56 protein-coding genes and 4 tRNA genes (2 of these 60 cut by a window edge) are annotated in these 55194 nt (G+C 59.6%); 36 read left to right on the top strand and 24 right to left on the bottom strand.

The genetic code is table 11. The features are described from left to right. Positions 1-314 carry the 5' portion of a CBS domain-containing protein gene (locus J2Y90_RS22800; protein ID WP_253503549.1) on the bottom strand. The gene continues 127 nt to the left of window position 1, outside the view, so only the first 314 of its 441 coding nucleotides appear in the window; the start codon lies at positions 312-314; the stop codon falls past the left edge of the window. Positions 315-512: 198 nt separating this feature from the next. Between J2Y90_RS22800 and J2Y90_RS22795 the strand changes: the two genes are divergently transcribed. Beyond that, a complete protein-coding gene (locus tag J2Y90_RS22795; RefSeq protein WP_253503546.1) occupies positions 513-2873 on the top strand; it encodes a DNA polymerase II in 2361 nt (786 codons plus the stop codon). On the opposite strand, the gene J2Y90_RS22790 is transcribed toward J2Y90_RS22795, so the two are convergent. From J2Y90_RS22790 to J2Y90_RS22780, 3 genes are all read right to left on the bottom strand, one after another. Then, the gene (locus J2Y90_RS22790; protein ID WP_253503543.1) at positions 2838-3308 is read right to left on the bottom strand and encodes a DUF1810 domain-containing protein; all 471 of its coding nucleotides are present in this window, start codon (positions 3306-3308) and stop codon (positions 2838-2840) included. The genes J2Y90_RS22795 and J2Y90_RS22790 overlap by 36 nt on opposite strands. 24 nt (positions 3309-3332) lie before the next feature. After that, a complete protein-coding gene (locus J2Y90_RS22785) occupies positions 3333-4154 on the bottom strand; it encodes an aldo/keto reductase (protein ID WP_253503540.1) in 822 nt (273 codons plus the stop codon). Between the two features lie 200 nt (positions 4155-4354). Then, on the bottom strand, positions 4355-5503 hold the full coding sequence (locus J2Y90_RS22780; protein ID WP_253503537.1) for an aldose epimerase family protein: 1149 nt from the start codon (positions 5501-5503) through the stop codon (positions 4355-4357). 337 nt (positions 5504-5840) lie between these two features. Here J2Y90_RS22780 and J2Y90_RS22775 point away from each other — a divergent pair, with 337 nt between their 5' ends. From J2Y90_RS22775 to J2Y90_RS22765, 3 genes are all read left to right on the top strand, one after another. Then, positions 5841-6590 carry a hypothetical protein gene (locus J2Y90_RS22775; RefSeq protein WP_253503534.1) on the top strand — a complete coding sequence of 250 codons (750 nt, stop codon included), beginning with the start codon at positions 5841-5843 and terminating at the stop codon, positions 6588-6590. 220 nt (positions 6591-6810) lie between these two features. Beyond that, on the top strand, positions 6811-7596 hold the full coding sequence (locus tag J2Y90_RS22770) for a sulfite exporter TauE/SafE family protein (protein ID WP_122880169.1): 786 nt from the start codon (positions 6811-6813) through the stop codon (positions 7594-7596). A 7-nt stretch (positions 7597-7603) separates the two neighbouring features. Continuing rightward, the gene (locus tag J2Y90_RS22765) at positions 7604-7930 is read left to right on the top strand and encodes a hypothetical protein (protein WP_253503531.1); all 327 of its coding nucleotides are present in this window, start codon (positions 7604-7606) and stop codon (positions 7928-7930) included. A 34-nt stretch (positions 7931-7964) separates the two neighbouring features. Here the strand turns inward: J2Y90_RS22765 and J2Y90_RS22760 are convergent, their stop codons facing one another. Further along, complete coding sequence (locus J2Y90_RS22760; protein ID WP_125918113.1) at positions 7965-8429, bottom strand: GNAT family N-acetyltransferase; 465 nt, start codon at positions 8427-8429, stop codon at positions 7965-7967. A 208-nt stretch (positions 8430-8637) separates the two neighbouring features. On the opposite strand from J2Y90_RS22760, the gene J2Y90_RS22755 reads away from it, so the two are divergent. From J2Y90_RS22755 to J2Y90_RS22745, 3 genes are all read left to right on the top strand, one after another. Beyond that, complete coding sequence (locus J2Y90_RS22755) at positions 8638-9207, top strand: DUF4174 domain-containing protein (protein ID WP_253503528.1); 570 nt, start codon at positions 8638-8640, stop codon at positions 9205-9207. 563 nt (positions 9208-9770) lie between these two features. Then, entirely contained in the window at positions 9771-10100 is a 330-nt protein-coding gene (locus J2Y90_RS22750; RefSeq protein ID WP_253505306.1) for a DUF6124 family protein, read from the top strand. Positions 10101-10116: 16 nt separating this feature from the next. After that, positions 10117-10383 carry a hypothetical protein gene (locus J2Y90_RS22745; RefSeq protein ID WP_253503523.1) on the top strand — a complete coding sequence of 89 codons (267 nt, stop codon included), beginning with the start codon at positions 10117-10119 and terminating at the stop codon, positions 10381-10383. Between the two features lie 95 nt (positions 10384-10478). Here J2Y90_RS22745 and ampC read toward each other — a convergent pair whose 3' ends face one another. Continuing rightward, a complete protein-coding gene (ampC, locus tag J2Y90_RS22740; protein ID WP_253503521.1) occupies positions 10479-11645 on the bottom strand; it encodes a class C beta-lactamase in 1167 nt (388 codons plus the stop codon). A 160-nt stretch (positions 11646-11805) separates the two neighbouring features. Here ampC and J2Y90_RS22735 point away from each other — a divergent pair, with 160 nt between their 5' ends. Continuing rightward, positions 11806-12678, top strand: coding sequence for a LysR family transcriptional regulator (locus tag J2Y90_RS22735; protein WP_253503519.1), 873 nt, complete (start codon positions 11806-11808; stop codon positions 12676-12678). 102 nt (positions 12679-12780) lie between these two features. Here J2Y90_RS22735 and gudD read toward each other — a convergent pair whose 3' ends face one another. Both gudD and J2Y90_RS22725 read right to left on the bottom strand, forming a co-directional pair. Then, complete coding sequence (gene gudD, locus J2Y90_RS22730) at positions 12781-14124, bottom strand: glucarate dehydratase (protein ID WP_253503517.1); 1344 nt, start codon at positions 14122-14124, stop codon at positions 12781-12783. Positions 14125-14149: 25 nt separating this feature from the next. Continuing rightward, positions 14150-15496, bottom strand: a complete 1347-nt coding sequence (locus J2Y90_RS22725) for an MFS transporter (RefSeq protein WP_253503515.1) — start codon at positions 15494-15496, stop codon at positions 14150-14152. Between the two features lie 354 nt (positions 15497-15850). On the opposite strand from J2Y90_RS22725, the gene J2Y90_RS22720 reads away from it, so the two are divergent. Both J2Y90_RS22720 and J2Y90_RS26785 read left to right on the top strand, forming a co-directional pair. Continuing rightward, on the top strand, positions 15851-16564 hold the full coding sequence (locus J2Y90_RS22720; RefSeq protein WP_253503513.1) for a FadR/GntR family transcriptional regulator: 714 nt from the start codon (positions 15851-15853) through the stop codon (positions 16562-16564). A 172-nt stretch (positions 16565-16736) separates the two neighbouring features. Continuing rightward, positions 16737-16886: a hypothetical protein gene (locus J2Y90_RS26785; protein WP_429461630.1), complete on the top strand. Its 150-nt coding sequence runs from the start codon at positions 16737-16739 to the stop codon at positions 16884-16886. 131 nt (positions 16887-17017) lie between these two features. Here J2Y90_RS26785 and J2Y90_RS22710 read toward each other — a convergent pair whose 3' ends face one another. Further along, positions 17018-17920 (bottom strand): DMT family transporter, encoded by a 903-nt coding sequence (locus J2Y90_RS22710; protein WP_253503509.1) that lies wholly within the window; start codon positions 17918-17920, stop codon positions 17018-17020. Positions 17921-18021: 101 nt separating this feature from the next. On the opposite strand from J2Y90_RS22710, the gene J2Y90_RS22705 reads away from it, so the two are divergent. Then, positions 18022-18888 (top strand): LysR family transcriptional regulator, encoded by an 867-nt coding sequence (locus J2Y90_RS22705; RefSeq protein WP_253503506.1) that lies wholly within the window; start codon positions 18022-18024, stop codon positions 18886-18888. Between the two features lie 381 nt (positions 18889-19269). Then, complete coding sequence (locus J2Y90_RS22700; protein WP_253503504.1) at positions 19270-20331, top strand: AI-2E family transporter; 1062 nt, start codon at positions 19270-19272, stop codon at positions 20329-20331. Here the strand turns inward: J2Y90_RS22700 and J2Y90_RS22695 are convergent. From J2Y90_RS22695 to J2Y90_RS22685, 3 genes are all read right to left on the bottom strand, one after another. Continuing rightward, complete coding sequence (locus J2Y90_RS22695) at positions 20328-20510, bottom strand: hypothetical protein (protein ID WP_253503502.1); 183 nt, start codon at positions 20508-20510, stop codon at positions 20328-20330. The genes J2Y90_RS22700 and J2Y90_RS22695 overlap by 4 nt on opposite strands. A 103-nt stretch (positions 20511-20613) precedes the next feature. Then, positions 20614-20808 (bottom strand): hypothetical protein, encoded by a 195-nt coding sequence (locus J2Y90_RS22690; protein ID WP_016770691.1) that lies wholly within the window; start codon positions 20806-20808, stop codon positions 20614-20616. Between the two features lie 230 nt (positions 20809-21038). After that, the gene (locus J2Y90_RS22685) at positions 21039-21419 is read right to left on the bottom strand and encodes a hypothetical protein (protein WP_024013471.1); all 381 of its coding nucleotides are present in this window, start codon (positions 21417-21419) and stop codon (positions 21039-21041) included. A 243-nt stretch (positions 21420-21662) separates the two neighbouring features. On the opposite strand from J2Y90_RS22685, the gene J2Y90_RS22680 reads away from it, so the two are divergent. Together J2Y90_RS22680 and J2Y90_RS22675 are read left to right on the top strand one after the other, a co-directional pair. Further along, positions 21663-22481 carry a shikimate 5-dehydrogenase gene (locus J2Y90_RS22680; RefSeq protein ID WP_253503499.1) on the top strand — a complete coding sequence of 273 codons (819 nt, stop codon included), beginning with the start codon at positions 21663-21665 and terminating at the stop codon, positions 22479-22481. 188 nt (positions 22482-22669) lie between these two features. Then, positions 22670-23188 carry a cupin domain-containing protein gene (locus J2Y90_RS22675; RefSeq protein ID WP_253505303.1) on the top strand — a complete coding sequence of 173 codons (519 nt, stop codon included), beginning with the start codon at positions 22670-22672 and terminating at the stop codon, positions 23186-23188. A 129-nt stretch (positions 23189-23317) separates the two neighbouring features. Here J2Y90_RS22675 and J2Y90_RS22670 read toward each other — a convergent pair whose 3' ends face one another. Beyond that, positions 23318-23962 (bottom strand): YceH family protein, encoded by a 645-nt coding sequence (locus J2Y90_RS22670; protein ID WP_253503496.1) that lies wholly within the window; start codon positions 23960-23962, stop codon positions 23318-23320. A 125-nt stretch (positions 23963-24087) separates the two neighbouring features. On the opposite strand from J2Y90_RS22670, the gene J2Y90_RS22665 reads away from it, so the two are divergent. After that, entirely contained in the window at positions 24088-24597 is a 510-nt protein-coding gene (locus J2Y90_RS22665) for a DUF1993 domain-containing protein (protein ID WP_253503494.1), read from the top strand. A 237-nt stretch (positions 24598-24834) separates the two neighbouring features. Here J2Y90_RS22665 and sstT read toward each other — a convergent pair whose 3' ends face one another. Continuing rightward, positions 24835-26067, bottom strand: a complete 1233-nt coding sequence (sstT, locus tag J2Y90_RS22660; protein ID WP_253503492.1) for a serine/threonine transporter SstT — start codon at positions 26065-26067, stop codon at positions 24835-24837. A gap of 307 nt (positions 26068-26374) precedes the next feature. Between sstT and J2Y90_RS22655 the strand changes: the two genes are divergently transcribed. Next, positions 26375-27532 (top strand): MFS transporter, encoded by a 1158-nt coding sequence (locus tag J2Y90_RS22655; RefSeq protein ID WP_253503490.1) that lies wholly within the window; start codon positions 26375-26377, stop codon positions 27530-27532. Here the strand turns inward: J2Y90_RS22655 and nhaR are convergent. Beyond that, complete coding sequence (gene nhaR, locus J2Y90_RS22650) at positions 27527-28426, bottom strand: transcriptional activator NhaR (protein WP_016775345.1); 900 nt, start codon at positions 28424-28426, stop codon at positions 27527-27529. The genes J2Y90_RS22655 and nhaR overlap by 6 nt on opposite strands. Before the next feature lie 133 nt (positions 28427-28559). Here nhaR and J2Y90_RS22645 point away from each other — a divergent pair, with 133 nt between their 5' ends. Next, positions 28560-28802: a hypothetical protein gene (locus J2Y90_RS22645; protein ID WP_042609160.1), complete on the top strand. Its 243-nt coding sequence runs from the start codon at positions 28560-28562 to the stop codon at positions 28800-28802. 29 nt (positions 28803-28831) lie between these two features. After that, positions 28832-29581, top strand: coding sequence for a TerC family protein (locus J2Y90_RS22640; RefSeq protein WP_203418679.1), 750 nt, complete (start codon positions 28832-28834; stop codon positions 29579-29581). A 245-nt stretch (positions 29582-29826) separates the two neighbouring features. On the opposite strand, the gene J2Y90_RS22635 is transcribed toward J2Y90_RS22640, so the two are convergent. After that, positions 29827-29994 (bottom strand): hypothetical protein, encoded by a 168-nt coding sequence (locus tag J2Y90_RS22635; RefSeq protein WP_253503488.1) that lies wholly within the window; start codon positions 29992-29994, stop codon positions 29827-29829. Positions 29995-30228: 234 nt separating this feature from the next. Here J2Y90_RS22635 and J2Y90_RS22630 point away from each other — a divergent pair, with 234 nt between their 5' ends. From J2Y90_RS22630 to J2Y90_RS22620, 3 genes are all read left to right on the top strand, one after another. Then, entirely contained in the window at positions 30229-30900 is a 672-nt protein-coding gene (locus J2Y90_RS22630; protein WP_253503486.1) for a peptidase C39 family protein, read from the top strand. Positions 30901-30990: 90 nt separating this feature from the next. After that, entirely contained in the window at positions 30991-31197 is a 207-nt protein-coding gene (locus J2Y90_RS22625; RefSeq protein ID WP_253503484.1) for a DUF6021 family protein, read from the top strand. Positions 31198-31209: 12 nt separating this feature from the next. Next, positions 31210-31416 carry a hypothetical protein gene (locus J2Y90_RS22620; RefSeq protein ID WP_253503482.1) on the top strand — a complete coding sequence of 69 codons (207 nt, stop codon included), beginning with the start codon at positions 31210-31212 and terminating at the stop codon, positions 31414-31416. Between the two features lie 57 nt (positions 31417-31473). Here J2Y90_RS22620 and pbpG read toward each other — a convergent pair whose 3' ends face one another. Beyond that, positions 31474-32412: a D-alanyl-D-alanine endopeptidase gene (pbpG, locus tag J2Y90_RS22615; protein ID WP_253503480.1), complete on the bottom strand. Its 939-nt coding sequence runs from the start codon at positions 32410-32412 to the stop codon at positions 31474-31476. A gap of 229 nt (positions 32413-32641) precedes the next feature. Beyond that, positions 32642-33496: a bifunctional methylenetetrahydrofolate dehydrogenase/methenyltetrahydrofolate cyclohydrolase FolD gene (gene folD, locus J2Y90_RS22610; RefSeq protein WP_253503477.1), complete on the bottom strand. Its 855-nt coding sequence runs from the start codon at positions 33494-33496 to the stop codon at positions 32642-32644. 275 nt (positions 33497-33771) lie between these two features. Between folD and J2Y90_RS22605 the strand changes: the two genes are divergently transcribed. The 10 genes from J2Y90_RS22605 (at position 33772) to J2Y90_RS22560 (ending at position 43166) form a co-directional block, all read left to right on the top strand. Then, positions 33772-33848 (top strand) — tRNA-Arg (locus tag J2Y90_RS22605). A gap of 32 nt (positions 33849-33880) precedes the next feature. Beyond that, positions 33881-33956, top strand: a tRNA-His gene (locus tag J2Y90_RS22600). Between the two features lie 57 nt (positions 33957-34013). Further along, a tRNA-Leu gene (locus tag J2Y90_RS22595) sits at positions 34014-34098 on the top strand. A gap of 77 nt (positions 34099-34175) precedes the next feature. Next, positions 34176-34251 (top strand) — tRNA-His (locus tag J2Y90_RS22590). Positions 34252-34650: 399 nt separating this feature from the next. Then, positions 34651-35961, top strand: a complete 1311-nt coding sequence (gene tig / locus J2Y90_RS22585) for a trigger factor (protein WP_016775337.1) — start codon at positions 34651-34653, stop codon at positions 35959-35961. 92 nt (positions 35962-36053) lie between these two features. After that, entirely contained in the window at positions 36054-36689 is a 636-nt protein-coding gene (clpP, locus tag J2Y90_RS22580; protein ID WP_016775336.1) for an ATP-dependent Clp endopeptidase proteolytic subunit ClpP, read from the top strand. A 112-nt stretch (positions 36690-36801) separates the two neighbouring features. Continuing rightward, on the top strand, positions 36802-38085 hold the full coding sequence (gene clpX / locus J2Y90_RS22575) for an ATP-dependent Clp protease ATP-binding subunit ClpX (RefSeq protein WP_016775335.1): 1284 nt from the start codon (positions 36802-36804) through the stop codon (positions 38083-38085). Between the two features lie 163 nt (positions 38086-38248). Next, positions 38249-40645 (top strand): endopeptidase La, encoded by a 2397-nt coding sequence (gene lon, locus J2Y90_RS22570; RefSeq protein WP_016775334.1) that lies wholly within the window; start codon positions 38249-38251, stop codon positions 40643-40645. 149 nt (positions 40646-40794) lie between these two features. Beyond that, on the top strand, positions 40795-41067 hold the full coding sequence (locus J2Y90_RS22565; RefSeq protein WP_003183171.1) for an HU family DNA-binding protein: 273 nt from the start codon (positions 40795-40797) through the stop codon (positions 41065-41067). A gap of 227 nt (positions 41068-41294) precedes the next feature. Next, positions 41295-43166, top strand: coding sequence for a SurA N-terminal domain-containing protein (locus tag J2Y90_RS22560; protein WP_253503474.1), 1872 nt, complete (start codon positions 41295-41297; stop codon positions 43164-43166). Positions 43167-43515: 349 nt separating this feature from the next. Here J2Y90_RS22560 and J2Y90_RS22555 read toward each other — a convergent pair whose 3' ends face one another. After that, positions 43516-43767: a hypothetical protein gene (locus tag J2Y90_RS22555; protein WP_253503471.1), complete on the bottom strand. Its 252-nt coding sequence runs from the start codon at positions 43765-43767 to the stop codon at positions 43516-43518. A 14-nt stretch (positions 43768-43781) separates the two neighbouring features. Beyond that, on the bottom strand, positions 43782-44987 hold the full coding sequence (locus tag J2Y90_RS22550; protein WP_253503468.1) for an MFS transporter: 1206 nt from the start codon (positions 44985-44987) through the stop codon (positions 43782-43784). Between the two features lie 119 nt (positions 44988-45106). Between J2Y90_RS22550 and J2Y90_RS22545 the strand changes: the two genes are divergently transcribed. Together J2Y90_RS22545 and J2Y90_RS22540 are read left to right on the top strand one after the other, a co-directional pair. Next, positions 45107-46006: a LysR family transcriptional regulator gene (locus tag J2Y90_RS22545; RefSeq protein ID WP_253503465.1), complete on the top strand. Its 900-nt coding sequence runs from the start codon at positions 45107-45109 to the stop codon at positions 46004-46006. Positions 46007-46098: 92 nt separating this feature from the next. Continuing rightward, positions 46099-46959: a DUF2242 domain-containing protein gene (locus J2Y90_RS22540; protein WP_253503462.1), complete on the top strand. Its 861-nt coding sequence runs from the start codon at positions 46099-46101 to the stop codon at positions 46957-46959. Between the two features lie 389 nt (positions 46960-47348). On the opposite strand, the gene J2Y90_RS22535 is transcribed toward J2Y90_RS22540, so the two are convergent. Together J2Y90_RS22535 and J2Y90_RS22530 are read right to left on the bottom strand one after the other, a co-directional pair. Further along, positions 47349-48389, bottom strand: a complete 1041-nt coding sequence (locus J2Y90_RS22535) for an AraC family transcriptional regulator (protein WP_253503460.1) — start codon at positions 48387-48389, stop codon at positions 47349-47351. A gap of 3 nt (positions 48390-48392) precedes the next feature. After that, the gene (locus tag J2Y90_RS22530) at positions 48393-49523 is read right to left on the bottom strand and encodes a nitrilase-related carbon-nitrogen hydrolase (protein ID WP_253503458.1); all 1131 of its coding nucleotides are present in this window, start codon (positions 49521-49523) and stop codon (positions 48393-48395) included. Between the two features lie 206 nt (positions 49524-49729). On the opposite strand from J2Y90_RS22530, the gene J2Y90_RS22525 reads away from it, so the two are divergent. Together J2Y90_RS22525 and J2Y90_RS22520 are read left to right on the top strand one after the other, a co-directional pair. Further along, the gene (locus J2Y90_RS22525) at positions 49730-51769 is read left to right on the top strand and encodes an NADPH-dependent 2,4-dienoyl-CoA reductase (RefSeq protein ID WP_253503456.1); all 2040 of its coding nucleotides are present in this window, start codon (positions 49730-49732) and stop codon (positions 51767-51769) included. Between the two features lie 125 nt (positions 51770-51894). Beyond that, positions 51895-52821, top strand: a complete 927-nt coding sequence (locus J2Y90_RS22520) for a 1-aminocyclopropane-1-carboxylate deaminase/D-cysteine desulfhydrase (RefSeq protein WP_253503454.1) — start codon at positions 51895-51897, stop codon at positions 52819-52821. Between the two features lie 3 nt (positions 52822-52824). Here J2Y90_RS22520 and J2Y90_RS22515 read toward each other — a convergent pair whose 3' ends face one another. Beyond that, positions 52825-53373 (bottom strand): cytochrome b, encoded by a 549-nt coding sequence (locus J2Y90_RS22515; RefSeq protein WP_253503451.1) that lies wholly within the window; start codon positions 53371-53373, stop codon positions 52825-52827. 454 nt (positions 53374-53827) lie between these two features. On the opposite strand from J2Y90_RS22515, the gene J2Y90_RS26565 reads away from it, so the two are divergent. Then, the gene (locus J2Y90_RS26565; protein WP_301291683.1) at positions 53828-54379 is read left to right on the top strand and encodes a hypothetical protein; all 552 of its coding nucleotides are present in this window, start codon (positions 53828-53830) and stop codon (positions 54377-54379) included. 89 nt (positions 54380-54468) lie between these two features. Here J2Y90_RS26565 and phnX read toward each other — a convergent pair whose 3' ends face one another. Next, on the bottom strand, positions 54469-55194 hold the 3' portion of the coding sequence (phnX, locus tag J2Y90_RS22500) for a phosphonoacetaldehyde hydrolase (RefSeq protein ID WP_253503444.1). 102 nt of this gene lie beyond the right edge of the window; the window shows 726 of its 828 coding nt (coding positions 103-828); its start codon lies off the right edge, out of view; the stop codon is at positions 54469-54471.

Here is a 55194-nt window from a genome sequence, read left to right as displayed (position 1 = left end):
CGCAGGCGTTTGTCGGACATGATGCCCAGGCAGGTGTCGACGGTTTGGCGGGTGTCCACGGTGATCACGTCCCTGACCATTATGTCGCTGACCGGCGTCCCCACCGAAGAGCGACCTTTCAGCACCAGTTTGCGCGCGTAGTCACGTTCGCTGATGATGCCGACCACCTTGTCATCTTCTACCACCAGCAAGGCGCCGACGTTTTTCTCGGCCATCTTCATCAGCGCCTCGAGCACCATGTGATCGGGTTTGATCTGGTGCACTTCCTGATTTTTCTGATCTTTGAGCTTGAGCAGTTGGGCGACGGTCTTCATGGCGGTTACTCAGGTGTTGTCGTTGTTTATCAAGCATCGTAGACGCAGCCGCGCAGAGCAAGGTGGCAAAGCGGCAGTTAGCGTGCAAAAAACGCCATTCGCCGGGTTTTTCCGCAGATTCGCGGTATTTTTTGCCAAGGTCAGGCGTGGCAATGCCGCGTAGAATGCCGGTCAGTCTGATTTTTCGAGGTCGCAGTGGTGGATTTACAGCAGGGCTTCGTCCTGACCCGGCATTGGCGCGATACGCCGGCCGGCACCGAAGTCGAGTTCTGGCTGGCGACGGACGCCGGGCCACGCCGTGTGCGCCTGGCGCATCAGCCGTCGGTAGCGTTCATTCCCGCCGCCCAGCGTGAAGCGGCCGAGCGTCTGCTGCACGATGAAAACAATGTCGAACTGCGCCCGCTCGCACTGCAGGATTTTCAACACCGGCCGGTGCTCGGTCTGTATTGCCAGCAACACGGCCAGTTGATGCGCCTGGAAACCGCGCTGAACCGCGCCGGCGTCGATGTTTTCGAAGCCGACGTGCGCCCCCCGGAACGCTATCTGATGGAGCGCTTCATCACCGCGCCCGTGCTGTTCGGCGGCACGCCTGATGCTGAGGGCGTTCTGCTCAACGCCCAGCTGAAACCCGACCCCGGCTACCGGCCGAAACTGCGTCTGGTCTCGCTGGATATCGAAACCACGGAAAACGGTGAGCTGTATTCGATTGCTCTGGAAGGTTGCGGCGAGCGGCAGGTGTACATGCTTGGCGCGCCGAACGGCGACGCCAGCATTGTCGATTTCGACCTCGAATACTGCGATTCGCGCACGCTGATCCTGAAGAAGCTCAACGACTGGTTTGCTCGCCACGATCCCGACGCAATCATCGGCTGGAACGTTGTGCAGTTCGATCTGCGCATCCTTCACGAACACGCCCGGCGTCTCGGCGTGCCGCTGAAAATCGGCCGTGGCGGCGAAGAAATGCAGTGGCGCGAGCACGGCAGCCGTAATCATTACTTCGCCTCGGCGGCTGGGCGGCTGATCATCGATGGCATCGAGTCGTTGCGGTCGGCGACCTGGAGTTTTCCTTCGTTCAGCCTAGAAAACGTCGCGCAGACCCTGCTCGGCGAAGGCAAGGCCATCAACAACCCGTACCAGCGCATGGACGAGATCAACCGCATGTTCGCCGAAGACAAACCGGCGCTGGCCAAATACAACCTCAAGGACTGTGAACTGGTCACGCGGATCTTCGCCAAGACCGAACTGCTGACGTTCTTGCTTGAACGCGCCAGCGTTACCGGACTGCCCGCCGACCGTAGCGGCGGTTCGGTTGCCGCGTTCACCCATTTGTACATGCCGTTGATGCATCGTCAGGGCTTTGTTGCGCCGAACCTCGGCACCAACCCGCCGCAGGCCAGCCCCGGCGGGTTTGTCATGGATTCGCGGCCGGGGTTGTACGAGTCGGTGCTGGTCCTCGATTACAAAAGCCTGTACCCGTCGATCATTCGCACGTTTCTGATCGACCCGGTGGGCCTGATCGAAGGCCTGCAACATCCCGACGACGCTGACTCGGTGCCGGGTTTCCGTGGCGCCCGTTTTTCGCGCACCCGGCATTGCCTGCCGTCGATCGTGGCGCGGGTGGCCGAAGGGCGTGAGACCGCCAAGCGCGAGCACAACGCGCCGCTGTCCCAGGCGTTGAAAATCATCATGAACGCCTTCTACGGCGTGCTTGGCTCCAGCGGCTGCCGTTTTTTCGATACCCGGCTGGCCTCGTCGATCACCTTGCGCGGCCACGAAATCATGCTGCGTACCCGCCAGTTGATCGAGGAACAGGGCCACGCGGTGATTTATGGCGACACCGACTCCACCTTCGTCTGGCTGCGCCGCCTGCACGGTCAGGAAGAAGCCGCGCAGATCGGCCATGCGCTGGTCAAGCACGTCAACGATTGGTGGCGCGCGCATGTGCGCGACGAGTACGGGCTGGAAAGCGCGCTGGAATTGCAGTTCGAGATTCACTACAAGCGCTTTCTGATGCCGACGATTCGCGGCGCGGAGGAGGGCAGCAAGAAGCGCTATGCCGGTCTGGTCACCCGTGGCGATGGCAGCGAGGAAATGGTCTACAAGGGCCTGGAAACCGTGCGCACCGACTGGTCACTGCTGGCCCGGCAATTTCAGCAGGAACTGTATGAGCGGATTTTCCAGCGCAAGCCGTATCAGGATTACGTGCGCGACTACGTGCGCAAGACCCTCGCCGGAGAGTTCGATGATCGGCTGGTGTATCGCAAGCGTCTGCGCCGCACCCTCGACGATTATGAACGCAACGTGCCGCCGCATGTCCGTGCGGCGCGGCTGGCCGACGACTACAACGCCGAGCAGGGTCGGCCCCGGCAGTATCAGAACGGCGGCTGGATCAGCTACGTCATCACCCTGGCCGGCCCGGAGCCGTTGGAGGTACGCCGCGCCGCCATCGATTACGACCACTACATCACCCGCCAGCTGCAACCGGTGGCGGATGCGATTCTGCCGTTTGTCGACGACGACTTCTCAACCCTGATCGGTGGGCAACTGGGCCTGTTTTGAGTCGAGCAGCTGCAGCGTCCATTCATCGAGAATGCCGTGGAAGTAACGGTCCAGCGCCTGATGGAACAGGCTGTCCTCGGCGCTGAACTGGGCGAACAGGGTCATCGAAGAATGAAATTTCAGGTCATCGGGATGGCCAAAAATCTCTGCAATCGAACGCTGCGGCACGTTGAGCACCAATTGGGTGCAGGTGCGCAGTCGCGCGCCAAGCAGTTCGTGGGCCAGATAGGCCTGCGCTTCCTCGGCCGAACCAATGGCAAAGCGCCGGGCCATTTCGCTGCCGCCCAACCCGGCGAATTGCGGAAAGACAAACCACATCCAGTGGCTGCGCTTGCGGCCCTCTTCAAGTTCACGCTGGACCCGTTCGAACACCGGGTCCTGTGCCTGGACAAAACGTTGCAGGTCGAACGGGTCGTGCAGATCTGTGCTTCTCATCGCCAAGTCCTCGCAGTCGGCGGCTCAGACCATGGCCAGCCGCTGCTTGCGTTGTGGCGCCGGGAACACCTTGTCCAGCGCCGCCAGATCCCCGGCGTCCAGTTGCAGCTGCGCGGCCTCGGCATTGAGTTGCAGATGTTCAGGGCGCACAGCCTTGGGAATCGCAATCACGCCATCCTGGCGCAGGATCCACGCCAGCGAAACCTGCGCCGGGGTGGCGTTGTGACGACTGGCAATGTCTTGCAGCACCGGCTCGGCAAGCATCGCGCCGCCCTGGCCGATCGGACAGTAAGCCATCAGCGGCAGGCGCTGATGCTGGCACCACGGCAGCAGATCGAATTCGATGCCGCGCTCTTCGAGGTTGTACAGCACTTGATTGGTCGCGCAGGCCGAGCTGGACAGTTCTTCGAGATCATCAACATCGAAATTGGACACGCCCCAACGGCCGATCTTGCCGTCCTCGCGCAGGCGTTCGAAGGCTTCGACGGTTTCCTCCAGCGGGTACTGACCGCGCCAGTGCAGCAGATACAGATCGATGTAATCGGTGCCGAGCCGACGCAGGCTGCGCTCGCAGGCTTGCGGGATGCCCTGGCGGCTGGCGTTGTGCGGATAGACCTTGCTGACCAGGAAAACCTTGTCGCGTTGACCGGCAATGGCCTCGCCGACGACCGTTTCGGCACCGCCCTCGGCGTACATCTCGGCGCTGTCGATGAGGGTCATGCCCAGCTCGATGCCCGTGCGCAGCGCCGCCACTTCACGGGTGTGCGCCGAGCGATCTTCGCCCATGCGCCAGGTGCCCTGGCCAATCACAGGGACCTGCACGCCGGCCAACTCAAGGGTACGCATTCAAACCTCCTGGCTTAAAGAGTCGATATCTTTAGTGGGCAGCAGAAGACAGATCGTTCCGCGGCGCGCTGACTGATCGTTCCCACGCTCCTGCGTGGGAATGCAGCCCGGGACGCTCCGCGTCCCCTTCTGGAACTGGGACGCGGAGCGTCCCCGGAGGCATTCCCACGCGGAGCGTGGGAACGATCATGCGTGGAGGCTTACTTGGCGGAGAATTTCAGGATCACGCTGTGGGCATAAGTCTGCCCCGGATCAAGCCGCGTGCTCGGGAAGTCCGCCTGGTTCGGTGAATCCGGGTAGTGCTGGGTCTCCAGCGTAAACGCGCCCCAGTGCGGATAGACCTTGCCGCCCTTGCCCTTGACCGTGCCGTCGAGGAAGTTGCTGGTGTAGAACTGCACGCCCGGCTCGGTAGTGAACAGTTGCAGGACACGTCCGGATTGCGGATCGCTGACTTCAGTGGCGACTTTGCTGATATCGCCCTTGGTGTCGAGCGCCCAGTTGAAATCGAAGCCACCCTGTTTCGGCTCGGCGAATTTCAGTTGCGGATGATCAGCCTTGATATGCGTGCCGATCGGCGTCGGTTTGCTGAAGTCCATCGGCGTACCGGCGACTGGCGCCAGTTCTCCGGTAGGGATCAGTTTCGCGGTGACCGGCGTGTAATGGCTGGAGTTGATCATGGCGACTTGCTTGAGAATGTCGCCATTGCCGGCACCGGCCAGGTTGAAGTAGCTGTGGTTGGTCAGGTTGAGCACGGTCGGCTTGTCGGTGCTGGCCTTGTAGTCGATGCGCAGCTCGTTGTTGTCGGTCAGGCGATAGGTGACTTCGGTAGTCAGATTGCCCGGAAAGCCCATTTCGCCGTCGGCCGACAGGTAGGTCAGGGTTACGCCAGCCGAATCCTTGTCCTTGGTTTCCTTGGCCTTCCAGACTTTCTTGTCGAAACCCTGCGGGCCGCCGTGCAGCGCGTTGGACTTGTCGTTCTGCGGCACTTGATAGCGTTTGCCATCGAGTTCGAACGCGCCGTCGGCCAGGCGATTGCCGAAACGGCCGATGGTCGCGCCGAAGTACGCGGTGCCTTTCTGATAGCCCTGCACATCATCGAAGCCCAGTACGACGTCGTCGAACTTGCCGTGCTTGTCGGCAACTTTCAGCGCTTGCAGGGTCGCGCCGTAGGTGATGACGGTGGCCTGCATGCCGTGGCTGTTGCGCAGGATGTATTGCTCGACGGGCGTGCCGTCATTGGTTTTGCCGAAGGCTTTGTGTTCGACGGTCAGGCCCGCCGCGTTGGCGGAAAGGGTAGCGATCATCAGGGACAGTCCGAGGCCGGAGAGCAGGTGACGGGATTGAAGCATGGTTGACCTTCCTTTTTGTTGTTGTTTTCGTATTGACCGTAGGAGCTGCCGAAGGCTCGATCTTTTGATCTTGATTGTGATTTTTAGGAGCAAGATCAAAAGATCGCAGCCTTCGGCAGCTCCTACATGTCACTAGTCATGCTATTTGAGTCGAGAGAGAAGATTTATAGCCGATTTGCCGGTGTTGGCAAATATAAAGTCCGACTAATTGATGGGGCGCCTGTCACCGAAGGTCGGCTAAACGCCCAGGCACTGCACTTTTTCGCAATCGGCGGCTCTATGCATGGCCAGGATGCGGTGACTCCCGCCGCACAGGAATGTGCCTGTCCGAGATTTCATGCCGAGTGTTTTTGCCCTGATCACCGCCGCTATCCGCCGCCCGTGCCTGCTGCTGGCCTGCCTGTGCTTGCCGTTGCTCAGCGGCTGCAGCCACCAGAACGGCAACGGATTCTTCAATCAGATGCGTGAAGGGCAGCCGCAGGAATTCCTGCAGACCAGCGTCGACCGCATGGCCACCCTGGCGATGCGCGACAACCTCGACAGCCTTTATCGATTGATGGGCAAGCTCTACCTGCGCAACCCGGAAGAGTTGCGCAAATCTGGCTTCCTCACTGTCAATGCTGCGGTGAAGCAAGTGCGCCTCGCTGTTGAGCAACAGCAGCCGTTGCCCGTGCTGGGTGGGCGTAAAGACCTGGCAGCGCTGAGCTATGCGATGAGCCCGGAATTCCTCGGCGACCGCGTCGGCGCGTTCATTTATGCGATCGGCAGCATGCTGGTTACCGCCCACGGCAATCGCACCGAGTTCTACATGACCGACGCGATCAATCCGACGTTCGTGCACAACGCCGCGCGTAACATCGAAAAAGCCATGTGGATCCTCTCGCAACGGCAGAACAAGGAAGGCCAGCCATTGCTGTTCTCCAACGAAATCTCGGAGGAGGGCAGCAACCTCAGCTTCGCCACCGAATTCAGCAAAGTCGTCGCGCGCCTCGATCTGCTCACGCAGATGCTTGATGAGCGCTATCGCAGGATTGGTTTGAATTACGCGCAGAGCCTGTTGTTCTTGAATTTCCTGCCGGTGCAGTGAGCCTTGCAGACCCCTGTGGGAGCGAGCCTGCTCGCGAAAGCGCCGGATCATTCAAATCATCGGTTGCTGACCCACCGCCTTCGCGAGCAGGCTCGCTCCCACAGGGGTGCTTCGCTGAATGCCGATATGGCATAACGATAGACCGCATCGATATATGTGGCTATATGAAAAATCGCTATGCTGCGGGCCAGATTTTTCCTGTCGTTTTCTGGACGTTTGAATGGAATTGGCAAATTTCGGCCTGGTCATTGCCGGGCTGGTGGTGGGGTTTATCGTCGGCATGACCGGTGTCGGCGGTGGTTCGTTGATGACGCCGATTCTGCTGTGGTTCGGTATCAACCCGGCAACCGCGGTGGGCACCGACTTGTTGTATGCCGCGATCACCAAATCCAGCGGCGTCCTTGTTCACAGGAAAAACAAGAACATCGATTGGGCCATCACCGGCTGGCTGACCCTCGGCAGCGTGCCGGCCGTGGCCATGACCCTGTGGTTCCTCAGCACTCTGCACACCGCGCCGGACGCGATGAACGCCATCATCAAACAGGCGCTCGGCTTCGTCCTCTTCGCCACGGCGCTGGCAATCTTTTTCAAGAAACGCTTGCTCGAATTCGCCCACAAACGCGCCGGCGGCAACTACAACCCGAGCGGTTCGCGGCTCAACGTGATGACGGTAATCACTGGTCTGGTCCTCGGCACCATGGTCGCCCTGACCTCGATCGGCGCCGGCGCACTGGGCACCGTCGCGCTCTTCATCCTCTACCCGCTACTGCCAACCCGCCGCCTGGTCGGCACCGAAATCGCCCACGCCGTACCGCTGACCCTCGTCGCCGGCCTCGGCCACGCCAGCATGGGCAATATGGATTGGGGCGTGCTCGGCTTCCTGCTGATGGGCTCGCTGCCGGGTATCTGGCTCGGCAGCCACCTGACCGGCCGCATCTCCGACGAAGTCCTGCGCCCGTGCCTGGCGACGATGCTGGTGTTGATTGGTTATAAGTTGGCGTTCTGATCCGTCGATGAATGAAATCTATGTCCACTGCGAGGGCCGTCTCGTCATCACCGTCGAGCCACGTGAGATGCGCATGAGCCATTGGCTGTATGCGCCGCAGTTAGTCGATCTGCAGCAGCAAAAAGTGCTGCTGGATATGAGCGAGAGTCTGTGGGATTTGCTCGGTACCGCCGACGAGACCGCCAGTGGCATCGAGCTGGTGCTGCGCAAGTACCCTGGCGACCGGGCGTCGGTGAGGTTGAGAGTTGATCTCGATAGCGGTGAACTCAAGCTCGGTGGACAACCCGTCGCCCCCTCGCAATTGCTCTCGGCACTCGATTCAGCGCTGGAGTGAGGCGGCAGCTTGCGGCGAGCCGCCTCACCACGGGTTAGCGCTGAATGACGTATTTCATCACCACCACCGGCAGCTCCTCATAAATCAGCTTCTCGACTACTTGCCAGCCCAGTCGCGCATACAGTGACTGCGAAGTGTCGGTGTAAAGATATAGCTCAGGCACGCCAAGCGCCGCTGCTTCTTCAACCACTCGATTGACCAGTTGCGAAGCCACGCCTTTGCCGCGGTGTTCGGCTTTGACGTAGACCCCGGCCAGCCACGGCGTCAGTTCCGGCCGCAGGTCAAGATCGCTGTCGATCAGCAAGGCACCGCCGAGCAGCTCCGCGCCTTCCAAAGCCACCACCACGCTGGGTATCTCGCCCTTGCCACACGCAGAGCGCATCAACTCGATGCGGGCTTCGATGCTGTCGCCTGGCGCGAAATCACCCCATTCCTTGAAGTTGAGTGTGGCCAGTTCTTCGATAAATCCGGGGTGGTTGCACAGATAGTCGATGTGCATGCAGGTGAACTCCATTTCATTGGCAGAGCAGCCACGGTAGTGCGCCGTTGGCCGGTAAGCAAATCGACAGCGTGATCACGTCTGCCATGTTGCGCAAAGCGCTCCCTGACCTAAGCTTCTGACAGGGCAATGCCTTTTTGCCAGACACCGCCGGAACAATCGCCACGATGCGCAATCAGTAGTGCGTGGATATCAAAAGGAGATGCGCATGCTCATCAGGTCCCTGACCCTGACCCTCTTGCTGGCGATCGCCGGCCCCTTGTTCGCCGCCGACAGCGATTCACCCCTGGCCGGGGACATGGGCCGTGCCCGCCCGCTGATCGTGATTGCGCAAAGCACCGTCGACCCGGTGTGGCTGAGCCTGAAAAAGTCGCTGGAAGACCCGGCCAACAAAAAGGGCGTCAGCGACCGCAACATCAAGGTCTACACCATCCTCAACATGTCCGGCCAGCTCGACGGCAAGGACATGGGCCAGCAGGACACCATGGCCCTGCTGCGCTCGCTGAAGCTCGGCGCCGGGGCATATCCGAAAGTGTTCCTGGTGGGCAAGGACGGCGAAACCAAGCTCTCCGCCTCGGGTGACGAAGCCAAGGCATTGAGCCTGGCGAAAATCTTCGAAACCATCGACGCCATGCCCATGGCCGAAAAAGAAGCCGCCGCTGCGGCCGCCGCACAAACACCCGCCGCCACCGAGCCGGAACCGGCTAAAGGCACGAAGGGGAGCAAGCCGAGCAAACCAGCAAAACCGAGCAAACCGCCGCAGATGCCGGATGATTGATCGCGCGTTGACTGAATGAAGCAAAATCCCTGTGGGCGCTGGCAAAACAGCTCCCACATTTTTTCGTGAAATGCACAGTTCAAATGTGGGAGCGAGCCTGCTCGCGATAGCGGTTTTTCAGGCGCTGAAAGGTGACTGATCGAGCGCATTCGCGAGCAGGCTCGCTCCCACAAGTCATCTGCTAATCAAAACTCGTTGCAGCATGTGCCCGCCGAAACGTCTGACGCCAACACCCTTCAAACCCGGTGGATTTTTCCTGCAAGACGCGGCGGCAGTCGTGAACTGGTGCGTTGTGGCGCAGGGGGATAACCTCTTTTGGCCGCTGAAAAACACAGTGGTCGGATGTGGAAGTCCGGTGATTCCCGAGCGCGCATTGCGCCTGTAAACACATGTTGGTGGTTTTTATGCCAACATTGTTTGCTTATGGCAGCTATGCGCAGGAGCACTCTCGAGTGCACCGGGTTCCTCGGGTTTCCCCGGACTTCCACACCTGCGCAAAGCTGCCACCCTCTCGTGGAAGTGAGTTCGGCAGTTTTTTCTTTAAATGTCCCGAGGGTTTATTAATGAAAAAACACACTCCAAATCCCCCCGAATCCCCCATGGATTCAGGCTCCTTCGATTCCAGTAACCCGCGCCTGCGCCATCCCGGCCAACCCGATCCCATCAGCCACGTCTTCACCATTCTCCCCGACATCGATACGGCGACACTCTTGAGCCACGCCTGCGAAACCTTGGCTTCACTGAACGTGCTGACCACTGAGCTGGCGTGCGAATTGAGCGGTGCGCAGCGCAGCCTGACGTTGTCGATCCAGCAATTGGCAGTAGTCGGCGAGCTGCTGGTCAACCGCGCGCTGGACAATCTCGATCCGCCAGCAACGGCGACACAACATTGAACAGGGAGGTTCTGCCATGGCGCGCTACATACCGATCACCGGGATCGACTGCAAGATCCCTTGTCTGCTGATCGACAGCGAAGCTCCACTGGATGTTCTACACGGCACCGCGGCCTATCGCTTGCGCTGTGTAACGCAATTGCTCGAAGCCCTGGCGCTGGGTGACGGCAAGGGCCACGACGCCTTGTTGCTGCAGGATCTGGCCCGGGTCTCGGCGACGGTGCTGCGTGACAGTTGCGACCTGATGGATGTCATCGGCTGGAAATTGCAGGCGCAGCCTTAAGCGCTGAAACGAAAAGATCGCAGCCTGCGGCAGCTCCATCGACCGTGTGAAAACCCGATCCCGTAGGAGCTGCCGCAGGCTGCGATCTTTCGCTTTTAATCCGCCAGCGCCGCGAAAACCGTATGCGCAATCTTCACCCGTTCGGCATTCGGGTAATTCTTGTTGGCCAGAATCACGATACCCATATCCCGCGACGGCACGAACGCCACATAGGCGCCAAAGCCACGTGTGGCACCGGTTTTGTTGAACAGCACATTGGCCGGTTCAGCTTGCGGCGGGGTCAGCCATTCGACTTTGTGCGGTTCCATGGCCATGGGCGTCGAATTGCCGTTCTGCAGTTTTTCCAGGCTGATCGGGTAGGTGTAGCGCTCCCAGCCCAGGCCTTGGGTCATGTCGCCGACGCGGTAATAACCGATGTGAGTGTTGGCGATGGCTTGGTGCAGATCAGGGGCAAGGCTGGCCGGTTTCAGCTGCGCCTGGACGTAACGGAGCAGGTCGGCGGCGCTGGTTTTGATGCCGTAGGCCTCGGCGTCAAGGGCGCCGGGGCTGACGCGCACTGGTTGGTCGGCGCTGTCGTAGCCTTGGGCGTAAAGCTTTGACTGCGCTGACGGCACGCTGAGGAAGGTGTGCTGCAAACCGAGTTTCGGCAGCAGGGTTTGCGTCATGGCCTGGTCGAACGGCTGGCCTAGACTCTTCGCCGTCAGGTAGCCGAACAGGCCGAGGCTCGGGTTGGAATACAGGCGATGGCTGCCAGCGGGAAACTGCGGTTTCCATTGTTGGTAATAGCCGAGCATCTTGTCGGAAGAATCCGCCTCAGCGGGGAATTGCAGCGGCAGCCCGCCAGCGCTGTAGGTGCCCAGTTGCAGCACGCTGATGTTGTCGAAGGCGCTGCCCTTGAGCTCGGGCCAAAGCTGGCTGGCCTTGCTCGACAGGTCGAGTTTGCCGGTGGCCTGGGCGTAACCGGCGAGGGTGGCGGTGAAGGTTTTGCTCACTGAGCCGACCTCGAACAGGGTGTTTTCGCTGACCTTTTGCCCGGTGTCCCTGGCGGCTACACCGTAGTTAAAGTAATGCGTTTGGCCGCTTACAGTGAGGGCCACCGCCAGGCCGGGAATGTTGTTTTGCTGCATCACCGGGGTGACGGCTTGCGTGACCAGTGCCTGCAATTGCGCATCCGTCGGCGTGGCGGCATGGCAGGCAATGCTGCTGAAGAATAGTGCGAAAGCGCTGTAGGAAAAGACCTTGCTTGGCTTGAAAGAACACATGATTGAATCACTCTCCATGAGTGTCGATTGTTGTATCCCGCTACACTGCGGGTGATTTTTTCATCGAACGGCTGATCAGCGCGGCTAATTTAGGCACTTCGCCGACCCACGACAAACGATGAAAACTCGCACGAGCCATTAGAAAAATTCGGGATAGGGCATGATTCGACCGCAACTGCCACTTAACGCTCTACGCGCGTTTGAAGTCTCGGCACGGCATCTGAGCTTCACCCGCGCCGCCGTCGAACTGTGCGTGACGCAAGCGGCGGTCAGCCATCAGGTCAAAAGCCTGGAAGCGCAACTCAACCTGACCTTGTTCAAACGCTTGCCCCGTGGGCTGATGCTGACCAGTGAAGGCGAGACCTTGCTGCCGGTGCTCACTACCTCATTCGATCATATTGCGCAGATGCTCGAGCGTCTGGCCGGTGGGCAGTATCGGGACATGCTGACGGTCGGTGCGGTGGGCACGTTTGCCGTGGGCTGGCTGCTGCCGAGGCTGGCGGACTTTCGGGCGAAATATCCGCTGATAGATTTACGCTTGTCGACCCATAACAACCGGGTCGATGTGGCGGCGGAGGGGCTGGATTACGCGATTCGTTTCGGCGCCGGCGCGTGGCATGGCATCGAGGCGACACGCTTGCTCGATGCGCCGTTGTCGGTGCTGTGCGTGCCGGAGATTGCCCGTCAATTGCACTCGCCGGCGGACCTGTTGCAGCAGACCTTGCTGCGTTCCTATCGCACCGATGAATGGCCGGAGTGGTTTCACGCGGCGGGTCTGGCGACCCAGGCCGCACCACCGCAAAGCATCGTGTTCGATTCATCGCTGGCAATGATGGAGGCGGCATTGCAGGGTGGCGGGGTGGCGCTGGCGCCGCCGCTGATGTTCGCCCGGCAACTGGCGGCAGATGCGATTTGCCAGCCGTTTGCAATCGAGATCACCACCGGCAGTTACTGGCTGACGCGGTTGCAGTCGCGAGCTGAGACGGTGGCGATGAAGGCGTTCAAGGAGTGGTTGCTGCACATCTCAAGCTGAACACCGAATTGTAGGAGCTGCCGAAGGCTGCGATCTTTTGATCTTCAAAACAGAATCAAAAGATCGCAGCCTTCGGCAGCTCCTACAGATATCAGCGAGGCATCACCTCACCAGACACGGCCGCTTGTTATCGAACTTCCACCCCGGAATCAGAAACTGCATCGCGACGCTGTCATCCCGCGCGCCGAGGCCCATGCCTTTGTATAGCTCATGGGCCTTGGCCACTTGATCCATGTCCACTTCCACGCCCAGCCCCGGTTTTTTCGGCACCTGCACGAGACCATCGACAATTTGCAGCGGTGCCTTGGTCAAACGCTGGCCGTCCTGCCAGATCCAATGGGTGTCGATGGCCGTGATGTCGCCCGGTGCCGCAGCGGCGACGTGGGTAAACATCGCCAGAGAGATATCGAAGTGGTTGTTGGAATGCGAACCCCAGGTCAGGCCCCATTCGTGGCACATCTGCGCGACGCGCACCGAGCCCTGCATGGTCCAGAAATGCGGGTCGGCCAACGGAATGTCCACTGACTGCAATTGAATCGCATGACCCATTTCGCGCCAGTCGGTGGCGATCATGTTGGTCGCGGTTTTCAGGCCGGTGGCGCGGCGGAATTCAGCCATGACTTCACGACCGGAATAACCGTTTTCCGCGCCGCACGGATCTTCGGCGTAGGCGAGTACGTGATGCTGATCGCGGCACAAACGGATCGCTTCTTTCAGCGACCAAGCGCCGTTCGGGTCGAGGGTAATCCGCGCGTCGGGGAAGCGCTCGGCCAGTGCTGTGACCGCTTCGATTTCGGCATCGCCACTGAGCACGCCGCCCTTGAGTTTGAAATCCTTGAAACCGTACCTGGCGTGCGCCGCCTCGGCCAGACGCACCACCGCTTCGGCGGTCATGGCTTTTTCGTGACGCACTCGGAACCAGTCGTTGTCGGCATCCGGTTCGCTGCGATACGCCAAGTCGGTTTCGTGCTGGTCGCCGACATAGAACAGGTACCCGAGCATCTTCACTTCGTCGCGTTGCTGACCTTCACCGAGCAGCGCCGCAACCGGCACGTCGAGATGCTGGCCGAGCAGGTCGAGGAGGGCGGCTTCCAGGCCGGTGACCGCGTGAATGGTGATGCGCAGGTCGAACGTCTGCAGACCACGGCCGCCGGCATCGCGGTCGGCGAAGGTCTGGCGCACCTGGTTGAGGATCTTCTGGTACGTGCCGATCGGGCTGCCGACCACCAGATTGCGCGCGTCTTCCAGGGTCTGGCGAATGCGCTCGCCACCGGGCACTTCGCCGACGCCGGTGTGGCCGGCGTTGTCCTTGAGGATGACGATGTTGCGGGTGAAAAACGGCCCGTGGGCGCCGCTCAGGTTGAGCAGCATGCCGTCGTGACCGGCCACCGGAATGACCTGCATGTCGGTGATGATCGGAGCTTTGGCGGTGTCATGAACAGTCATTGTTGTTTTCCTTGTCGAGACGAAGTCAGGCGTGTTTCGGCGCGGCGTCGGCCACGGCTTTTTCAGCGGCGGGTTTCGGCGTAGTGCGCGCAGCGAAGACGATGATTGCGGCGATGATCGAGGTCGCGGCCAGACCATAGAGGCCGCCCTGAATTGAGCCGGTGTGTTGTTCCAGCAGACCAAACGTGGTCGGCGCGACGAAGCCGCCGAGGTTGCCGACCGAGTTGATCAGCGCAATCACCGCCGCCGCAATGCGTGCGTCCAGATAGGCCTGGGGAATCGGCCAGAACAACGACGAGGCGGATTTGAAACCCAGCGCCGCAAAACAGATCGCGACAAAGGCGAAGATCGGCCCGCCGGTGGTAGACATGAACATCCCCGCTGCGGCAATCAGCAGCGCCGTAGCCACCCACGCTTGCTGATGTTTCCACTTCGCCGACAGCGAGGCGAAGGCGTACATGCCGACGATCGACAGCAACCACGGAATCGAGTTGAACAGGCCGACCTGCACGTCGCTGAGTTCGCCCATCTTCTTGATGATGCTCGGCAGCCAGAAGGTCGCGGCGTAGATGGTCAGTTGGATAAAGAAGTAGATCAGGCAGAACAGAATGATCTGCCGATCCTTGAGCAGTTTGCCCAGCGACGGCCGGATCGGCGTCGCGGCTTCGCGGGCCTTTTGCTCGTCGTCGATGGCGGTCACCAACGCATCCTGTTCGGCGCGGGTCAGCCATTTCGCGTCATGGGGTTTGGCATCCAGCCAGAACCAGACGAAGACGCACAGACACACCGAGAACATCCCTTCGATGAAGTACATCCATTGCCAGCCGTGCATGCCCAGTCCGTTGATCTGCAACAGCAAGCCGGACAGCGGACCGGAGATCAGCGAGGCCACGGCCGAGCCACTGAGGAAGATCGCGATCGCCTTGCCGCGCTCGACGCCGGGCAGCCAACGGGTGAAGTAATAGATCACTCCGGGAAAGAACCCGGCCTCGGCGACACCGAGCAGGAAACGCAGGATATAGAAGTGGGTTTCATTCTGGATGAAGGCCATGCAGGCCGCGACGATGCCCCAGGTGAACATGATGCGGGTCAGCCAGATGCGTGCGCCGACCTTTTGCAGAAGCATGTTCGAAGGTACTTCGAACAGCGCGTAACCAATAAAGAACAGCCCGGCGCCGAAGCCGTAGGCGGCAGCACCAATGCCCAGATCGGTTTCCATGTGGGTGCGGACGAAACCGATGTTCACCCGGTCAATGTAGTTGACGATGAACATGATCACGAAGAGCGGCAGGACGTGGCGTTTGACTTTCGAGATGGCCGAGGCGAGCGTTGGATCGACGCTTTCCTGCATCCCCGAGACGGAGGTTTTCACTTGTTTTCTCCCACTGATTATTTTTATGCGGGTAGGACTGGGTGCTGCGTTGTTGATAGACATCATACAACTGAGTTTTTTTGTCCTACAAGTGGGGAGGGGCGATTAAATTCTTATGCTCGTCCGGGTTCTTATGCGAAAACTGGATTATTCCCTTTATTTATTGACTGGAATGCCAGCCGTGCAGAGCGTCTCTTTGAATTGCCATGGGTGATGCGCGTAGACAGGCTGCCAAAGAGATGTGAAATATCTGAGTGTTGTCATACAAGTTGGTAGTCCGCCAACCGCTAAAATCAATCTCAACCGTCATCCCGCAGTGCTACGATCGGCAAGCCCCGATCACCGGAACCGACCATGCAAGAAGACCTCGACGCGCCTGCGCGCAAACGCACGCACAACCTCGCTCATGACCTGGTGGAAAAACTCACCCAGAGCATCTTGCTCGGACACATGTCGCCCGGTGACAAACTGCCGTCGGAGAACTCCATCGTCCAGGAGCACGGCGTCAGCCGCACGGTGGTGCGCGAGGCGATTTCCAAATTGCAGGCCTCGGGCCTGGTCGAGACGCGCCACGGCATCGGCACCTTCGTGATCGAACGCGCGGCGGAGCAGGGCCTGCGCCTGAATGTCGACACGGCGCTTGGCGTGCGCAGCATTCTCGAATTGCGCATGGGTCTGGAAACGCAAGCCGCGGCGCTGGCGGCGCAGCGCCGCAGTGAGCAGCAGTTACAGCAGATGCGTCAGGCGCTGGACGACTATCAACGGCTGCTGGCCAACAACGACAGTTGCGTGGAGGCTGATCGGCGTTTTCATCTATTGATCGCCGAGGCTACCGGCAACGCCTGCTTCAGCGAGATCATGCAGCACCTGGGCAGCGCGATGATCCCGCGCAATCGGCTGAATGCCGCCGAGCGCGGCGCGGCGGATCTGAGCAAGCTTGGACATTTGGCGAATCTGGAACACGAGGCGATTCTGAATGCGATCAAACGCCAGGACGCCGATGCCGCCCGCGCCGCCATGTGGCTGCACCTGACCAACAGTCGTGATCGCTTTATCGCTCAGGGTTGATGCCACTGGTCCGATGTTTCGCACGCCGTCGGCGGCCGCGCTTCCAAACATTACGCCCCGGATAATCCGGGCCAGTACTGTGAGGTGCAGCATGGCTGATGACTCGCTTGTTCCCGGTGGCATGGCGCCCACCGACCACACCCGCCCCGTATCCGGCAGCGACGAGCCGACATTGAGCGACCATGACGTACCGCCGGGCATGCAGCCGGGGCGCGACCCATTGAGCGATGGCGACCGGCCGGATGACTGGAAGGATCCGCCGGATGACGAGGATGTGCCCCCGGCGGATGAGCCGACGCCGTTGTCGGATGATATGCGCTGAGGTCTGGGTTTTTTGTTGCGTGTGCCGGCCTCTTCGCGAGCAGGCTCGCTCCCACAGGGAATCTGTGTGGTACAGACATCCACTGTGGGAGCGAGCCTGCTCGCGAAGACGGCATCGGCTTCACCGCAGATTTACGCCTTGGTCTCACCTGCCCGAACTGTCCCAATCCCACGCTCCAGATTCAACGCCAGTACACTGATCAGCACCACCACCGCACCCATCAGCACCATCACCGTCGGCCGTTCCCCCAACCCCCACGACGCAATTCCCATGGCCGTCGGCGGTATCAGATACAAGGTCATCGTCGCCCGGCTCAAATCTACATGCTTGAGCACGAAACCCCAGGCCAGATAAGCCAGTGCGCTGGGAAACACGCCCAACATCAGCACCGCCCACTGTGCATGCGCCGGCGCTTCCATTACGGCATCAGCCAGCCCCGGCAGATAAATCAGCAACAGCAACGTCCCCGACCATACCGCGTAGCATCCCAGGCTGAAGCCGTCGTAGCGTCGCGCATGATGTTTTTGCACGGCGAAATATATGCTCCAGGAAAGCGCTGCGAGCAGGATCAGCAAGCCATGCGCATCGATAGCGCCCAGGCCTCTATCGCCACTGACCACGGTTACCACGCCGACAAATCCAAGCAACACACAACCCCAACGCCAGATGCTGACGCGGTCCTTGAACACAAACCGCGCCAGCAGTGTGCTGAACAACGGGCTCGATTGCGCCAGCACACTGGAAGCGCCGGCGCTGATGCCTTGCTGGCCAATGTTCAAGGCGACGTGATGCAGGCTGACGGCAAAGAAGCCCAAGGCAAACAACAACGGCACATCGCGCGTTTGTGGCAGGCGAATGCCCTTGAAAAGCGCAATCAGCGCCATCAACAGCGACGCCAGCAGAAAGCGCAGCAGAGCCAGATGGCCGGGCTCATACGCTTGCAAGCCGACATGAATACCAGTGGGCGAGTAGCCCCAGCATCCAATGACGAACACCATGGCGAGGATAATTTTGCAGGCAGAAGTCGAGTACATGATCGAGGCACCAAAGCAGTGGATGCGCCGAGTATCCTGGCGCCCCATCATTCGCCACAACTGACTTATACTGCGCTGACTGTTCACTCAGAGTGATGATTATGGAGCTGGCGCAAATCCGCATGTTCAAGACCGTGGCCGAGGTCGGCAGCATTGCCCGGGCCGCTGAACTTTTGTTCTGCGTGCCTTCGAACATCACTGCGCGGATCAAAGCGCTGGAGGCCGAGTTGGGCGTGGCGCTGTTCTTGCGCGAGGGGCGCGGGTTGCGCATCAGCCCGGCGGGGCAGACCTTTCTCGTCTACGCGGAAAAGATTCTGGCCCTGACCGTCGAAGCCAAACGCGCGCTCGACCCCGCCGCCGAACCATCCGGACCGCTGCGTATCGGCGCCATCGAGTCCTCGGCGACCGGGCGCTTGCCGCGCCTGTTGGCAAAATTCCACAAGCGCTATCCGCAAGTGGCGCTGGAACTCACCACGGGAACCTGGAGCCAGTTGCTCGACGACACCGTCAGCCATCGACTCGATGGCGCGATTGTGGCGGTGGATGTCGAACGTGCTCAGCTCAAACGTACGCCGATGTATCGTGAGGAATTGCTGCTGATCGCCTCGACGTCATTCGGGCCGGTGCGTGACATAGGCGATTTGCAAGACAAAACCGTGTTCATGTGGCCGCAGGGTTGTCCTTACCGTGCTGCGCTCGAGCATTGGTTGCTGCGCCAGGGGCAGGCGCTGCCGATTGTCAGCCTGGCCAGTTACGGGGCGATTGTCGGCTGCGTCAGTGCCGGCGCCGGAGTGGCGCTGGTGCCCAAGGGCGTGTTCGAGCAATACGCGAAAGGCGCGGGATGCGTGGGTCATGAATTTACCGAACTGACGGCGATAGAGAATTTGTTTTACTGGCATGAAAACGCCGGAGTGCACCCGGCGCGGGAGGCGTTTGTGGGGATGTTGCGGGAGGAGTTTGCCCACTAGCAAAGCGGCCCTCACCCCAGCCCTCTCCCGGAGGGAGAGGGGGCCGACCGAGGGATATTTGTATTGAGTTACGCCGACCTGAAAGCGCTTTAGTGAATCCATAATCGACTCGATATTTCAGGTCGATGTATGGCGCCAGACACCTCGGTCAGTCCCCTCTCCCTCCGGGAGAGGGCTAGGGTGAGGGGCTTTTCAGGTATGCACCAAATCCCGCATCAGGCAACGCAAAGCGCAACTCCATCTGGTGCCAACTCGAAGGGCAGCTGTCGCGAGGGTTTATCGATCTGCATCTATGCTCCATGAATAAACATGGCACTCGCGCGCGCGGCGGCTGACTAAGTGGGGCGGGCGTGCGTGACGCCTGACTGACATGGACCGGATATGAACGAAAAGAGTCTGCAATTCAAATCCCTGACGGTGCTGCTGGTGCTGGTCACGGTAGCTTTTATCTGGATTCTGCTGCCGTTTTACGGCGCGGTGTTCTGGGCTGTCATCCTCGGCATTCTGTTTGCGCCGGTGCAGCGCAGGGTGCAGCTGAAATTCGGCTGGCCACGCAACGTGACCTCGCTGTGCACCTTGAGCCTGTGTCTGGTGATCGCGATTCTGCCAGTGATCATCGTCAGCATTCTGCTGGTGCAGGAAGGCGCGACGGTCTACAAGAACATCGAAAGCGGTGAGCTCGATATCGCCGCGTATCTGGCGCAGTTCAAACACAGCCTGCCGCCGTATTTCCAGAACCTGCTCGATCGTTTCGGTGTGGGCGAACTCGACAGCTTGCGCGAGAAGATCGTCAAAGCGGCGATGCAGGGCAGCCAGGTACTGGCGACTCAGGCGTTCAGTTTCGGCCAGGGCACGTTCGAATTCGTGGTGAGCTTTTTCATCATGCTGTATCTGCTGTTTTTCTTTCTGCGTGACGGCCCCGAGCTGGCGCGCAAGATCCGCACCGCGGTGCCGCTGGAGGAAAACCACAAGCGCCGCCTGCAACTGAAGTTCAACCGCGTGGTGCGCGCGACGGTCAAGGGCAACGTGGTCGTGGCGGTGACCCAAGGTGCGCTGGGCGGGGCAATTTTCTGGTTTCTCGATATACCCAGCGCATTGCTCTGGGCGGTGCTGATGGCGTTTCTATCGCTGTTGCCGGCGGTGGGCGCGGGAATTGTCTGGGCGCCGGTGGCGGTGTATTTCCTGCTCAGCGGCATGATCTGGCAGGGCGTGGTGCTGGGCTTGTTCGGGGTGTTCGTGATCGGCCTGGTCGACAATGTGCTGCGCCCGATTCTGGTGGGCAAGGACACGAAAATGCCCGACTACCTGATTCTGGTGTCGACCCTCGGTGGCCTCGCGGTATTCGGCCTCAACGGCTTCGTGATCGGGCCGCTGATTGCCGCGCTATTCCTGTCGAGCTGGGCGCTGTTCGTCGAAACCAAACCCAAGGTGCAATTGCCTTAGGCATGAAACGCGGCGCTGGCCACTTGTTGCGACAGGGCCTGCGCCGCTGGCAAAGAGGTGAGCGGGCCGCTGATCGGTTCGCCATCGCGCACCAGATACCAGCAGGCGAGCAAGCCCGACGCGCGCAGCGAAGCGGGAACTGCGCTGCCGATCACCGACATGATTTGAACCTGAGCCATGGGAAAACCTCCATCAAACTGATGGGGCTACCTTAGGGATTTGCCGGCGCTGCGGACAATCAACGCTTTCGATAGTGGTCATTGATGCCAGTGAGGTCTGGCGTCACTCGACCACCTGATCGAGCATGTGCATGACTTCGCGTTCATTGAGCAGGCCCTTGTGCACGAGGTTTTCGGCGAGCAGGGACAGCAGCTTGGCGCAGCGATGGCCTTCCAGATGCTTGAGCTCGGTGAGCGCGCTGTACACTTTGCTCGAGGTGCACAAACCGACGATGCGGTGCGGATTTTGTGTGGGCATACAGTCGTCCTTGTTGTTATCGATCTGTTGTTTACGGACGGATTCAGATTGCGGTTCCGTCATGACAAAGCGGTGACCGTTTGATGAAAAAAAGCCCAACGGTCGATTCCATCATGCCGACTTTAGCTGCTCGAACTGTCCTCACAGCGACCTCGGCGAGATTTTTTCGGACCTTCGCCGACCAGCGGTCATAAAAAAGCCCCGCTCGAAAGCGGGGCTCTGTGTTGCGCTTACCAGCGTGGACCGCCGTAGTAACCATGCGGGCCGCCATAGTAGCCATGGGGCCGACCGTAGTAACCGCGAGGCGGGCCGTAGTAAACAGGGGCCGGCTGCACGTAAACCGGTTGCTGCACATACACCGGCGCCGGTTGGTAGTAGACCGGTGGCGGCGGTTGCTGCACGTAGACCGGTTGCGGCTGAACATAAACCGGCTGTTGCTGCACGTACACCGGCCGATCCTGGTTGATCAGTGCCGAGCCGATGATGGCCGAGCCGACGATCGCGCCAAACACTGCAGGGCCCTGCCAGCCATGGCCACCACCCGCTTCAGCCTGGCCGGTGACGGCGAGTGCGCCAATCAACAAAGCCATGATGGGAAGTTTACGAATCATGATAAGTCCTCGGTTCTTCGACCCGGCGGCTGGGCCTGAACCAGGCCCACAGTTGTCGCGGGGATACAGCTAAGACAGCAGATTTGCGAAATTCAGCACAGCCGCTGGGTAAATTTTGTGTAAGGTCTGTAGCGGCTTTTTTACTCGACAGCGCGGCGCCTCGAACAAGCCGCAATGATGATTCAGAACCCGGTGGGCTGGCCAATCCCGTCCATCCGAAAGTGCGTTTGAAGGAGAAGTTTCATGCAGATGAACCCGAACAAAGACACCCAATTGTGCATGTCCCTGTCCGGGCGGCCGGGGAATTTCGGTCTGCGTTTCCACAACCATTTGTATGAACAGTTGGGCCTTAATTTCTATTACAAGGCGTTCAGCAGCCAGGACCTGACCGGCGCGGTCGGCGGCATCCGTGCACTGGGCATTCGCGGCTGCGGCGTGTCGATGCCGTTCAAGGAAGCCTGCATTGCCCTGGTCGATGAACTGGATGCGTCGGCAGCGGCGATCCAGTCAATCAATACGATTGTCAACACCAACGGCCATCTCAAGGCCTATAACACCGATTACATCGCCGTCGAGCAGTTGCTGGAAAGCCACGCGGTGCCGAAAGATTCGACGTTCGCCCTGCGCGGCAGCGGCGGCATGGCTAAAGCGGTGGCGAGTGCCTTGCGCGATGGCGGCTACAGGAACGGTTTGATCGTCGCCCGCAACGAGCGGGCCGGGCGTGCCTTGGCTGATTCCCTGGGTTATCGCTGGCAGGCCGAACTCGGCGACGAGCGCCCGCAGATGGTGATCAATGTTACGCCGGTGGGCATGGACGGCGGGCCTGAGGCGGGGCAACTGGCGTTCGAGCCTGAGGTGATCAAAGCGGCGGATACCGTATTCGACGTGGTGGCGATTCCTTCGGAGACGCCGCTGATCGTGCGGGCGCGGGCCGAAGGCAAGCGAGTGATCACCGGGCTTGAGGTGATTGCGATTCAGGCGCTGGAGCAGTTCGTGCTGTACACCGGGGTGCGGCCGAATGAGGCGCAATTTGCGGCGGCGGTGGAATTTGCCCGTAGCTGAATGATTTTTGTAGTGGCTGAACGGGCCTCTTCGCGAGCAGGCTCGCTCCCACAGGTTGCGCTGGAATGCGATTGAATGTGGGAGCGAGCCTGCTCGCGAAGGCCGCGCTGCGGTTCTGGATCACTCTCTATAATTCTCGCCAGCACGCACAGATGTGCCCACCACAAAAACCACAACCGAGGCCGCCCATGCATCCGCCCATCCTCAACCTCAACGAGGTCGAACTTCAATCCCTGCCCGAAGCGCTCGCCCCCCAAGGCGAAACCGCCGGGCGTTATCAGCAGCAATTTGCGCGGATCGGCCAGCAACTGGGTGCGCAGAAACTCGGCTATCGCCTTTATGCGCTGCCGCCGGGCATGCGCGGCAGCCCATTCCACAGCCATCGGGTCAATGAGGAAATGTTCTACGTGGTGGCCGGGGCGGGCGAGGTGCGGTTGGGGGCCGAGCGTTTTCCGATCCGCGCCGGTGATGTGATCGCCTGTCCACCGGGCGGGCCGGAGAACGCCCATCAGATCATCAATACCAGCGCGGGCGAATTGCGTTATCTGGCGATCAGCACCCAGCAGCAGCCGGAGATTTGCGAGTATCCGGATTCGAATAAATATGCGGTGATGGATAATTTCGCGATGGATGCCGAGGGTAATGCGTCGGGATTTGTTGCCGTCGCGCGGCAGGCGGAGGGTGTGGATTATTGGGATGGGGAATAAAATCTGAAACTTGCAGATGTACCCTGTGGGAGCGAGCCTGCTCGCGAAGGCGGCGGGTCATTCAAGATCAGTGGTGACTGACACTACGCTTTCGCGAGCAGGCTCGCTCCCACAATGGCCCTGTGTTGGTTATTCGAGGCGGGCCAGGCGTTCTTCCAGCGCCGCGATGCGGGCCTCGAGTTCTTCGATACGCTCCAGCGAGACGCCACCGCTGGAACGCTCTCCAGGATTGTGCCGCGCCGTCAATATCGCCTCGATATCCGCCGGGTCGCCCAGCGCATGGGTATAGCGATCCTCGCGCTGCCCGGCCTGACGCGGAATCAGTACCGCCAGCCCACGCGCGATCAGGCGTTCAAGCTGATGCACGACCTGCTCGGTATCTTCGAACTCATGCATGCGCCCGCTGCGGGTCAGCAGTTCGTTGACGGTCTGCGGGCCGCGCAGAAACATCAAACCCGTGAGAATCACCTGTGCCGGCACCAGCTCCAGCGCCTTGTCGACCTTGTGCTCCCAGCGGTCGGCACGGCTGCCCATGACCAGCCGGGTGAAACCTCGACCTTCCAGCGCCCGCAGGCTCTGCCCGACCTGGCCCTGATTGAGGTTCATCACCGGTTCGCGGCTGGTTTTCTGATTGCAGGCCAGCACCAGTGCGTTGAGGGTCAGCGGATAGGTTTCCGGGCTGGTGGCCTGTTTTTCGATCAGCGCACCGAGAATGCGGATTTCCGTGGCATTGAGCCGAGGCTGTTCGGAGGTGGATTCTTGTTCGTTGCTCATCGCGCGTTCCCTCTGCAGTCGAAGCCGCCTAGCCTAATCCTTGCCAAACAAAAGGCAAGCCGTGTGCTCATCAAGCATGGCTATAATCGCCACCACGTATTACCCAGCCATCACATGAGACTGCCATGACCATTTCACTGTACGCCGCATCCGTCCCGGTTTTTCAACAAATGCTCAACGCCCTGAGCGATGTGCTGAAGAAGGCTGAAGCCCACGCCAGCGCGAAAAACATCGACCAGAGCGCCTTCCTGCAAGCGCGTCTGTACCCGGACATGTTCCCGCTGGTGCGTCAGGTGCAGATCGCTGTGGATTTCGCCAAAGGCGTGTCGGCGCGTCTGGCCGAAGTCGAACTGCCGAAGTACGACGACACTGAAACCACTTTCGCCGAGCTGCAAGCGCTGATTGCCAAGGTTCTGGCCTTCATCGGCGAGATCAAGCCAGAGCAGATCGACGGCAAGGAAGGCATCGAAATCGTGACCCGCCCGGGCACGCCGAAAGAGAAGCGCTTCAGTGGTCAGGCGTATCTGCTGACTTACGGCTTGCCGCAGTTCTTCTTCCACGTCACCACCACCTATGCGCTGCTGCGTCATAACGGCGTTGAAGTGGGCAAGCGCGATTACATGGGCGCGTTCTAAGCCTGCAAAAGCCCCTCACCCTAACCCTCTCCCGGAGGGAGAGGGGACTGACCGTGGTGTTTGCCCGAAATACGCTGACGTGAGCTATCAAGCCGAACTCAGGTATGAAAACGACACAGATCGGCTCCCTTTCCCCCTCGCCCCCTTGGGGGAGAGGGCTGGGGTGAGGGGGGATTCCCAGCGACAAAAAAGCCCGCCAAGGTTCACACCAAGGCGGGCTTTTCGTTGCGCGAGAAATTACGCCGTACGCTGAGCCTTCTCTTCCTCGCCCAGGCAAGCCGCCGCGGTAAACAGCACATCGGTCGACGAGTTGAGCGCGGTCTCCGCCGAATCCTGCAGCACGCCAATAATGAAGCCCACCGCTACCACCTGCATGGCGATCTCGCTCGGGATGCCGAACAGGCTGCACGCCAATGGAATCAGCAGCAGCGAACCACCGGCCACACCCGAAGCGCCGCAGGCGCAGATCGCTGCGACGACGCTGAGCAGGATCGCGGTCGGGATGTCCACGGCGATGCCCAAGGTGTGCACGGCCGCGAGGGTCAGCACGGTAATGGTGATCGCCGCCCCGGCCATGTTGATGGTGGCGCCGAGCGGAATCGATACCGAGTAGGTGTCTTCATGCAAGCCCAGGCGCTTGCTCAATTCCAGGTTGACCGGAATGTTCGCCGCCGAGCTGCGGGTGAAGAACGCGGTGATGCCGCTTTCGCGCAGGCACATCAGGGTAAGCGGGTACGGGTTGCGGCGCAGCTTCCAGAACACGATCAGCGGGTTCATCACCAGCGCAACGAACAGCATGCAGCCCAGCAGCACCGCCAGCAGGTGCGCATAGCCGAGCAGCGCGCCGAAACCGGAAGTGGCCAGCGTCGACGCTACCAGGCCGAAGATGCCCAGCGGCGCGAAGCGGATCACCACGCGCACGATCAGGGTCACGCCGTTGGACAGATCATCGAGCACTTCGCGGGTGGTATCGCCGGCGTGGCGAATGGCGATGCCCATGCCGATCGCCCAGGCGAGAATGCCGATGAAGTTGGCATTCATCAGCGCGCTGACCGGGTTGTCGACAACGCTCAGCAGCAGGCTTTGCAGGACCTCGGTGATGCCGCCGGGCGCGGTGACCGCAACGTTTTCCGTCGACAGCACCAGATTCGACGGAAAGCTCATGCTGGCAACCACGGCCACCACCGCTGCGGCGAAAGTGCCCAGCAGGTAGAGGAACAGGATCGGACGGATGTGGGTTTCCTGGCCATGCTTGTGGTTGGCGATCGAAGCCATCACCAGCACGAACACCAGAATCGGCGCCACGGCTTTCAACGCCGAGACGAACACCTTGCCGATGAACGCGGTGGACTTCGCCGCTTCCGGGGCGAACAGGGCCAGGGCGATGCCGGCGATCAGGCCGATGACGATCTGGCTGACCAGACTGAGGTTTTTCAGGCGTTGCAAAAGAGAAGGGGACGAAGCGGTCATAACGGCATCTCTGTTTTTTATAGGGTGCGAAGCGTCGTGGGCAGTCACGAAACGCCTGTCGAAGTGACATCAACGCCGCCAAACGGCACGTTGAACAGCTGTGCGATTTTCAGGGCGCGGACTTTATCACAGCGTAGGCGCCAACCTTCAGGCCTGTGACGATCTGCCACCGGATCGAGCGGGCAGATCGGCAGTTTTGGGCAACTCAGTGCGGACACACTCTGCTAAGATTCGCCATCCTCATTTTCAAGTTCTGCCAGCGGGCCCTCGGGTCAACGCTGGTGTCGTCGTTTTGCTGGAGTTGCGCATGCTGTTGCCTATTCTTCTGTTGTCTGCCGCGGGATTCACGGTGCTGACCACGGAATTCGTCATTGTCGGCCTGTTGCCGGCAATTGCCCGAGACCTCGAAGTCACCATCCCGCAAGCCGGGCTGCTGGTGACCTTGTTCGCCTTTACCGTGGCGCTGTTCGGCCCGTTCCTGACCGCGTATTTCGCCCGTTTCGAACGTCGCAAACTGTTTATCAGCATTCTGATCATGTTCGGCCTGGCCAACACTGTGGCTGCGCTGGCGCCGAACATCTGGGTGATGGCCATCGCCCGCTTGATCCCGGCGCTGGGTTTGCCGGTGTTCTGGGCCTTGGCCAGCGAGACGGCGGTGGACATCGTCGGTCCGGATTTCGCTGGTCGGGCGATTGCCAAGATCGGCTTCGGTATTGTCTGCGCCACGGTGTTCGGCATACCGGTCGGCACGTTGATTTCCGACGCGTTCGGCTGGCGCAGCGCGTTTGGCATTCTGGCGTTGATCGCCTTTGCCAAAGCCTTGCTGCTGTTTGTCTATCTGCCGAAGACCAGTCTTCACCAGCATCAGGTCAGCTTCCGTTCGCAATTCAAGATCCTGCGCAGCCCGCTGATGATCGGCCATATCGTCCTGTCGATCCTGATGTTCAGCGGCATGTTCACCGCTTACACCTACCTCGCCGACATCCTCGAACGCCTCGCCGGTTTCAACGGTACTGTGGTCGGTTGGTGCCTGATGGCCTTCGGCGCAGTCGGCCTGATCGGCAACTCGCTCGGTGGGCGTGCGGTGGATCGGCATCCGCTGGGGGCGTCGGTGTTGTTCTGCGCCTTCATGATCGCCGGCATGGTCTCGCTGGTGCCGAACATTCATTCGCCCGTCGGCCTGGCAGTGGCGATGGGCATCTGGGGCGTAACCCAGGCCGCGTTGTTCCTGGTCAGCCATGTGCGCTTGATGAAAGCCGCGCCAGAAGCGCCGGCCTTTGCTGCGTCGCTGAACATCGCCGGGGCCAACCTCGGCATCGGTCTGGGCGCGATGGTCGGCGGCCGCGTGATCGACAGCGCCGGTCTGGGCTTTCTCGGCTTCGCCGCTGCCGGCTTCATCCTGCTGTCGGTGTTCCTCGCCATGGTGCTGATGACACTGAAGCCGCGTGAAGCCTGCGCTTCATAATCCGGTAAACAGCTCGCGTCGGGCACCTTCGGTAATCGCAACGATGCCAGGGTGCTTGACCTTGCGCTCCACCGAAATGGCGTAGAACGACTCGCTCACCGCATCGGTCTGGCCGATCAGCTCGACGCCATATTGGCGCTTCACTTCCTCGGCAATCACGCTCGGGCCGATAAAGATCCCGCTGCCGGATTGGCCGAAGGCCTGCATCAAAGCACTGTCATCGAACTCGCCGACAATCTGCGGCTGGATCTGCTGTTCAGCGAACCAGCGCTGCAAGCGGCTGCGCACAACGGTTTCCGCCCCGGGAATCAACAGCGGCGCGCCGTGCAGGCTGCGCGGAAAGTCCTGGCCATACTGTGCGGCGAGTTCGGCGGTGGCGAAAAAGCTGATGCCGCATTCACCGAGCTTCTGGCTGTAGCCCTTGATGTCCAGATGCGAGGGCATCGGGCTGTCGGAAATCACCAGGTCCAGACGCTGGATCGCCAGATCAGCGAGCAGGCGTTCGAGTTTGTCTTCGCGACAGGTGATGCGCAGCGGCTCGCTCAGCTCCATGGTCGGTGCGATCAGGCGGTAGACGATGGATTTCGGCACCACATCGGCCACCCCGACACGGAACAGGATCTGCTGCTCGTTCGGTTGCGCGCGCAGCATCAGCTCCAGCTCGCCGCCCAACTGAAACATTTGCTCGGCGTAGGGCAGGGCCTGGCGCCCGGCTTCGGTGAGCTCCAGCTGTCGGCCAACCCGGCGAAACAGTTCCACGCCATAGGTTTGTTCCAGCAGGGATATCTGTCCGCTGATGGTCTGCGGCGTCAGGTTCAACTGCTCGCAAGCGCGGACGATGCTGCCGGTCTTGGCCACGACCCAGAAGTAATGCAGTTGTCGGTAATTGAGCATATCGATCGCCGCTTCGTGAAAACCGAAGTATAGCCGCTAAAAATACGAATTTTCCTGAAGTGTTCACCTGCCTAGAATGCCCAGCCATCGACGGCCGGTGTGTGCGCCTGTCTGCTCATTCGAAGGAAACCTTATGAAATACACATTTCCCGCATTGATGTTTGCGTCTTTACTGGTTCTGGCCGGTTGCGATCAGGCCGAAAAAAGCGCGCAGCAATTGATGGGCGCGGCGGCTGAGACCGCCAAGCAAGCGATCGACGACACCCACAAGGCCGCCGAGCAAGCGCTCAGCGATGCCACCGGCGGCTTGATCCAGAAAAAAGAAACACCGGAAAAACAAGCGGAAGAATCCGAATCTTCCTCCAAGACCATCTGAACCGTCTTACACAGAGTCAGGACTGACCCATGGAATATCTGTTAGAACTCGCCGCCAGCCCGACCGCTTGGGTTGCTTTGGCCACATTGGTGGTGATGGAAATCGTGCTCGGCATCGATAACCTGATCTTTATCTCGATCCTGACCAACAAACTGCCCGAACAGCATCGGCAGAAGGCGCGTCGTATCGGTATCGGCATGGCCCTGATTCTTCGTCTGGCCCTGTTGAGCACCATCGCCTTCATCGTTCAGTTGACCGAGCCGGTGATCGAAATCCTCGGCCAGGCGTTCTCCTGGAAGGACATGATCCTCATCGCCGGTGGTCTGTTCCTGGTGTGGAAAGCCACAACCGAGATCCATCACAGCATGGACCCGGCGCCGGAAGATCCGAAGACCGCGACTTCGACCGTGACCCTCGGTTTTGCCGCGGCTATCGGTCAGATCCTCATGCTCGACATGGTGTTCTCGATCGACAGCATCATTACCGCTGTCGGCATGACCGAACACTTGCCGATCATGATCATCGCGGTGGTGGTGTCGGTACTGGTGATGCTGCTCGCGGCTGATCCGCTGGCCAAGTTCATCAACGACAACCCGACCGTGGTCATGCTGGCGCTGGGCTTCCTGATCATGATCGGCATGACGCTGATCGCCGAAGGCTTTGGCGCCCATGTACCGAAGGGTTATGTGTATGCGGCCATGGCGTTCTCGGCCGGTATCGAGGTGTTGAACATGATGTCGCGCCGGGCGAAGCAGAAGAAGGTTGCTCAGCAGGCGTAATCGCTGACAACAAAAAAACCGCCTGGGCTTGTTGAGTCCAGGCGGTTTTTTTTCGCGTTGATGTTGGCGGTGTGTTTGAGAACCAGCCCCTCACCCCAGCCCTCTCCCAAGGGAGAGGGAGCCGATTGGGGGGCTATTCTGAATTTGTGTTCGACTCGGGCTTTCGGGTCAACAGACTCCGGACAAACCACTCGATCAGTTCCCTCTCCCTCCGGGAGAGGGCCAGGGTGAGGGGCTCTTGATCTTCAGTGCGCAGCAACGTGCCGTACGGAATGCTTCTCTGTCTTCTCAACCGGTGGCGTCTGCATCGGATGATGATGCCGCCGCGAAATCCGCAATACGCCCCACAACATGGCAGTCGCCACGGCCAGCCAGCCGGCTATCAACATCACAATGGTCATGGTCAGGCTCATTGGTGCCTCCTCTTCGCCCTGCGTCGGGCGCTCGCTTTTCGCAATTCGCTCTATTTCAGTGACAGTCTAGTCAATGGGGTGTTTCAAGCTATTGACCAAAGGTCGTTAGTGACCAATCAGTTTGCTCTATGCAATCGCCGGGTCTGCGGTTTAAGGCTATACCGCAAGCAGGTGCGGCTCTATGATCGCTGGCGTTGCCGGAACACGATGACCGGCGTCTGGAAGAGAGTGACGATGGTGCAAGTATTTTCTCGAGTGCGTGGGGCGCTGCTGGTCGGTGTTTGCGTGGTGGCGATGGCTGGGTGTGCAGGCGATGTGGCGCCGCAAGTCAAACGCTTGCCGGAGCGGGTTGAGCTCAGCGGCACTTTTTATCGAGGTGAAGCCAATCAGAGCGGGCCACAGGTGCTGGCCAGTCTGCTGTCGCAACAAGGCATCGTGATTACTCCAGGACTTTTGGAAAAGCCGCTGCACTTGCCAGGCGCTGAAGACAAGCTGCAGCAAAACATGCAGAACCTCGCTCGCGACTATGGCCTGGTGGTCTATCCGCTCGACAGCAAGCTGCCCGCCTTGTTGACTCAGGTTGCGGCAGGTTATCCGGTGATGGTGCGTTTCAGCGAGGGTTCGGCATTCTGGGCCGAGCCGCGTTACGCGATCCTCTCCGGCTACGACCGCAATAAACAGAAGGTCCTGCTGCGCGCCGGCATGAATCGTCGGCAGTTGATGGACTTCGGCAGCTTTGAATCAGCGTTCGAAAAGGCCGGTGGCTGGGCAATCCTCATCCAGAAACCGTCGCAGATTCCGGCCTCCGTCGACCGCCCCCGTTGGTTGAAAGCCGCCGATGAACTGGCGCAGGCCGGTGAAGAAAACGCCGCGGCGCAAGCGAGAAAAGCTCTGGCGGCGCAGTAAGGTTCCGTTCGTCATCTGCCGGGCACGACTGCGCCCGGCAGGCCTCTGAAGATCAGTACCCGTGCTTCGCGGGTGAATCAAGGAGGCAACATGGCAGATTCCTCAACCCCGAAAGGCCCGCATTCGTCCGAACACTCCTCGGGCGATGATCTGGGATTCGATCCGGATTCGCCGGACCTCGACGATCCGCAAGTCGATCCTGTCGGTCCGGCAAAGGCGCCGCTGGATGACGACTCTGGTGATGATCCGAAGAAACCGGCCAAGCCCTACGATCCGTTGGGCGATCTGAAACCTTGATGTGAGGTGCGTATGAGTACCGATTCAAGCTTCGATGACCAAAAACCTGAGAGCGTGCCGACCACTCCGGAGCCGGAGGTTGATCCTTTACTGGATCCGGACAGTCCGCTGCGCGACCCGCTGGCGCGGCCCAACGTGCTGACGCCGGACGTTTCGCCAGAGCCGAGCTCAGGCGATGGCATCCCCGATGACGACAAGATGCCGCTGCCCAACGACTGAAGAAGCCGAAGACGAAAAAAGCCCCGAAGATTCGGGGCTTTTTCATGCTCGCTGGATCTACTTAGCCGCTTCGACCACGCCGCTCTGACGACTCTTGAGATTTTTGTCGGCCTTGTATTGCTGCGCCACCGCAGGAACATTGGCGCTGCGCCCGGTTTCCACCCAGCTGCGGATGCGACTGGCATCGGCAAAATGTGTGTACTTGCCAAACGCATCGAGAATCACCAGGGCGACCGGGCGGTTGCTCATCTTCGTCACCAGCACCAGGCAATGGCCGGCCGGGTTGGTGAAGCCAGTCTTGGTGATCTTGATGTCCCAATCGGCCTTGTTGACCAGATGATCGGTATTGCGAAAGCCCAAGGTGTAGTTGGGCTTGCGGAACGCCACGGTCTTTTCCTTGGTGGTGGTCAGTTGCACGAGAAGCGGTTGCTTGTGCGCGGCCACCAGCAATTTGCTCAGGTCGCGGGCGGTGGAAACGTTACGCTCCGACAGCCCGGTCGGTTCCACGAAGTGGGTGCTGGTCATGCCCAGTGCTTTGGCCTTGGCGTTCATCGCCGCAATAAAAGCTGCATAGCCGCCCGGGTAGTGATGCGCAAGGCTGGCGGCAGCGCGGTTTTCCGAAGACATCAAGGCGATCAGCAGCATCTCGCGGCGCGGCAGTTCACTCTTGAGTTTGACCCGGGAGAACACACCCTTCATTTCCGGGGTATTCCTGATATCGACATCGATCCATTCGTCCATGTTCTGTCGAGCTTCAACCACCACCAGGCCAGTCATCAGCTTGCTGACAGAGGCGATCGGCACGATCACGTCAGGGTTGCTGGAGTAAATGACTTTATTGGTCTGCATATCCATGAGCAGGGCGCTGCCGGAGGCGATCTTCAAGGTCGAAGCGTCACGTGGGACAGCGGTGGTTTCCGCAGCGTTGATCGTTGGCGTGATGAATGTGCCTGTGACAGCAAAAAACAGGCTCAGAATCGAGAGACGAATTTTCACGCGGGCGAACTCATAAGGGTTGGATATTCCGTTAGTTTGTAACGGGTTATTTCTTAAACCGGCGCATTCTAGGAGTATGGCTGAAGATCTGTCGATGGTTGTTTGAGAGACCTGAAAATCTCGTGAAAAGGCCTGTAAAAAGAGCAGTTTCCGGCGAACGGTTCGAGTTTTTTCTCAGGCATGAAAAACCCCGCACAGGGCGGGGTTCCGGTGCCGCGGAAAAAACCGGTCAGACGTGCAGGGTTTCTGCCGCGTACAGGGTGTTTTCCAGCAGGCACGCGCGGGTCATCGGGCCGACGCCGCCCGGTACCGGAGTGATCCAGCCGGCGCGTGGCAGGGCGGTTTCGTAGACGACGTCACCGACCAGCTTGCCGTCGTCCTGACGGTTGATGCCGACGTCGATCACGATCGCGCCTTCCTTGATCCACTCGCCCTTGACAAGGCCCGGCTTGCCGGCGGCAACGACCACCAGATCAGCGCGGCCGACGTGACCGGCCAGGTCCTTGGTGAAGCGGTGGGTCACGGTGACGGTGCAGCCGGCCAGCAGCAGTTCCATGGCCATCGGGCGACCGACGATATTGGAGGCGCCGACGACCACAGCGTCCATCCCGTAAAGATCAGCGCCAGTGCTTTCCAGCAGGGTCATGATGCCTTTCGGCGTGCACGGACGCAGCAGTGGGATGCGCTGGGCCAGGCGACCGACGTTGTATGGGTGGAAGCCGTCGACGTCTTTGTCCGGGCGGATGCGTTCCAGCAATCTGGATGCGTCGAGGTGTTCGGGCAGAGGCAGCTGCAGCAGAATGCCGTCGATGGCCGGGTCGTCATTGAGGCGATCGATCAGATCGGTCAGGGCGTCCTGAGTGGTGTCGGAGGGCAGGTCGTAGGCTTGAGAGAGGAAGCCAACCTCTTCACAGTCTTTACGCTTGTGCGAGACATAAACCTGAGAGGCAGGATCGCTGCCGACCAGGATCACCGCGAGGCCGGGGGTGCGCAGGCCTTGCTGGCGACGCTCGGCAACTCGTTGGGCGATCTGCTGGCGCAGGCTGGCGGCGATCGATTTGCCGTCGATTAGTTGTGCAGTCATTGCGCGTGATTAACCATCGAGAGGGGAAAAAATGAGAACGCATTCTCGCATGTCGAGCGGTGAGGGCAAAGGCGCTTGGTCAGCAAATTCCGCTAACTCCTTTAATTAAATGAATTTTTTTCAAAAAGGATTTGACGACCTTTGGAGCCCTCTATACTATTCGTCGCACTTGTCGGGCACAGCCTAGCACTGGTTAAGAAGGTGAAGCGGAATCAAGGTTCTGCGACACTGGAAAGCACTTAGTTTGTAGTCCTTTAAGAGTACAGATTAACAAGGCGCCCGTAGCTCAGCTGGATAGAGCATCCGCCTTCTAAGCGGATGGTCGCAGGTTCGAGTCCTGCCGGGTGCGCCATTAGGCAGCTTTGGCACAAGTAACGCGATATGGTGGGCGTAGCTCAGTTGGTAGAGCACGGGATTGTGACTCCCGTTGTCGTGGGTTCGATCCCCATCGTCCACCCCATATTTCGAAAGGCGCCAGATTTAACGGTCTGGCGCCTTTGCTTTAAAAGCTTCATCCGCGGATGTGGTGGAATTGGTAGACACACTGGATTTAGGTTCCAGCGCCGCGAGGCGTAAGAGTTCGAGTCTCTTCATCCGCACCAAATAAAGCTTTGTCTGTGCCTCGGGCCTGATGAAGTTTCGACAAAGAAGTTGTTTGGCTTTTTTGTTACGCAATATGGTGGGCGTAGCTCAGTTGGTAGAGCACGGGATTGTGACTCCCGTTGTCGTGGGTTCGATCCCCATCGTCCACCCCATATTTCGAAAGGCGCCAGATTTAACAGTCTGGCGCCTTTTTTGTTTTAGCGGTTTGGAATCCGACCTGGTCGGTTTCAGGTCGCAGGGCAGGGCACTTCATCGAATATAAAGGTTCCGATGAGGCTGAGCTGCTCGCTGTTCCGGTGATTGCCGGGATAGCTGTCTGGGGCCAATCGATTGCCCTTCTATATATAGAAGGGTTGATGCAGAGCCCTGACGTGATCGCTTGTATTCGCCTGTGGAGTGCGCGGCATTCGTGCGGCGCTCCCTATAAATTGCCTGCTGTTTTTTTACCCGTTTCCAGTAGGGTGACTTCTTGAGTTTGACCCACTAGAATGCATGCCCTTGATTCTGGGGTCGGAAACGGCCGGCTAACGTCTGTGCAACGAGGAATATCCATGCAAGTTTCTGTTGAAAATACTACTGCTCTCGAGCGCCGCATGAGCGTCACCGTGCCGGCAGAGCGCATCGAGACTCAGGTCAACAAGCGTCTGCAGCAGACTGCCCAAAAGGCCAAAATTGCTGGCTTCCGTCCAGGCAAAGTGCCAATGAGCGAAATCAAGCGCCGTTTCGGTGCTGACGCTCGCCAGGAAGCGGTAGGCGACGTGATCCAGTCTTCGTTCTACGAAGCCGTGGTTGAGCAGAAGCTTAACCCTGCCGGTTCGCCTTCGATCGAGCCAAAATCCCTCGAAGCGGGCAAGGATCTGGAATACGTAGCCGTATTCGAAGTGTTCCCTGAGTTCACCGTTGCCGGTTTCGAAGGCATCACCGTTGAGCGCCTGAGCGCTGAAGTGGCTGACGCTGACCTGGACAAGATGCTGGACATCCTGCGCAAGCAGAACACTCGTTTCGAAGTGGCCGATCGTGCCGCTCAGAACGAAGACCAACTGAACATCGATTTCGTTGGCAAGGTCGACGGCGAAGTGTTTGCTGGCGGTTCCGCCAAGGGCACTCAGCTGGTGCTGGGTTCCGGCCGCATGATCCCGGGCTTCGAAGAAGGCCTGGTTGGCGCTAAAGCTGGCGAAGAGCGCGTTCTGAACCTGACCTTCCCTGAGGACTATCAGAACCTGGACCTGGCTGGCAAAACCGCCGAGTTCACCGTGACCGTCAACACTGTGTCCGAGCCTAAGCTGCCTGAGCTGAACGAAGAGTTCTTCGCTCAATTCGGCATCAAGGAAAGCGGCATCGACGGTTTCCGCACCGAAGTTCGCAAGAACATGGAGCGTGAACTGCGTCAGGCGATCAAATCCAAGGTCAAGAATCAGGTAATGGACGGTCTGCTGGCCACCAACCCGATCGAAGTGCCAAAGGCGCTGCTGTCCAACGAAGTTGACCGTCTGCGCGTGCAGGCTGTTCAGCAATTCGGCGGCAACATCAAGCCGGATCAACTGCCGGCCGAGCTGTTCGAAGAGCAAGCCAAGCGCCGCGTCGTGCTGGGCCTGATCGTTGCTGAAGTGGTCAAACAGTTCGACCTCAAGCCTGACGAAGCTCGCGTTCGCGAAATGATCCAGGAAATGGCTTCCGCTTACCAGGAGCCAGAGCAGGTCGTGTCGTGGTACTACAAAAACGAGCAGCAACTGAACGAAGTGCGTTCGGTTGTGCTGGAAGAGCAAGTTGTGGATACTGTTCTGCAGAAAGCTAGTGTGACCGACAAATCGGTCTCCTACGAAGAAGCAGTCAAGCCGGTAGAAGCTCCAGCAGCCGACTGATTGATTTTGCGTTAGAAGTGCACACCATAAGCCAGCTCTCGAGCTGGCTTATGCGTATTCAAGACATAACTATTTGGGAGCGACTGCAGAGCATGTTCCGTAATTCTTATATTCAGCAGAACTCTGATATCCAGGCCGCCGGCGGCCTGGTCCCGATGGTTGTCGAGCAGTCCGCTCGTGGCGAACGCGCCTACGACATCTACTCGCGCCTGCTCAAGGAGCGAGTGATCTTTCTGGTGGGCCCGGTAGAGGACTACATGGCCAACCTGATCTGTGCGCAACTGCTGTTCCTTGAAGCGGAAAACCCGGACAAGGACATCCATCTGTACATCAACTCGCCGGGCGGTTCGGTGACAGCAGGCATGTCGATCTACGACACCATGCAGTTCATCAAGCCGAACGTGTCGACCACCTGCATCGGTCAGGCCTGCAGCATGGGCGCATTCCTGCTCACCGCAGGTGCTCCGGGCAAGCGTTTCTGCCTGCCGAACTCGCGCGTGATGATTCACCAGCCACTGGGCGGTTTCCAGGGCCAGGCGTCGGACATCGAAATCCACGCCAAGGAAATCCTCTTCATCCGCGAGCGTCTGAACATGCTGATGGCCAAGCACAGCGGCCGTACTCTGGAAGAAATCGAGCGCGATACCAACCGCGACAACTTCATGAGTGCCGAAGCTGCGAAGGAATACGGCCTGATCGACGAAGTGATCAACCAGCGTCCAGCTTAATATAAGCAGCGCAAAACAGGCCTGATCGGCATGTCCGATCAGCGGCGGGCTTGAAAAAGCCCGCAATAGCCTTCATCTTGTGTTGCAAGCCTATCGGATTTGGATCGAACGAATGACTGACACCCGCAACGGCGAGGACAACGGCAAGCTGCTCTATTGCTCCTTCTGTGGCAAAAGCCAGCATGAAGTGCGCAAATTGATTGCCGGCCCCTCGGTCTTTATCTGCGACGAGTGCGTCGACCTGTGCAATGACATCATCCGCGAGGAGGTGCAGGAAGCACAGGCCGAAAGCAGCGCGCATAAATTGCCTTCGCCTAAAGAAATCAGCGGCATCCTTGACCAGTACGTCATTGGTCAGGAGCGTGCGAAAAAGGTTTTGGCCGTAGCGGTGTACAACCACTACAAGCGCCTGAACCAGCGTGACAAAAAGGCTGACGACGTCGAACTCGGCAAGAGCAACATCCTGCTGATCGGCCCGACAGGCTCCGGTAAAACCCTGCTGGCCGAAACACTGGCCCGCTTGCTGAACGTTCCGTTCACCATCGCCGACGCAACCACCCTCACCGAGGCCGGTTACGTAGGTGAAGATGTCGAGAACATCATTCAGAAGTTGCTGCAGAAGTGCGATTACGACGTAGAGAAAGCCCAGATGGGCATTGTCTACATCGACGAAATCGACAAGATTTCCCGCAAGTCCGACAACCCGTCGATCACCCGTGATGTTTCCGGTGAAGGCGTGCAGCAGGCCTTGCTCAAGTTGATCGAAGGCACGGTCGCTTCGGTACCGCCGCAAGGTGGCCGCAAGCATCCGCAGCAGGAATTCCTGCAGGTCGACACCCGTAACATCCTGTTCATCTGCGGCGGTGCGTTCTCTGGCCTGGAAAAGGTCATTCAGAACCGTTCCACCAAAGGCGGCATCGGCTTCAACGCCGAAGTGCGCAGCAAGGAAGAAGGCAAGAAAGTCGGTGAATCCCTGCGTGAAGTCGAGCCTGACGATCTGGTCAAGTTCGGTCTGATCCCGGAATTCGTCGGTCGTCTGCCGGTCCTGGCGACCCTGGACGAGCTCGACGAGGCTGCGCTGATGCAGATCCTCACCGAGCCGAAAAATGCTCTGACCAAACAGTATGCCAAGCTGTTCGAGATGGAAGGCGTGGATCTGGAATTCCGTTCCGACGCGCTGAAATCGGTCGCCAAGCGTGCCCTGGAACGTAAAACCGGGGCCCGTGGCCTGCGTTCGATTCTCGAAGGTGTGCTGCTCGACACGATGTATGAAATCCCCTCGCAGTCCGAGGTGAGCAAAGTCGTGATCGATGAAAGCGTGATCGAAGGCAAGTCCAAGCCACTGTATATCTACGAAAACAGTGAGCCGACGGCCAAGGCAGCGCCGGACGCGTAAGCGTCCACCGCGCCGCAACAAAGAAGGGGCCTTCGGGCCTCTTTTTTTTTAAGTCGTTTTTTACCTCCGCTTTACGCTTGTTTTTTTTCGAGGCAGCCCCCATCTTGGTTTCAAGCTCAATTCCATCTGATTACGGCCATATGGCCGCCGTAGAGGCGAAATCATGAAGACAACCATCGAATTGCCTCTCCTGCCATTGCGTGATGTCGTGGTTTATCCGCACATGGTTATCCCGCTGTTCGTGGGGCGCGAGAAATCCATCGAAGCCCTCGAGGCAGCGATGACGGGTGACAAGCAGATTCTGCTGCTGGCCCAGAGAAACCCGGCTGACGATGATCCCGGTGAAGACGCTCTCTATCGCGTAGGTACGATTGCCACGGTTCTGCAGTTGCTGAAGCTGCCTGATGGCACCGTCAAGGTTCTGGTCGAAGGCGAGCAGCGTGGCACCGTCGAACGCTTCAGCGAAGTCGATGGCCACTGCCGCGCCGAGGTTTCGCTGATCGAAGAAGTCGACGCTGCCGAACGCGAATCCGAAGTCTTCGTGCGCACATTGCTGTCGCAGTTCGAACAATATGTGCAGCTGGGCAAGAAAGTCCCGGCTGAAGTCCTGTCGTCACTCAACAGTATCGATGAGCCGGGTCGTCTGGTCGACACCATGGCCGCGCACATGGCGCTGAAAATCGAGCAGAAGCAGGAAATCCTCGAGATCATCGATCTGTCAGCCCGTGTCGAGCACGTGCTGGCGCTGCTGGATGCGGAAATCGACCTGCTGCAGGTCGAGAAACGCATTCGCGGTCGCGTCAAGAAGCAGATGGAGCGCAGTCAGCGCGAGTACTACCTGAACGAGCAGATGAAGGCCATTCAGAAAGAGCTCGGCGACGGTGACGAAGGTCACAACGAAATCGAAGAGCTGAAGAAACGCATCGATGCGGCCGGCCTGCCGAAAGACGCACTGGCCAAAGCCACCGCCGAGCTGAACAAGCTCAAGCAGATGTCGCCAATGTCGGCTGAAGCCACCGTGGTGCGCTCGTACATCGACTGGCTGGTGCAAGTGCCGTGGAAGGCGCAGAGCAAGGTACGCCTCGATCTGGCCCGTGCAGAAGACATTCTCGACGCCGATCACTACGGTCTCGAAGAGGTCAAGGAACGCATCCTTGAATACCTCGCTGTGCAAAAACGCGTGAAAAAGATCCGTGGCCCGGTGTTGTGCCTGGTCGGTCCTCCAGGTGTGGGTAAAACCTCGCTGGCAGAATCGATTGCTCATGCCACCAACCGCAAATTCGTGCGCATGGCCCTGGGCGGCGTGCGTGATGAAGCGGAAATTCGTGGTCATCGCCGCACCTACATCGGTTCGATGCCGGGAAGATTGATTCAAAAGATGACAAAAGTGGGCGTTCGCAACCCGCTGTTCCTGCTCGATGAAATCGACAAGATGGGCAGCGACATGCGTGGCGATCCGGCGTCGGCATTGCTGGAAGTGCTTGATCCGGAGCAGAACCACAACTTCAACGATCACTATCTGGAAGTCGATTACGACCTGTCCGATGTGATGTTCCTGTGCACCTCGAACTCGATGAACATTCCGCCAGCCCTGCTGGACCGGATGGAAGTCATCCGTCTGCCGGGTTACACCGAAGACGAGAAGATCAACATCGCCGTGAAATACCTGTCGCCAAAACAGATCGCCGCCAATGGTCTGAAGAAGGGCGAGCTGGAGTTCGACGAGGAAGCGATCCGCGACATCATCCGTTACTACACCCGTGAAGCGGGCGTGCGTGGTCTTGAGCGGCAGATTGCCAAGGTCTGCCGCAAGGCGGTCAAAGAGCATGCACTGGAAAAACGTTTCTCGGTAAAAGTGACAGCTGATCTGCTCGAGCATTTCCTCGGCGTGCGCAAGTTCCGCTACGGTCTCGCCGAGCAGCAGGATCAGGTGGGGCAGGTGACCGGCCTGGCGTGGACTCAGGTTGGTGGCGAATTGCTGACCATCGAAGCCGCGGTGATTCCGGGCAAAGGGCAACTGATCAAGACCGGTTCGCTGGGTGATGTGATGGTCGAATCGATCACTGCCGCGCAGACCGTCGTGCGCAGCCGCGCCAAGAGCCTGGGCATTCCGCTGGACTTCCACGAGAAGCGCGACACCCACATTCATATGCCCGAAGGTGCTACGCCGAAAGACGGCCCTAGCGCTGGCGTGGGCATGTGCACGGCGCTGGTATCGGCGTTGACCGGGATTCCAGTGCGTGCCGATGTCGCCATGACCGGCGAAATCACTCTCCGTGGTCAGGTGCTGGCAATCGGCGGTTTGAAGGAAAAACTGCTGGCGGCACATCGCGGCGGAATCAAGATTGTGATTATTCCGGAAGAAAACGTCCGCGATCTGAAGGAGATTCCTGACAATATCAAGCAGGATCTGCAGATCAAACCGGTTAAATGGATTGACGAGGTCCTGCAAATTGCGCTGCAATACGCGCCGGAGCCCTTGCCGGATGTGGCTCCGGAGATAGTTGCCAAGGACGAAAAACGCGAGTCTGATGCCAAGGAAAGAATTAGCACGCATTAATACGTTTTAGCCTGGGGGGCTTTCCTTGACAGCATTTTAGAGCCCTTGTTATAAAGCGGCTCTTAAGTGTCTGTAGGCCATTCAGCACTCGTTTTTGCTTTCACCAAAAAACTTAGAAACATCTCAAAATAGATATAAGGGGACTTAGAGTGAACAAGTCGGAACTGATTGATGCTATCGCTGCATCCGCTGATATCCCGAAAGCTGCTGCTGGCCGTGCGCTGGACGCTGTAATCGAATCCGTCACTGGCGCTCTGAAGGCTGGCGACTCCGTTGTTCTGGTTGGTTTCGGTACTTTCTCCGTGACTGACCGTCCGGCTCGTACCGGCCGCAACCCGCAAACCGGCAAGACTCTGGAAATCCCGGCTGCCAAGAAGCCAGGTTTCAAAGCCGGTAAAGCACTGAAAGAAGCTGTTAACTGAGTTTTCAGGTTTTTACCCATCCGGGTCGGGGTCAAGCCTGACTTGGCAGCGGAGCGGTAGAGCAGGTGGCTGGAACAGGCACCTGTAACGCCGGGATCGAGGGTTCGAGCCCTGTCCGCTCCGCCAGTTACGAGAAGGCGCATCCTCGGATGCGCCTTTCTTCTATCCGGATTCTACCCACGCTCCACGGTTGCCTAAATTGAAGTTCAACCGTTTCTGGGGGACGCATGCTGCAGAATATCAGGGACAATTCACAAGGCTGGATTGCCAAGACCATTATCGGGGTCATCGTTGCACTGATGGCCCTGACCGGTTTCGACGCCATTTTTCAGGCCACGACTCACAAGAACGAGGCGGCCAAGGTCAACGGTGACGAAATCAGCCAGAACGAGCTGAGCCAGGCGGTTGACATGCAACGCCGTCAGCTTATGCAACAGCTGGGCAAGGACTTCGATGCTTCCTTGCTCGACGAAAAAATGCTGCGCGAATCGGCTCTCAAAGGCCTGATCGACCGCAAGTTGCTGCTGCAAGGCGCCGAACAGGCGAAGTTCTCCTTCTCCGAAGCCGCGCTGGATCAAGTGATCCTGCAGACACCTGAATTCCAGGTCGACGGCAAGTTCAGCTCCGAGCGTTTCGACCAGGTGATCCGTCAACTGGGTTACAGCCGCATGCAGTTCCGCCAGATGCTGGCTCAGGAAATGCTGATTGGCCAGTTGCGCGCTGGCGTTGCCGGCAGCGGTTTCGTGACCGACGCCGAAGTGCTGGCATTCGCCCGTCTGGAAAAACAGACCCGCGATTTCGCCACTCTGAACGTCAAGGCCGACCCGGCTGCGGTCAAGCTGACCGATGACGAGGTCAAGGCTTACTACGATGAACACGCCAAGGAGTTCATGACTCCGGATCAGGTGATCATCGATTACGTCGAGCTGAAGAAGTCGTCGTTCTTCGATCAGGTCGCGGTGAAGGATGAAGACCTTGAGGCGGCGTATCAGAAAGAGATCGCCAACCTGTCGGAACAGCGTCGTGCCGCGCACATCCTGATTGAAGTGAACGATAAGACTACCGAGGCACAGGCCAAGGCGAAGATCGACGAAGTCCAGGCGCGTCTGGCCAAGGGCGAGAAGTTCGAAGCGCTGGCCAAGGAGTTCTCGCAGGATCCGGGTTCGGCAAACAATGGCGGTGACCTCGGTTATGCCGGTCCTGGCGTTTACGATCCGGCCTTCGAAAAGGCTCTGTATTCGCTGTCGAAAGACCAGGTATCCGAGCCGATTCGTACCGACTTCGGTTATCACCTGATCAAGCTGTTGGGTGTGGAAGCGCCTGAAGTGCCGACTCTGGCCAGTCTGAAAGACAAGCTGACCCGCGAGCTGAAAGCCGCGCAGGTCGAGCAGCGTTTCGTCGAGGCGACCAAGCAACTGGAAGACTCCGCATTCGAAGCGTCCGACCTGGCTCAGCCAGCGGCGGATCTGAAGCTGACCGTGCACACTTCCAAGCCGTTCGGCCGCGAGGGTGGCGAAGGTGTTGCGGCCAACCGTGCCGTGGTCACTGCTGCGTTCAGCCCGGAAGTGATTGATGAAGGTGCCAACAGCACGGCCATCGAGCTGGATCCGGAAACCGTGATCGTGTTGCGCGCCAAGGAGCATCTCAAGCCTGCGCAACTGCCGCTGGAAAGCGTGAACGCGGCAATCCGCACTCAGTTGACCAAGGAGCACGCCAGTGCCGAGGCCAAGACCCGTGCCGAGAAGCTGATTGCCGATCTGCGCGACGGGAAGGCGCCGCTGGACAAGGCCATCGACGGCCAGACCTGGAAAACCACCGAAGCGGCCACCCGTGGTCAGGAAGGGGTTGATCCGGCTGTGCTGCAGGCGTTGTTCCGTATGCCGAAGCCGGCTGCGAAGGACAAGCCGACGTTCACCAGCGTTACGTTGCCGGACGGTAGTCTGATGATTGTGCGTCTGAATGGCGTCAATGAAGCGGCTGCGCCGACGGATGAAGAGAAGGCGCAATACCGTCGCTTCCTGGCTTCCCGTGAGGGGCAGCAGGACTTTGCGGCTTATCGCAAGCAACTGGAAGCTGAGGCGAAGATCGAGCGGTTCTGATCTTTTGACTGACGTTTGAAGGAGCCCCGGCCGGTTGGTCGGGGCTTTTTTGTTTTTGTGCCTTGGCGGCCTTTGGGCCGGCCATGCTCCCTGGGGCGGTTGGGTGAATATCCGTTGCTTCGGTAGCGGCTGCTGGCGGTTTCGCCCTTACGGCGAGTCACCTTTTCCAAACGCCGAAAAGGTAACCGAAAAGGCTTGCTCCTGCGTTCGGCCCTCGCAGGCTCGGGTTCCTTCGCTGCGGGATCGATCCTGGCGCAGCGGCTCCGGTTTGCTTCGCTGCACCTCCTTCCGCTGTGTCTGGCTGCGCCAGACGGTCGCTGCGCTCCTACGCCCGGATCAATCCCTCCGCTCAGCCTTCCGAAGTCGCCCGTGGATCAAGATCAAAAGCACTCGAGCTAACGCTCATTGTGTAGGAGCTGCCGAAGGCTGCGATCTTTTGATCTTGCTTTTCTGTGGGAGCGAGCTTGCTTGCGAAGGCGGCCTGACAGCCGGACCTGATTTTTGAGGTGGTACCCAATCCACTGTAGGAGTGAGCCTGCTCGCGATGGCGACTTGCCTGACAACCAATCTCCTGCGGGTCGCACAGATCGAGGCTGGTCATTTTTCTAAACGTTTTCACCGCCCCGACGGAAACCCATGCGCCCTGGCCATCACCACCGCAGACAGCGTCAACACCAGCAACCCTGCGACAATCCACGGAAATGCTCCGACCCCAAAATTCCCCATCATCAATCCGCCGGCCAGTCCGCCGCCGGCAATACCAACATTCCAGAGTGTCACCAGCATCGATTGTGCTGTATCAGCGGCTTGGGAGGCGGTTTTCGCTGAGGCTGTTTGCAGGAGCGAGGGCATCGCGCCGAATGCCAGTCCCCAGACGATAACGGCTGCGTAAACCACGCCGGGCGATGCGCGCCACAGCGCCAGGGCTATCGCCGCGAGCAGGAACAGTGCCGCACTCCCGAGTACCAGTTCACGCAACCAGCGGTCAATCAGGCTTCCGACAATCCACAGGCTCAGCACCGAGGCCAGGCCGAACGCCAATAGTACGCGATCAATGTCCGAAGTCAGACCGGAGGGTTGCAGGAACGGCGCGATGTAGGTGTAGAGAAGGTTATGCGCCACGACGTAGGACAAGGTTACAAACAGTACCGATCGTATGCCGGGCAGGGTGAATACCTGACGCAAGGGCAGGCGATTTCCTTCAACTTCGCCGGCGAAGTCCGGGACTCGCAGGTGCACCCAGATTACCAGCACTAGGGTCAGCGCGGTCATGATGGCAAAGCTCAGGCGCCAGCCCACCATCGTGCCCAGCAGCGTCCCGGCAGGTATGCCGAGCGATAGCGCCAATGGCGCGCCGAGCATGGCGACGGTGATGGCGCGGCCTTGCAGGTGAGGTGCGACCATGCGACTGGCGTAGCCGGCCAGGAGTGCCCAGAGCAGGCCTGCGAAGAGGCCAGCGATAAAACGTGCGCTCAGGGTCAGCCAGTACTGCTCGGATACGGCAGTAACGCTGTTGGCCACGGCGAAGCCGGTGATCGCGGTCAACAGCAATGGTTTGCGGCGCCAGCCACGGGTCGCGATGGTCAGGGGGATCGCCGCGAGTATCGAGCCGACGGCGTACAGCGTGACCAGTTGCCCGATCAGCGCTTGAGATACGTTCAGGCCGGCGCTCATTTGCGGCAGCAGACCCGCCGGCATCGCTTCGGTCATGACGGTGATGAAACCTGCCGTGGCCAGCGCCAGCAGTGCGCCGTAAGGCAGGCGTTCGCGTGTTTCAGTCGGCTGGTCGAGCCCTGAGGAGGTGAAATGTACGTCGGTCATGTTCCTGCGTCTCTGTGTGATCAATGTCGAGGAACACAGGGTAGGGCGCTGCGTATTGCGGAAAAACAGGTTAGGGTTCCGAACATATCGGACACGGATGTAGCTAATCGGAGGTTTGAATGGATAGCCTGGGCAGCATCTCGGTATTTGTGCAGGTCGCCGAGACTCGCAGTTTCACTGAAGCCGGCCGCTTGCAAGGGGTGTCATCGTCGGCGGTCGGCAAGAGCATTGCGCGGCTGGAAGCGCGGCTTGGCGTGCGCTTGTTCAATCGCAGCACTCGCAGTATCACCCTGACTTCGGAAGGCGCTTTGTTTCTCGAGCGTTGTCGCAGGATTCTGGCGGAGGTGGAGGCGGCGGAGTTCGAGTTGTGCAATGCCGCCTCGGCGCCCCACGGTCGGCTGCGGATCAGCCTGCCGCAGGTGCACGAGTTGGTCATGCCGGTGATGACCGAATTCATGACGCTGTACCCGCACATCGAACTGGATCTGGACCTCACCGACCGCATGGTCGATGTGATTGATGAGGGTTTCGACGCGGTGATTCGTACCGGCAAACCCAAGGATTCACGGCTGATGGCGCGGCCGCTGGGCGAGTTTCATCTGGTGCTGGTGGCGAGCCCCGATTATCTCGAACACAGAGGTGAACCGCGCACGCCGGGTGATCTGGCCGATCACGCCTGTTTACGTCACACCTTTCACGCCACCGGCAAGCTGGAGGCCTGGCCGCTGCGCCGCGCAGAGGGGGCGCCTGAGCCGGTATTGCCGCTGCGTCTGCTCAGCACCTCGATCGAGGCGGTGCAGCATGCGGTGCTGGCCGGGATGGGCATTGCCTGTCTGCCGGATTTCATGGTGCATGAAGCGGTGCGCCAAGGTCGCTTGCGCCGGGTGCTTGATGAGCATGTGGAGCACGCCGGACAGTTCTGGGTATTGTGGCCGTCGAGCCGGCAGGCTACGGCGAAATTGCGCGCGCTGATCGATCATTTGTCGGCGCGGCTTTTTCCTGCCGCTCATGACCGGTAAAGTTGTAACCGATTCTTGACACTATTCCATGCGCCATGGGGCGGCGATCTGTTGCACAATACGCCCCGGACTGTTTTCCCTCAGGATGTTCAATGTTGATTTCCACTCCCATGCGTGTCGTCGGGCTGGCGCTTTTGTTGACTGCGGTAGCCGGTTGTTCCAAGGACAAGCCGATCTATGAGCATGAGAACTTCGATGACTCCGGCACCTTTTCGCGCAATTACCCGGTGACCGATACCGCCAGTTGCGAAGCGGCCCGGCGCGCGTTGCTCAGTCAGGGCTACATCATTACCAGCAGCGATCCGAAACTGGTCAGCGGTCACAAGAGCTTCCAGCAGACCGGCGAGACGCACCTCGAGATCAGCTTCAATGTGGTCTGCGCCGGAGACGGCAGCGCCGGGCATCACGCGACGGTGTTCGCTAACGCCTTGCAGGACCGATACGCGCTGAAGAAGACCAACAACTCGGCCAGCCTCGGGGTTGGCGTGTTGGGTTCGGTGTCGATGCCGATCGGCTCCTCGGACGATTCGATGGTCAAGGTCGCCAGTGAGACCGTCACCGCGCAGAAGTTCTACGAGCGTTTCTTCACCCTGGTCGAGCAGTTCCTGCCCGCCGATGCGAAGAAAGCGGCGCACATCGAAGAAAAACCGAAAACCGATCTGGGCGTGCCTGAGCCGAAAGTGACGCCTGCACCGGCTGCCGCGCCTCTGGCGCCGACACCTGCAGCGGAACCTGCCCCCGCGCCGGCTGCGGAACCTGCACCGGCGCCGGCTGAAACCGCGCCCGTGAGTTCCGAGCCGGTGGCGCCGCCGGCGGAGTCGGCGCCGATCACGCCTGCGCAAGCGCCCGTTGAAGAGCCAGCACCGGCCAGCGAAACCATCACGCCACCGACCAATCCGGATATTCCACCGCCGTCCGAGCCGATTCCGGCGATGCCTGCGTCGGGCCAGTAAGAAATTCAGCGAAACCCTGTGGGAGCGAGCCTGCTCGCGAAGGCGGAGTGTCAGTCGACAGATAATTAGACTGACACTTTGCCTTCGCGAGCAGGCTCGCTCCCACAGTGGTTTCTGGGTTAGCCCAAAAATCTGGTTACACACCTGCGACATCATCGCCGCGATAAATCCCCAACCACCTGCTACGTTTTATTCATGAAGGTCGCGTTTTACTTTTCCTTCACACGGGCACTTTATGCTCGGGGCACAGGTCGATTGATCAAGCCATTTTACAGCGAGCAGTTTGGGGGATTTATACGATGGATGAGTATCAGGAAGAGCTGCTCGAATACCAGGCCTTTGAACTGGATCAACCAGAGCCGGCTGACGACGCGACGGAGCTCTGAGCTTCAAGCTCCCGAGCGATAATTTCGTCGAGATTCGCCGGGCGTCTGTCCGCTCCAGCGCTTGAATGCGCGCTGGAAAGCTTCGGCTGAGGCAAAGCCAAGCAGGTAGGCGATTTCGCCGAACGCCAGTTCGGTGTCACGGATATAGGTCATCGCCAGATCGCGGCGTGTGTCATTGAGGATCGCGCGGAACTGCGTGCCTTCTTCGGCGAGTTTGCGCCGCAAGGTCCAGGTGGGCAGTTTCAGGCGTGCCGCGACTTCTTCAAGATCCGGCTCGCGGCCACCATTGAGCAACGGGCCGAGCAATTGCGTGATGCGTTCGCGCAGGCTGCGGGTGCGGGTCAGTTGTTCCAGTTCCCGTTCACACAATTGCAGCAAATGCCGCCAGGTGCTCGGACAATGTTCGGGGTTGCGCATGGCGAGGCTGCTCAGGCTCAGGCGCAGTTGATTGCGCTCGGCGCTGAACTGGATCGGGCAGTCGCCGAGCACAGCGTAGGCATCACGATAATCCGGCGCTTCGAACTCGATTTCGATCCTTTCGGCACGCAACGATTGGCGGCAAAGACTCGACAATTGGTGCAGCCAGCCGGCGAGGATCGAGTCGACCACGAAGCGGTTATAAGCGTTGTAGGGGCTGATCGAGTAGAAGCGCAGCCAGGCGCCATTGGCGTCTTCGTGGAAACTGGACTGCCCGCGATAGTTGGAGCCGTAAAGCGGTTCAAAGCGAGTCAGGCAGCGGGCCGCTTCGCGCACGGTAGGCGCTTGCGCGGCGGTGATGCCGGCCAGACCGGCCTGATTCAAGCGGATCATCTGCCCCATGCGCAGGCCCAGCGCCGGGTCGCCCGTCAGCTGGATGGCGGCATGGCCAAGGCGCATGTAGCGCGGGATTGATAAACGCGCTCCTGCCTCGGCCAGCCGCGCGGCATCGAGGCCGTATTGCTCAAGCAGAGGCAGCGGGTCCGCGCCGTGGCTATGCACGGCCTCGGCCAGACTATGAACGAAGCCTACCGACAGATCCCCGAGACGCATCGGTTGCGGCTTCATGGTTTACAGCCAGACGTTCAGCAAGCGCGCACCACGGGCCTCGCCATCGGCGAACTGCTGGCCATTGCTGCTGAGGAAGCTTCTGCCGGTACTCGGCTTGTCCCAGAACTGTCCGCGCATGAACACACTGACCCCGGCAATGGCGCGGCTGCTCGGCGGCTGCGCGGTGAGAGTCAATCGATGCCAGGCCTGACCTTCGCTGAGGTCGCCAGGCTTGAGGCTGACCGACCCCGGCGTGCTCGAACCCTTGTAGCCGCGCCAGGGTTTGTCCCAGGCACCTTGGCCAATCACTTGCGCCGGCACGGCGACCAGTTGCGCGCCTTGATCGTCGAGGGTGCGGTAGTTGCCGGGATACCAGCTGTCACTGCCGATGAGGATGCCCAGACGTCCGGCCGGGGTGTCGACGACCTGGATGGCGTGCTTGTCTTCGGCCTGAATCACCCCCTGCTGATCGAAGATCGGGTGCATCTGCCGTTGCGGCTGGCCCAGCGGTGCGCCGTCGCGGCCGAATACCACGCTGCTGTTGAATAGCGCGCCGCTGCCAGCCTTGAGCCGGCCGTCGCGGATGCTCGGCTCCGGCAGCACGATGGAGCCGGCCACCAGGGTGACCTGGAACTCCTTGGCCAGACCGCCGAACAGTGCCTGGTAATCCTTGGCCATGGCCTTCGATTTCATCCGCAGATAAGCATCGTCCAGACGTTGCTCGCCCTTGGCCCGCAACCACGCGCGGGCGAACAGCAGCGGATTGCTTGCCGCCAGCCAGTTCATCGCTTCAGCCAGGGTCGGCGCCTGATACAACTCGTCTTTCTCGCCGCTGATCATCAGCCAGGTGCCGACATGCTCCGGCAATACCACCACGGTTTTCTCATTGAGCAAGCCTTGATCGCGGGCTTGCTGAAGATACGCCGCGAGCTTGCGGTGCAGGCGTGCCGGGCTTTGATAATCGGTGGGAAACAGTTCGGGTTGAATGCCCAGCAGGTTGCCACGACCGGCGGGCGTGCCCTGATTGACAGCAAGCTTGATGCGCAAATCCGACAGGTAGTGCCCCGCCGGCCGGTCTGCCGCCCACATGGCGTAGGTGGTCAGGGCGGCAACGAGGGCCATGGAGAAAAACAGGTACAGAAGTTTGCGCATGAAAACCAACAACAGCCGGTACAGAGTGTGGCGCCTAGGGTAGGGCCCATGGCCCGGATTGCCAAGGGGCGCTGCGCATTTGGATCAATAACTTGTCAGTTACGGTCATTGAGTGACAGCGGTGCGCCTCTTAGTCTGTCGAACATGACTGACGGGGGACGCAGAGCTCCCGCAATTTTCCGTGATCGCACGTTGTGGAGTTACCGATGACCGCCGCTCATTACCCGCATTTGCTGGCCCCGCTGGACCTGGGATTCACCACGCTGCGCAACCGCACCCTGATGGGCTCGATGCACACTGGCCTGGAAGAAAAGCCGGGTGGCTTCGAACGCATGGCGGCGTACTTCGCCGAACGTGCCCGGGGCGGCGTGGGCCTGATGGTCACGGGCGGCATCGGCCCGAATGATGAGGGTGGCGTTTACTCTGGCGCGGCGAAACTGACCAGCGAAGAAGAGGCGCTCAAGCACCGCATCGTCACTCGCGCGGTGCACGAGGCGGGTGGCAAGATCTGCATGCAGATTCTCCACGCCGGCCGTTATGCCTACAGCCCGAAACAGGTAGCACCGAGCGCGATTCAGGCGCCGATCAACCCGTTCAAGCCTAAAGAGCTGGACGAAGAGGGCATCGAAAAGCAGATCAGCGATTTCGTCACCTGCTCGGTGCTGGCGCAGTCTGCCGAATATGACGGCGTCGAAATCATGGGCTCGGAAGGTTATTTCATTAACCAGTTCCTCGCCGCCCACACCAACCACCGCACCGACCGCTGGGGCGGCAGTTACGAAAACCGCATGCGCCTGCCGGTGGAAATCGTCCGCCGTGTGCGCGAAGCGGTCGGGCCGAATTTCATCATCATCTTCCGCCTGTCGATGCTCGATCTGGTCGAGGGCGGCAGCACCTGGGATGAAATCGTCATGCTGGCCAAAGCCATCGAACAGGCTGGCGCGACGATCATCAATACGGGTATTGGCTGGCACGAAGCGCGGATTCCGACCATCGCCACCAAGGTTCCGCGTGCGGCGTTCAGCAAGGTCACGGCCAAGTTGCGCGGTTCGGTGAGCATTCCGCTGATCACCACCAACCGTATCAATACCCCGGAAATTGCCGAACAGATTCTTGCCGAGGGCGATGCCGACATGGTCTCGATGGCGCGGCCGTTCCTCGCCGACCCGGAGTTCGTCAACAAGGCCGCCGAAGGCCGCGCCGACGAAATCAACACCTGCATCGGCTGCAACCAGGCGTGCCTCGACCACACCTTTGGCGGCAAGCTCACCAGTTGCCTGGTCAACCCGCGCGCCTGCCACGAAACCGAACTCAACTACCTGCCGGTGCAGCAGATCAAGAAAATCGCCGTGGTCGGTGCCGGCCCTGCCGGGTTGTCCGCCGCCACCGTGGCCGCCGAGCGCGGTCATCAGGTCACGCTGTTCGATTCGGCCAGTGAGATTGGTGGTCAGTTCAATATCGCCAAGCGCGTGCCGGGCAAGGAAGAGTTTTTCGAAACCCTGCGCTACTTCAAGCGCAAGTTGCAGACCACGAATGTCGAGGTGTGCCTGAACACCCGAGTCGACGTGACAAAACTGGTTGAAGGCGGTTACGACGAAATCATTCTCGCCACCGGTATTGCCCCGCGCGTGCCGGCGATTCCGGGTGTCGAGAATGCCAAGGTCCTGAGTTATCTGGACGTGATCCTCGAGCGCAAGCCGGTCGGCAAGCGCGTGGCGGTGATTGGTGCGGGTGGTATCGGTTTTGACGTGTCGGAGTTCCTCGTCCATCAAGGCGTGGCCACCAGTCTGGATCGCACGGCATTCTGGAAAGAGTGGGGCATCGACACGCAACTGCAAGCCCGTGGTGGTGTGGCGGGAATCAAAGCGGCACCGCACGCGCCGGCCCGTGAAGTGTTCCTGTTGCAGCGCAAGAAAACCAAGGTCGGCGACGGTCTGGGCAAAACCACCGGCTGGATTCACCGCACCGGTCTGAAGAACAAGCAGGTGCAGATGCTTAACAGCGTCGAATATCTGAGCATTGATGACCAGGGTCTGCATATTCGCATCGGCGAAACCGGCGAGCCGCAACTGCTGGCGGTGGACAACATCGTGATCTGCGCGGGGCAGGATCCGCTGCGTGAGTTGCACGAAGGCCTGGTTACCGCCGGGCAGAATGTGCACTTGATCGGCGGTGCGGATGTGGCGGCGGAGCTGGATGCCAAGCGGGCGATCAATCAGGGCTCGCGTCTGGCGGCTGAGCTGTAAACACATTTTGTAGGAGCTGCCGCAGGCTGCGATCTGTTGATCTTGTGTTCAAAAGCAAGATCAAAAGATCGCAGCCTGCGGCAGCTCCTACTAGTATGTGGTCTTTTCCAGATTGTGCAGTGCCCATGCTTTTGCCTCCCGCCAACTGGCTACCCCAAGCCCCGCTCGAACCCCTCCATCTGGACTGGCTGGCAAGCGCCGGCATCGAAGTCGCGATCCTGCGTCTGGACCGGATCGACCCGCTGATCAGCGGCAACAAGTGGTTCAAACTCGTCGAACACCTCAAAGCCGCTGAGCGTGCCGGCGCCGATGGCATCATCAGTCTTGGCGGCGCGCATTCCAATCATCTGCATGCGCTGGCTGCGGCGGGCAAGCGGCTGGGGTTCACAACCGTGGGGCTGCTGCGCGGGCACCCGCAGGACACGCCGACAGTGCAGGATCTGCACGCGTTCGGCATGCGGGTGCATTGGCTGGGTTACGGCGGCTACCGCGCGCGGCACGAAGCTGGATTCTGGACGCCGTGGCAGGCGCAATATCCGATGTTGCACGCAGTGCCTGAGGGCGGTGGTGGACTGGCCGGCGCACTGGGTTGCGCGGCGATCAGGCAGCAGGTCGACGGACAATTGGCCAACGTGGGATGGGATGATTTTGACGCCTGGTGGCTGGCCTGTGGCACCGGCACGACCCTGGCCGGACTGGCACTCGGCGAGAGAGGCAAGCGCTCACTGTATGGCGCGCTGGCCGTACCGGATGATCATGGCGTGGCGCCGAACATCGAGTTGATTCTTGCGCACGCCACCGAGCCTGCGGCGGGCTATCAACTGGTCGACGCCAGCCGGGGTGGCTTCGCCAAAGTCGACGAGGCGCTGCTGACCTTCATTGAACAGACCGAGCAAGCCAGCGGTATCCCTTTGGAACCGCTGTACACCGGCAAGGCCTTGCTGGCGCTCAAGCAGCATGTCGAGTCAGGTGGATTCGCCGCTGGCACTCGTCTGATTTTCGTCCACACGGGCGGCCTGCAAGGGCGACGCGGATTTGCCGCGACGCCCTGAGGCTCAGCCGCGCTTGGGCATCATCCGCAGCAAGGTGTTATCGCGCACCACGTAATGGTGATAAATGCCCGCCAGCGCATGCAGGCCGATCAGCCAATAGCCGATCGTGGCGATCAGCACATGCCAGCCTTCGACCTGTTTGGCGAACGCCTTGTTTTCACCGACCAATAGCGGCAAATCGAAACCGTAGAACATCACTTGATGGCCCTCGGCGCTGGTGATCAGCCAGCCCAATATCGGCATGCCGAGCATGAACAAGTACAACGCCCAGTGCATCAGCCGCGCCACGGCGGTTTGCCAGGCGGGCGAAGCGGGGAAGATTTTCGGCGCATGGCCGAGGCTGCGCGCAAGCAGGCGAAACCACACCAGTACGAAAACGGTGAGCCCCAGCAGATAGTGCATCTCGCGAATCAGCGTGCGACCGCCGCTGCCCTTGGGGAGGAAGCCGCGCAGTTCCATGCTGGCGTACACCAGCACCAACAACACCAGCATCAGCCAGTGCAACAGAACCGATACAGTGCTGTAACGCGATTCGGAGCTTGTCCACGGCATAAGGGGTTCCTCGGGATCGAAATGCAATCAGGCCGTCGTCGCGGCACTTGTTTCACTGTAAACCTGCCGGGATGTTTTTGCCTGCAACGCTTGATGATTTTTACGCAGAAGAAAAGTGCTCAGTGCCCTGCGTTTGATTTGCCCGGTATTTAAATATCATTGTCATAAGTTGCCTTGCCTGGCGTAACTGTATGTTGTTTATATCTTGTATGTTCTTTTGATTTGAATGGTTTGTGTTGTGTGGTTATTGTCGGGTTGGGTCTTTAGTTAGTTATTAAAGATTAAGAATAACTTTTTTATTTTGAGTGTGTATATGAAACGTCCAACTCCCAAACCTCGGCCCTCTACCTCGACGCCAAAGCCAATAACCCCGACCAAACCGGTGGGTTCTACCAATCCAGCAGCGCCAACCAGACCGGTGGCACCGACCAAGCCAGTAGCTCCAACGAAACCCGTGGCACCGACCAGGCCAGTATCGCCGACCAAACCAGTGGCACCCACCAAGCCAGTAGCGCCAACCAAGCCCGTGGCGCCGACCAGGCCAGTATCGTCGACCAAACCAGTGGCACCCACCAAACCGGTAGCGCCAACCAAGCCAGTCGCACCGATCAGCCCGGTAGCCCCTATCAAACCCGTGGCACCGGTCGACAACAAGCGTCCGCCGATGCCATGGCCGACCCTTAACATCAACGTCGATCCGGTGGCGTTGATAACGTTGATTCAGACACTCGGTGCGACGGTCAACGTCGATGGTTCGACCACACTGCCCGACGGTAGCGTGGTGGATGTCGATAAAACTTCGATCAAGCGTCCCGACGGCATCATTCAATATGAAGACGGCCGGGTAGAGCATCCTGACGGGCGGATCGTCTGGCCGGATAATACCGTTGAATATCCGGATGGTCGTATTGTCTGGGAAGATGGAACTGAACAGTTGCCGGACGGCAGTGTTAAACATCCCGATGGCCTTACGTACGATGCACAAGGTAACCTTGTTTCGGAATAATTGATTACCGAGCGTTATCGTGGTTTGCAGATAGTGCAAAAAAGAACACCGCTGACGGTCATTGATCAGCGGTGTTTCGGTTTTCAGCCTCAGGCATTCTGCGGCATCTCGCCGTTGGCCAGACGTTTGTTGATGTCGGCGATCACGTGCGGCAGGTCGCTGATGGTGTCGATCATGTAATGCGGACGCGAGCTTTCGAACAGTGCGTGAATGCGCTTGCGTTCACTGGCCAGTTCATCATTGCCCAGTGCGCGGAAACCCTCGTAGTCCAGACCCAAGGCGTTGCCCGAACAGATCAGCGCGACCGTCCACATTCCGGCACGGCGACCTTCGAGAATGCCCGGCACGGTGTCGTCGATCTTTACGCACGCCGCAACGTCGTCGATGCCCAAGGCGATCACGTTGGCCAGGGCTTGCGCCGGCCATGGACGACCGTTCGGTACCTCGTCGGTGGCGACCACATGATCGGCGACGTAGCCGTTGCTGGCGGCCAGTTCGACGACTTTGTCCATGACCGCTTTCGGGTAGCCGGAGCAGGAGCCGATCTTGATTCCTTGCTGGCGCAGTTGGGCGATAGTGTCCAGTGCGCCGGGAATGAGTGCCGAGTGCTCGGCGATCTTCTCGATCTGCAGCGGCATGAAGCGGTTGTAGATGGCGGTAACGTCATCGTTGGTTGGCGTGCGGCCGAACACTTTGCGGTAACGCTCGGCGACTTGCGGCTGATCGCAAAGGGTGCGGATGTGGTCCCACTTGCCCATGCCCATCGGCCCGCGGGCTTCTTCGATCGACACCTGCACATCGAACTCGGCGAAGGC

It is taken from the genome of Pseudomonas koreensis, from assembly GCF_024169245.1.
Classification (GTDB): Bacteria; Pseudomonadota; Gammaproteobacteria; order Pseudomonadales; family Pseudomonadaceae; genus Aquipseudomonas; species Aquipseudomonas koreensis_F.
Note: the sequence above shows the minus strand (reverse complement) of the source record. Positions and strands in the feature narration are given on the sequence as shown.

Excerpts from the sequence above, each read along its gene's own strand:
- clpP (WP_016775336.1), top strand. The coding sequence starts at position 36,054 with ATGTTCCGTAATTCTTATATTCAGCAGAACTCTGATATCCAGGCCGCC.
- J2Y90_RS22625 (WP_253503484.1), top strand. The coding sequence starts at position 30,991 with ATGGCAGATTCCTCAACCCCGAAAGGCCCGCATTCGTCCGAACACTCC.
- J2Y90_RS22690 (WP_016770691.1), bottom strand. The coding sequence starts at position 20,808 with ATGCCCACACAAAATCCGCACCGCATCGTCGGTTTGTGCACCTCGAGC.
- J2Y90_RS22655 (WP_253503490.1), top strand. The coding sequence starts at position 26,375 with ATGCTGTTGCCTATTCTTCTGTTGTCTGCCGCGGGATTCACGGTGCTG.
- J2Y90_RS22760 (WP_125918113.1), bottom strand. The coding sequence starts at position 8,429 with ATGCACATCGACTATCTGTGCAACCACCCCGGATTTATCGAAGAACTG.
- J2Y90_RS22530 (WP_253503458.1), bottom strand. The coding sequence starts at position 49,523 with ATGCGCAAACTTCTGTACCTGTTTTTCTCCATGGCCCTCGTTGCCGCC.
- nhaR (WP_016775345.1), bottom strand. The coding sequence starts at position 28,426 with ATGCTCAATTACCGACAACTGCATTACTTCTGGGTCGTGGCCAAGACC.
- J2Y90_RS22680 (WP_253503499.1), top strand. The coding sequence starts at position 21,663 with ATGCAGATGAACCCGAACAAAGACACCCAATTGTGCATGTCCCTGTCC.
- J2Y90_RS22750 (WP_253505306.1), top strand. The coding sequence starts at position 9,771 with ATGAAAAAACACACTCCAAATCCCCCCGAATCCCCCATGGATTCAGGC.
- J2Y90_RS22790 (WP_253503543.1), bottom strand. The coding sequence starts at position 3,308 with ATGAGAAGCACAGATCTGCACGACCCGTTCGACCTGCAACGTTTTGTC.
- J2Y90_RS22560 (WP_253503474.1), top strand. The coding sequence starts at position 41,295 with ATGCTGCAGAATATCAGGGACAATTCACAAGGCTGGATTGCCAAGACC.
- J2Y90_RS22755 (WP_253503528.1), top strand. The coding sequence starts at position 8,638 with ATGCTCATCAGGTCCCTGACCCTGACCCTCTTGCTGGCGATCGCCGGC.
- J2Y90_RS22675 (WP_253505303.1), top strand. The coding sequence starts at position 22,670 with ATGCATCCGCCCATCCTCAACCTCAACGAGGTCGAACTTCAATCCCTG.
- J2Y90_RS22640 (WP_203418679.1), top strand. The coding sequence starts at position 28,832 with ATGGAATATCTGTTAGAACTCGCCGCCAGCCCGACCGCTTGGGTTGCT.
- J2Y90_RS22775 (WP_253503534.1), top strand. The coding sequence starts at position 5,841 with ATGCCGAGTGTTTTTGCCCTGATCACCGCCGCTATCCGCCGCCCGTGC.
- J2Y90_RS22765 (WP_253503531.1), top strand. The coding sequence starts at position 7,604 with ATGAATGAAATCTATGTCCACTGCGAGGGCCGTCTCGTCATCACCGTC.
- J2Y90_RS22785 (WP_253503540.1), bottom strand. The coding sequence starts at position 4,154 with ATGCGTACCCTTGAGTTGGCCGGCGTGCAGGTCCCTGTGATTGGCCAG.
- gudD (WP_253503517.1), bottom strand. The coding sequence starts at position 14,124 with ATGACTGTTCATGACACCGCCAAAGCTCCGATCATCACCGACATGCAG.
- clpX (WP_016775335.1), top strand. The coding sequence starts at position 36,802 with ATGACTGACACCCGCAACGGCGAGGACAACGGCAAGCTGCTCTATTGC.
- J2Y90_RS22710 (WP_253503509.1), bottom strand. The coding sequence starts at position 17,920 with ATGTACTCGACTTCTGCCTGCAAAATTATCCTCGCCATGGTGTTCGTC.
- J2Y90_RS22695 (WP_253503502.1), bottom strand. The coding sequence starts at position 20,510 with ATGGCTCAGGTTCAAATCATGTCGGTGATCGGCAGCGCAGTTCCCGCT.
- J2Y90_RS22540 (WP_253503462.1), top strand. The coding sequence starts at position 46,099 with ATGTTGATTTCCACTCCCATGCGTGTCGTCGGGCTGGCGCTTTTGTTG.
- J2Y90_RS22770 (WP_122880169.1), top strand. The coding sequence starts at position 6,811 with ATGGAATTGGCAAATTTCGGCCTGGTCATTGCCGGGCTGGTGGTGGGG.
- sstT (WP_253503492.1), bottom strand. The coding sequence starts at position 26,067 with ATGACCGCTTCGTCCCCTTCTCTTTTGCAACGCCTGAAAAACCTCAGT.
- J2Y90_RS22665 (WP_253503494.1), top strand. The coding sequence starts at position 24,088 with ATGACCATTTCACTGTACGCCGCATCCGTCCCGGTTTTTCAACAAATG.
- J2Y90_RS22670 (WP_253503496.1), bottom strand. The coding sequence starts at position 23,962 with ATGAGCAACGAACAAGAATCCACCTCCGAACAGCCTCGGCTCAATGCC.
- ampC (WP_253503521.1), bottom strand. The coding sequence starts at position 11,645 with ATGTGTTCTTTCAAGCCAAGCAAGGTCTTTTCCTACAGCGCTTTCGCA.
- J2Y90_RS22645 (WP_042609160.1), top strand. The coding sequence starts at position 28,560 with ATGAAATACACATTTCCCGCATTGATGTTTGCGTCTTTACTGGTTCTG.
- J2Y90_RS22780 (WP_253503537.1), bottom strand. The coding sequence starts at position 5,503 with ATGCTTCAATCCCGTCACCTGCTCTCCGGCCTCGGACTGTCCCTGATG.
- J2Y90_RS22685 (WP_024013471.1), bottom strand. The coding sequence starts at position 21,419 with ATGATTCGTAAACTTCCCATCATGGCTTTGTTGATTGGCGCACTCGCC.
- lon (WP_016775334.1), top strand. The coding sequence starts at position 38,249 with ATGAAGACAACCATCGAATTGCCTCTCCTGCCATTGCGTGATGTCGTG.
- J2Y90_RS22635 (WP_253503488.1), bottom strand. The coding sequence starts at position 29,994 with ATGAGCCTGACCATGACCATTGTGATGTTGATAGCCGGCTGGCTGGCC.
- J2Y90_RS22515 (WP_253503451.1), bottom strand. The coding sequence starts at position 53,373 with ATGCCGTGGACAAGCTCCGAATCGCGTTACAGCACTGTATCGGTTCTG.
- J2Y90_RS22735 (WP_253503519.1), top strand. The coding sequence starts at position 11,806 with ATGATTCGACCGCAACTGCCACTTAACGCTCTACGCGCGTTTGAAGTC.
- J2Y90_RS22525 (WP_253503456.1), top strand. The coding sequence starts at position 49,730 with ATGACCGCCGCTCATTACCCGCATTTGCTGGCCCCGCTGGACCTGGGA.
- J2Y90_RS22555 (WP_253503471.1), bottom strand. The coding sequence starts at position 43,767 with ATGACCAGCCTCGATCTGTGCGACCCGCAGGAGATTGGTTGTCAGGCA.
- J2Y90_RS22535 (WP_253503460.1), bottom strand. The coding sequence starts at position 48,389 with ATGAAGCCGCAACCGATGCGTCTCGGGGATCTGTCGGTAGGCTTCGTT.
- J2Y90_RS22700 (WP_253503504.1), top strand. The coding sequence starts at position 19,270 with ATGAACGAAAAGAGTCTGCAATTCAAATCCCTGACGGTGCTGCTGGTG.
- J2Y90_RS22720 (WP_253503513.1), top strand. The coding sequence starts at position 15,851 with ATGCAAGAAGACCTCGACGCGCCTGCGCGCAAACGCACGCACAACCTC.
- J2Y90_RS22545 (WP_253503465.1), top strand. The coding sequence starts at position 45,107 with ATGGATAGCCTGGGCAGCATCTCGGTATTTGTGCAGGTCGCCGAGACT.
- J2Y90_RS22520 (WP_253503454.1), top strand. The coding sequence starts at position 51,895 with ATGCTTTTGCCTCCCGCCAACTGGCTACCCCAAGCCCCGCTCGAACCC.
- J2Y90_RS22745 (WP_253503523.1), top strand. The coding sequence starts at position 10,117 with ATGGCGCGCTACATACCGATCACCGGGATCGACTGCAAGATCCCTTGT.
- folD (WP_253503477.1), bottom strand. The coding sequence starts at position 33,496 with ATGACTGCACAACTAATCGACGGCAAATCGATCGCCGCCAGCCTGCGC.
- J2Y90_RS22620 (WP_253503482.1), top strand. The coding sequence starts at position 31,210 with ATGAGTACCGATTCAAGCTTCGATGACCAAAAACCTGAGAGCGTGCCG.
- J2Y90_RS22705 (WP_253503506.1), top strand. The coding sequence starts at position 18,022 with ATGGAGCTGGCGCAAATCCGCATGTTCAAGACCGTGGCCGAGGTCGGC.
- tig (WP_016775337.1), top strand. The coding sequence starts at position 34,651 with ATGCAAGTTTCTGTTGAAAATACTACTGCTCTCGAGCGCCGCATGAGC.
- J2Y90_RS22630 (WP_253503486.1), top strand. The coding sequence starts at position 30,229 with ATGGTGCAAGTATTTTCTCGAGTGCGTGGGGCGCTGCTGGTCGGTGTT.
- J2Y90_RS22550 (WP_253503468.1), bottom strand. The coding sequence starts at position 44,987 with ATGACCGACGTACATTTCACCTCCTCAGGGCTCGACCAGCCGACTGAA.